At 71.2% G+C, this 57,671-nt stretch carries 48 protein-coding genes and 1 other RNA gene (2 of these 49 cut by a window edge); 26 read left to right on the plus strand and 23 right to left on the minus strand.

All coding sequences use genetic code 11. The annotated features are described in order from the left end of the window. Both ACFYWM_RS19275 and ACFYWM_RS19280 read right to left on the minus strand, forming a co-directional pair. Positions 1-104: the 5' portion of a winged helix-turn-helix domain-containing protein gene (locus ACFYWM_RS19275; protein WP_389916413.1), read on the minus strand. It extends 1,093 nt beyond the left edge of the window; 104 of the gene's 1,197 nt are visible here — the first part of the coding sequence; the start codon lies at positions 102-104; its stop codon lies beyond the left edge, outside the window. Positions 105-379: 275 nt separating this feature from the next. Then, positions 380-697, minus strand: coding sequence for an HGxxPAAW family protein (locus ACFYWM_RS19280; protein ID WP_389916415.1), 318 nt, complete (start codon positions 695-697; stop codon positions 380-382). A 255-nt stretch (positions 698-952) separates the two neighbouring features. On the opposite strand from ACFYWM_RS19280, the gene secA reads away from it, so the two are divergent. After that, complete coding sequence (gene secA, locus ACFYWM_RS19285; protein ID WP_389916417.1) at positions 953-3,766, plus strand: preprotein translocase subunit SecA; 2,814 nt, start codon at positions 953-955, stop codon at positions 3,764-3,766. Positions 3,767-3,956: 190 nt separating this feature from the next. Here the strand turns inward: secA and ACFYWM_RS19290 are convergent, their stop codons facing one another. The 3 genes from ACFYWM_RS19290 to ACFYWM_RS19300 all read right to left on the minus strand — a co-directional run bounded on the left by ACFYWM_RS19290 (position 3,957) and on the right by ACFYWM_RS19300 (position 7,270). Continuing rightward, positions 3,957-4,535 carry an Rv3235 family protein gene (locus ACFYWM_RS19290; protein WP_389916419.1) on the minus strand — a complete coding sequence of 193 codons (579 nt, stop codon included), beginning with the start codon at positions 4,533-4,535 and terminating at the stop codon, positions 3,957-3,959. 316 nt (positions 4,536-4,851) lie between these two features. Next, positions 4,852-6,240: a PTS transporter subunit EIIC gene (locus ACFYWM_RS19295; protein ID WP_389916421.1), complete on the minus strand. Its 1,389-nt coding sequence runs from the start codon at positions 6,238-6,240 to the stop codon at positions 4,852-4,854. Between the two features lie 289 nt (positions 6,241-6,529). Beyond that, positions 6,530-7,270, minus strand: a complete 741-nt coding sequence (locus tag ACFYWM_RS19300; RefSeq protein ID WP_362837563.1) for a GntR family transcriptional regulator — start codon at positions 7,268-7,270, stop codon at positions 6,530-6,532. A gap of 159 nt (positions 7,271-7,429) precedes the next feature. Between ACFYWM_RS19300 and ACFYWM_RS19305 the strand changes: the two genes are divergently transcribed. From ACFYWM_RS19305 to ACFYWM_RS19335, 7 genes are all read left to right on the plus strand, one after another. After that, positions 7,430-8,464 carry an SIS domain-containing protein gene (locus tag ACFYWM_RS19305; RefSeq protein ID WP_389916423.1) on the plus strand — a complete coding sequence of 345 codons (1,035 nt, stop codon included), beginning with the start codon at positions 7,430-7,432 and terminating at the stop codon, positions 8,462-8,464. Positions 8,465-8,559: 95 nt separating this feature from the next. After that, positions 8,560-8,796: a glucose PTS transporter subunit EIIB gene (locus tag ACFYWM_RS19310; protein WP_389916425.1), complete on the plus strand. Its 237-nt coding sequence runs from the start codon at positions 8,560-8,562 to the stop codon at positions 8,794-8,796. Between the two features lie 207 nt (positions 8,797-9,003). Further along, a complete protein-coding gene (locus ACFYWM_RS19315) occupies positions 9,004-9,558 on the plus strand; it encodes a PTS glucose transporter subunit IIA (RefSeq protein WP_389916428.1) in 555 nt (184 codons plus the stop codon). Positions 9,559-9,666: 108 nt separating this feature from the next. Further along, positions 9,667-10,329 (plus strand): HAD family hydrolase, encoded by a 663-nt coding sequence (locus ACFYWM_RS19320; protein WP_389916431.1) that lies wholly within the window; start codon positions 9,667-9,669, stop codon positions 10,327-10,329. Between the two features lie 28 nt (positions 10,330-10,357). Continuing rightward, a complete protein-coding gene (locus ACFYWM_RS19325; RefSeq protein WP_389916433.1) occupies positions 10,358-10,615 on the plus strand; it encodes an HPr family phosphocarrier protein in 258 nt (85 codons plus the stop codon). Next, complete coding sequence (gene ptsP / locus ACFYWM_RS19330) at positions 10,612-12,303, plus strand: phosphoenolpyruvate--protein phosphotransferase (protein ID WP_389916435.1); 1,692 nt, start codon at positions 10,612-10,614, stop codon at positions 12,301-12,303. Before ACFYWM_RS19325 ends, ptsP begins: the two co-directional genes overlap by 4 nt. A gap of 121 nt (positions 12,304-12,424) precedes the next feature. Next, on the plus strand, positions 12,425-13,747 hold the full coding sequence (locus ACFYWM_RS19335; RefSeq protein ID WP_389916437.1) for a glycoside hydrolase family 3 protein: 1,323 nt from the start codon (positions 12,425-12,427) through the stop codon (positions 13,745-13,747). Between the two features lie 108 nt (positions 13,748-13,855). On the opposite strand, the gene ACFYWM_RS19340 is transcribed toward ACFYWM_RS19335, so the two are convergent. Further along, complete coding sequence (locus tag ACFYWM_RS19340) at positions 13,856-13,981, minus strand: hypothetical protein (protein ID WP_389916439.1); 126 nt, start codon at positions 13,979-13,981, stop codon at positions 13,856-13,858. A 66-nt stretch (positions 13,982-14,047) separates the two neighbouring features. Then, a complete protein-coding gene (locus ACFYWM_RS19345; RefSeq protein ID WP_389916441.1) occupies positions 14,048-18,697 on the minus strand; it encodes an HAD-IC family P-type ATPase in 4,650 nt (1,549 codons plus the stop codon). Positions 18,698-18,829: 132 nt separating this feature from the next. On the opposite strand from ACFYWM_RS19345, the gene ACFYWM_RS19350 reads away from it, so the two are divergent. Continuing rightward, positions 18,830-20,212 (plus strand): hypothetical protein, encoded by a 1,383-nt coding sequence (locus ACFYWM_RS19350; RefSeq protein ID WP_389916443.1) that lies wholly within the window; start codon positions 18,830-18,832, stop codon positions 20,210-20,212. Positions 20,213-20,665: 453 nt separating this feature from the next. Here the strand turns inward: ACFYWM_RS19350 and ACFYWM_RS19355 are convergent, their stop codons facing one another. Continuing rightward, a complete protein-coding gene (locus ACFYWM_RS19355; protein WP_389916445.1) occupies positions 20,666-21,868 on the minus strand; it encodes an acyl-CoA dehydrogenase family protein in 1,203 nt (400 codons plus the stop codon). An 82-nt stretch (positions 21,869-21,950) separates the two neighbouring features. Between ACFYWM_RS19355 and ACFYWM_RS19360 the strand changes: the two genes are divergently transcribed. From ACFYWM_RS19360 to ACFYWM_RS19380, 5 genes are all read left to right on the plus strand, one after another. Continuing rightward, positions 21,951-22,613, plus strand: coding sequence for an HAD family hydrolase (locus ACFYWM_RS19360; protein ID WP_389916447.1), 663 nt, complete (start codon positions 21,951-21,953; stop codon positions 22,611-22,613). A gap of 158 nt (positions 22,614-22,771) precedes the next feature. Beyond that, a complete protein-coding gene (locus tag ACFYWM_RS19365) occupies positions 22,772-23,278 on the plus strand; it encodes a DUF6912 family protein (RefSeq protein WP_389916539.1) in 507 nt (168 codons plus the stop codon). A 139-nt stretch (positions 23,279-23,417) separates the two neighbouring features. Beyond that, complete coding sequence (locus ACFYWM_RS19370; RefSeq protein WP_389916449.1) at positions 23,418-24,050, plus strand: HAD family hydrolase; 633 nt, start codon at positions 23,418-23,420, stop codon at positions 24,048-24,050. A 134-nt stretch (positions 24,051-24,184) separates the two neighbouring features. Further along, positions 24,185-24,919, plus strand: coding sequence for an HAD family hydrolase (locus ACFYWM_RS19375; RefSeq protein ID WP_389916541.1), 735 nt, complete (start codon positions 24,185-24,187; stop codon positions 24,917-24,919). A gap of 265 nt (positions 24,920-25,184) precedes the next feature. Continuing rightward, positions 25,185-27,218: an acetoacetate--CoA ligase gene (locus ACFYWM_RS19380; protein ID WP_389916451.1), complete on the plus strand. Its 2,034-nt coding sequence runs from the start codon at positions 25,185-25,187 to the stop codon at positions 27,216-27,218. A 175-nt stretch (positions 27,219-27,393) separates the two neighbouring features. Here the strand turns inward: ACFYWM_RS19380 and ACFYWM_RS19385 are convergent, their stop codons facing one another. The 6 genes from ACFYWM_RS19385 to ACFYWM_RS19410 all read right to left on the minus strand — a co-directional run bounded on the left by ACFYWM_RS19385 (position 27,394) and on the right by ACFYWM_RS19410 (position 33,854). Next, positions 27,394-28,995 carry an FAD-binding oxidoreductase gene (locus ACFYWM_RS19385; protein ID WP_389916453.1) on the minus strand — a complete coding sequence of 534 codons (1,602 nt, stop codon included), beginning with the start codon at positions 28,993-28,995 and terminating at the stop codon, positions 27,394-27,396. A 132-nt stretch (positions 28,996-29,127) separates the two neighbouring features. Next, complete coding sequence (locus ACFYWM_RS19390) at positions 29,128-30,585, minus strand: NADH-ubiquinone oxidoreductase-F iron-sulfur binding region domain-containing protein (RefSeq protein WP_389916455.1); 1,458 nt, start codon at positions 30,583-30,585, stop codon at positions 29,128-29,130. Beyond that, complete coding sequence (locus ACFYWM_RS19395) at positions 30,582-31,421, minus strand: hypothetical protein (protein WP_389916457.1); 840 nt, start codon at positions 31,419-31,421, stop codon at positions 30,582-30,584. Before ACFYWM_RS19395 ends, ACFYWM_RS19390 begins: the two co-directional genes overlap by 4 nt. 144 nt (positions 31,422-31,565) lie before the next feature. After that, on the minus strand, positions 31,566-33,026 hold the full coding sequence (locus ACFYWM_RS19400; protein WP_389916543.1) for a DUF1996 domain-containing protein: 1,461 nt from the start codon (positions 33,024-33,026) through the stop codon (positions 31,566-31,568). A gap of 5 nt (positions 33,027-33,031) precedes the next feature. Continuing rightward, entirely contained in the window at positions 33,032-33,706 is a 675-nt protein-coding gene (locus tag ACFYWM_RS19405; protein WP_389916459.1) for a DUF4142 domain-containing protein, read from the minus strand. Positions 33,707-33,722: 16 nt separating this feature from the next. Then, entirely contained in the window at positions 33,723-33,854 is a 132-nt protein-coding gene (locus ACFYWM_RS19410; RefSeq protein ID WP_389916461.1) for a hypothetical protein, read from the minus strand. Positions 33,855-34,013: 159 nt separating this feature from the next. On the opposite strand from ACFYWM_RS19410, the gene ACFYWM_RS19415 reads away from it, so the two are divergent. The 3 genes from ACFYWM_RS19415 (at position 34,014) to ACFYWM_RS19425 (ending at position 40,182) form a co-directional block, all read left to right on the plus strand. Beyond that, on the plus strand, positions 34,014-34,553 hold the full coding sequence (locus ACFYWM_RS19415; RefSeq protein WP_329090583.1) for a sigma-70 family RNA polymerase sigma factor: 540 nt from the start codon (positions 34,014-34,016) through the stop codon (positions 34,551-34,553). 23 nt (positions 34,554-34,576) lie between these two features. After that, positions 34,577-34,756 (plus strand): zf-HC2 domain-containing protein, encoded by a 180-nt coding sequence (locus ACFYWM_RS19420; protein ID WP_389916463.1) that lies wholly within the window; start codon positions 34,577-34,579, stop codon positions 34,754-34,756. A 545-nt stretch (positions 34,757-35,301) separates the two neighbouring features. Beyond that, the gene (locus ACFYWM_RS19425) at positions 35,302-40,182 is read left to right on the plus strand and encodes an NAD-glutamate dehydrogenase (protein WP_389916465.1); all 4,881 of its coding nucleotides are present in this window, start codon (positions 35,302-35,304) and stop codon (positions 40,180-40,182) included. Between the two features lie 117 nt (positions 40,183-40,299). Here ACFYWM_RS19425 and ACFYWM_RS19430 read toward each other — a convergent pair whose 3' ends face one another. Then, the gene (locus ACFYWM_RS19430) at positions 40,300-41,403 is read right to left on the minus strand and encodes a hypothetical protein (RefSeq protein ID WP_389916467.1); all 1,104 of its coding nucleotides are present in this window, start codon (positions 41,401-41,403) and stop codon (positions 40,300-40,302) included. Positions 41,404-41,458: 55 nt separating this feature from the next. Between ACFYWM_RS19430 and prfB the strand changes: the two genes are divergently transcribed. Then, the gene (gene prfB, locus ACFYWM_RS19435) at positions 41,459-42,577 is read left to right on the plus strand and encodes a peptide chain release factor 2 (protein WP_389916469.1); all 1,119 of its coding nucleotides are present in this window, start codon (positions 41,459-41,461) and stop codon (positions 42,575-42,577) included. Between the two features lie 113 nt (positions 42,578-42,690). Here the strand turns inward: prfB and ACFYWM_RS19440 are convergent, their stop codons facing one another. Further along, positions 42,691-42,882 carry a hypothetical protein gene (locus ACFYWM_RS19440; RefSeq protein WP_389916471.1) on the minus strand — a complete coding sequence of 64 codons (192 nt, stop codon included), beginning with the start codon at positions 42,880-42,882 and terminating at the stop codon, positions 42,691-42,693. A 236-nt stretch (positions 42,883-43,118) separates the two neighbouring features. Between ACFYWM_RS19440 and ftsE the strand changes: the two genes are divergently transcribed. The 5 genes from ftsE to ssrA all read left to right on the plus strand — a co-directional run bounded on the left by ftsE (position 43,119) and on the right by ssrA (position 48,044). After that, on the plus strand, positions 43,119-43,808 hold the full coding sequence (gene ftsE, locus ACFYWM_RS19445) for a cell division ATP-binding protein FtsE (protein WP_012888192.1): 690 nt from the start codon (positions 43,119-43,121) through the stop codon (positions 43,806-43,808). Positions 43,809-43,839: 31 nt separating this feature from the next. Next, on the plus strand, positions 43,840-44,748 hold the full coding sequence (ftsX, locus tag ACFYWM_RS19450) for a permease-like cell division protein FtsX (protein WP_389916473.1): 909 nt from the start codon (positions 43,840-43,842) through the stop codon (positions 44,746-44,748). A 121-nt stretch (positions 44,749-44,869) separates the two neighbouring features. After that, positions 44,870-45,337 (plus strand): SsrA-binding protein SmpB, encoded by a 468-nt coding sequence (gene smpB, locus ACFYWM_RS19455; RefSeq protein ID WP_389916475.1) that lies wholly within the window; start codon positions 44,870-44,872, stop codon positions 45,335-45,337. A 2-nt stretch (positions 45,338-45,339) separates the two neighbouring features. Beyond that, positions 45,340-47,226 (plus strand): penicillin-binding transpeptidase domain-containing protein, encoded by a 1,887-nt coding sequence (locus ACFYWM_RS19460; protein ID WP_389916477.1) that lies wholly within the window; start codon positions 45,340-45,342, stop codon positions 47,224-47,226. Between the two features lie 433 nt (positions 47,227-47,659). Then, positions 47,660-48,044: a transfer-messenger RNA gene (gene ssrA / locus ACFYWM_RS19465) on the plus strand. 129 nt (positions 48,045-48,173) lie between these two features. On the opposite strand, the gene ACFYWM_RS19470 is transcribed toward ssrA, so the two are convergent. The 3 genes from ACFYWM_RS19470 to ACFYWM_RS19480 all read right to left on the minus strand — a co-directional run bounded on the left by ACFYWM_RS19470 (position 48,174) and on the right by ACFYWM_RS19480 (position 49,226). After that, a complete protein-coding gene (locus ACFYWM_RS19470) occupies positions 48,174-48,548 on the minus strand; it encodes a type II toxin-antitoxin system death-on-curing family toxin (protein WP_389916479.1) in 375 nt (124 codons plus the stop codon). Beyond that, positions 48,545-48,745, minus strand: coding sequence for an Arc family DNA-binding protein (locus ACFYWM_RS19475; RefSeq protein ID WP_389916481.1), 201 nt, complete (start codon positions 48,743-48,745; stop codon positions 48,545-48,547). The genes ACFYWM_RS19470 and ACFYWM_RS19475 overlap by 4 nt, the downstream gene beginning before the upstream one ends. 115 nt (positions 48,746-48,860) lie before the next feature. Then, positions 48,861-49,226, minus strand: a complete 366-nt coding sequence (locus tag ACFYWM_RS19480; RefSeq protein WP_389916483.1) for a hypothetical protein — start codon at positions 49,224-49,226, stop codon at positions 48,861-48,863. A 496-nt stretch (positions 49,227-49,722) separates the two neighbouring features. Between ACFYWM_RS19480 and ACFYWM_RS19485 the strand changes: the two genes are divergently transcribed. Together ACFYWM_RS19485 and ACFYWM_RS19490 are read left to right on the plus strand one after the other, a co-directional pair. Continuing rightward, positions 49,723-50,637, plus strand: a complete 915-nt coding sequence (locus ACFYWM_RS19485) for a hypothetical protein (RefSeq protein WP_389916485.1) — start codon at positions 49,723-49,725, stop codon at positions 50,635-50,637. Between the two features lie 75 nt (positions 50,638-50,712). Then, on the plus strand, positions 50,713-51,081 hold the full coding sequence (locus ACFYWM_RS19490; protein ID WP_389916487.1) for a roadblock/LC7 domain-containing protein: 369 nt from the start codon (positions 50,713-50,715) through the stop codon (positions 51,079-51,081). Positions 51,082-51,266: 185 nt separating this feature from the next. Here the strand turns inward: ACFYWM_RS19490 and glpK are convergent, their stop codons facing one another. Continuing rightward, positions 51,267-52,784: a glycerol kinase GlpK gene (gene glpK / locus ACFYWM_RS19495; protein WP_389916489.1), complete on the minus strand. Its 1,518-nt coding sequence runs from the start codon at positions 52,782-52,784 to the stop codon at positions 51,267-51,269. Between the two features lie 81 nt (positions 52,785-52,865). Next, a complete protein-coding gene (locus ACFYWM_RS19500) occupies positions 52,866-53,696 on the minus strand; it encodes an MIP/aquaporin family protein (protein WP_389916491.1) in 831 nt (276 codons plus the stop codon). A gap of 337 nt (positions 53,697-54,033) precedes the next feature. Here ACFYWM_RS19500 and ACFYWM_RS19505 point away from each other — a divergent pair, with 337 nt between their 5' ends. Beyond that, positions 54,034-55,104: a polysaccharide deacetylase family protein gene (locus ACFYWM_RS19505; RefSeq protein ID WP_389916493.1), complete on the plus strand. Its 1,071-nt coding sequence runs from the start codon at positions 54,034-54,036 to the stop codon at positions 55,102-55,104. 173 nt (positions 55,105-55,277) lie between these two features. Here the strand turns inward: ACFYWM_RS19505 and ACFYWM_RS19510 are convergent, their stop codons facing one another. Both ACFYWM_RS19510 and ACFYWM_RS19515 read right to left on the minus strand, forming a co-directional pair. After that, positions 55,278-56,408, minus strand: coding sequence for a S1C family serine protease (locus tag ACFYWM_RS19510; RefSeq protein ID WP_389916496.1), 1,131 nt, complete (start codon positions 56,406-56,408; stop codon positions 55,278-55,280). A 19-nt stretch (positions 56,409-56,427) separates the two neighbouring features. After that, on the minus strand, positions 56,428-57,671 hold the 3' portion of the coding sequence (locus ACFYWM_RS19515) for an AMP-binding protein (protein ID WP_389916498.1). The gene runs 355 nt beyond the window's last position; 1,244 of the gene's 1,599 nt are visible here — the last part of the coding sequence; its start codon lies beyond the right edge, outside the window; it ends in the stop codon at positions 56,428-56,430.

Genomic DNA, 57,671 nt, shown 5'->3' on the forward strand with positions numbered 1-57,671 from the left:
CGCAGGGTCGCGGGGGCGCCGCCCCGCCGGGCCTCGGCGCCCAGGAACCCCTGGGCGCGCAGGATGACGCGGCGGGCCTCGTCGGAGGAAAGGGAGAATTGCATGGACCGCCCCAGGGGGAGACAACACGTCGTGGGCCGAGGCTAGCGCCTGACACCGACGAAAAGGCTACGCCGGTGTCAGGGGGGCCGTGGCCGGGATCAACCGGGGCAAGTCGTGTCGGGTGTGGCGCCTCGCCTCGTTGGTGGGGACGGTCGAGGGGCGGTGAGAGGTGATGAGGGCGGGTGGAGCCCGTCGAGCCGGGGCAGGTCAGTCCGGGACGCTCCGACAAGTCGGTCCGGGACGCCTTCGGCCGGTTGGTTTGGGGCGCCCCGGCAGGTCAGTCCAGGATGCCCCGGCCGGTTCCGCCGCTCATCTCGCGGGGGGCCTCAAGGACGATGTCCTGGAAGACGCGGAAGACCAGCATCAGGATGCCGCCCATGACGCAGACCGCCGTGCCCATCCAGAGGACGAACCAGTTCGGGCCCAGGCAGAGGGCGACCCCGGCGATGGTGAAGCCCAGCAGGATCACGGTCACCGCCAGCCAGGACGACGCCCGGCCCCCGTGGCCGCCGGAGCTCGGGTGGACCGCGGGGCCGCCGTCGCCCCCTCCGGCCTCGTGAGTACCGCCATTCGTCTGACGTGTGTCCTCCGCCATCGCGGGCTTCTCCTCCCAGGCACGACGCCTCGCCCGCGCGGGGATCCACCGCGGGCGTGACAAAGGGCGACATACCCTTTGAAGCTGGTCGTACTCTCTCAAAGAAGCGGGCAAGGAACTCCATGGGCCACAAGAGCGTCTTTCAGGGTGGCTGTGTCTGGTGGCGGAACCGCCTACGATGGCAGCGGAGAACCATGTCTCGTCCTCAGCCGGGCCGGTCCGGCCGCGGAAGACCTGCGAGGAGCTTTACCTAAAGTGCCAGCCTTTCTCGATAGAATTCTTCGCGCCGGCGAAGGCAAGCTTCTGCGCAAGCTCAAGCGGATCGCCGACCAGGTCAACTCCATTGAAGACGACTTCACGAGCTTGACCGACGCCGAGCTTCGCGCGCTCACCGACGACTACAAGCAGCGCTACGCCGAGGGCGAGTCCCTCGACGACCTGCTTCCCGAGGCCTTCGCCACCGTCCGTGAGGCGTCCCGGCGGGTGCTGGGCAAGCGCCACTTCGACGTGCAGATCATGGGCGGGGCCAACCTGCACATGGGCAACATCTCGGAGATGCGCACCGGTGAGGGCAAGACCCTCACCTGTACGCTGCCCACCTACCTCAACGCCATCTCGGGCAAGGGCGTCCACGTCATCACGGTCAACGACTACCTGGCCAAGCGTGACGGCGACGAGATGGGCCGCATCCACCGCTTCCTCGGTCTCGAGGTCGGCGTGATCCTGGCCAACATGCCCTCCGACGAGCGTCGCAAGCAGTACAACGCCGACATCACGTACGGCACGAACAACGAGTTCGGCTTCGACTACCTGCGCGACAACATGGCGTGGTCGCTGGAGGAGTGCGTCCAGCGCGGCCACCACTTCGCCGTCGTCGACGAGGTCGACTCGATCCTCATCGACGAGGCCAGGACGCCGCTGATCATCTCCGGCCCCGGCGAGCAGTCCGGCAAGTGGTACGCCGAGTTCGCCAAGATCGTGCCCCGGCTCCGCAGGGGCACCGAGGGCAAGGACGGCGAGGAGAACACCGGCGACTACGCCGTCGACGAGAAGAAGCGCACGGTCGGCATCTTCGAGTCCGGCGTGGAGAAGGTCGAAGACTGGCTGGGCATCGAGAACCTCTACAAGCCCGAGCACACCCACCTGGTCGGCTTCCTCAACAACGCGCTGAAGGCCAAGGAGCTCTACAAGAAGGACAAGGACTACATCGTCGTCGAGGGCGAGGTCCTGATCGTCGACGAGTTCACCGGTCGAGTCCTGCACGGCCGCCGCTACAACGAGGGCATGCACCAGGCCATCGAGGCGAAGGAGAGCGTCAAGATCAAGGACGAGAACCAGACTCTCGCCACGATCACGCTGCAGAACTACTTCCGCCTCTACGAGACGCTCTCCGGCATGACCGGCACCGCGGCGACCGAGGCCAACGAGTTCCACCAGACCTACAAGCTCGGCGTCGTCCCGATCCCGACGAACCGGCCGATGATCCGCAAGGACCAGGCCGACGTGGTCTACAAGACCGAGGACGCCAAGTTCATGGCGACCGTCGAGGACATCAAGGAGCGCTACGAGCGGGGCCAGCCGGTCCTGGTCGGCACCACGAGCGTCGCCAAGTCCGAGCGCCTCGCCAAGGAGCTCAAGCGCAAGGGCGTCAAGCACGAGGTCCTCAACGCCAAGAACCACGCCCGTGAGGCGGCGATCATCGCCGAGGCGGGCCGCAAGCACGCCGTCACCGTGGCCACCAACATGGCCGGTCGAGGCACCGACATCATGCTCGGCGGCAACCCCGACTTCCGCGCCGACCTGGAGCTGCGCGGCCGCGGCCTCGACCCGGTCGAGACCCCGGAGGAGTACGACAAGGCCTGGGGCGAGGCGCTGGAGAAGGCCAAGGCGGCCGTGCAGGCCGAGCACGACGAGGTCACCGAGCTCGGCGGCCTCTACGTCCTGGGCACCGAGCGGCACGAGTCGCGGCGCATCGACAACCAGCTCCGCGGCCGTTCCGGCCGTCAGGGCGACCCGGGCGAGTCGCGGTTCTACCTCTCGCTCGAGGACGACCTCATGCGCCTGTTCAACTCGGCCAGGGTCGAGATGATCATGACGCGCCTCAACATCCCCGACGACGTCCCGATCGAGTCGGGCATCGTCTCCAAGGCCATCGCCTCCGCCCAGCACCAGGTCGAGCAGCAGAACTTCGAGATCCGCAAGAACGTTCTGAAGTACGACGAGGTCATGAACCGGCAGCGCAAGGTGATCTACGCCGAGCGTCACCGGGTGCTGGAGGGCGCGGACCTGCACGAGCAGATCCGCGGCTTCGTCAACGACGTGATCGACGAGTACATCGCGGGCGCCACCTCCGAGGGATTCGCCGAGGAGTGGGACCTCGACAAGCTGTGGAAGGCCCTCGGCCAGCTGTATCCCATCAGCATCACCGCCGAGCAGCTCATCGAGGAGGCCGGGAGTCGCGAGGAGCTGACCGCCCAGTTCCTCAACGAGAAGGTGAAGGCCGACGCGATGGCCGCCTACGACCGTCGCGAGGAGGAGATCAACGCCCAGGCCATGGACCCGGAGGGCATGCGGGTGCTGGAGCGCCGCGTCATCCTGTCGGTCCTCGACCGCAAGTGGCGCGAGCACCTCTACGAGATGGACTATCTCCAGGAGGGCATCGGCCTGCGCGCGATGGCCCAGCGCGACCCGCTGATCGAGTACCAGCGCGAGGGCTTCGAGATGTTCTCCCAGATGCTGGAGGGCATCAAGGAGGAGTCGGTCGGCTACCTGTTCAACCTCGAGGTCGAGGTGCAGAGCAACCCGATCGTCGAGGAGCACGACCACTCCGAGGACGCCGCGATCGCGGAGACCCGCTCGATCATCGCTCGCGGCCTGCGCGGCCCGCAGCGTCCCACCGAGCTGGAGTACACCGCTCCGGGCGAGAGCGGCGAGGTGGAGCACACCCGGATCAGCACCAAGGCCGAGCGTGACGCGTACGGCAACGTCGAGCGCAACGCCCCGTGCCCCTGCGGCTCCGGCAAGAAGTACAAGCGCTGCCACGGCGACCCCAAGCACGTCGAGGTCTGACCGCCACCGGAGGGCCCGCACCGTGCACGGTGCGGGCCCTCCGGCGTGTCCGGGCCCCGCCTTGCCTTGCCGTCTCGCCGTTGCCACGGTCGCGAGCGCGGCCCGGTGACCGGCGCGTGCCGGAGGCGCCTCCGCGAGGGACGGGCGCGACGGCCCGGTGACAGCTTCGGAACGACGGGCGGGAGGCCGTTCAGGGGCGAGCGGGCGCGGTCCGGTGGCCGGGCCGGGGGTCGCTGGTTCCTCCCCGTACGGGACGCGGGTCGGGGGTGGTCTCGAACTCGGTGCACAGCCACCGCACGCCCCTGCGTTCCAGCCTCAGCGCCAGGACGCGCGAGCGGTCGCCGCAGTCGACCACGACGCACATCTCCACCACCCCGTCCTCCGGCTGGGATATGTGGGCCCGGCCCACCCTGGGGGGCCGCGCGGTGGTGATGATCTTCCCGCTCCGCGCCAGCTCGGCCTGGGCCCTGCCGGTCAGGTGGCAGGAGACGCTCGCCGGGGGGCGCCTGCCGGACAGGATCTCGGCGACGGCCTGCGCGAGGGCCCGCAGCCGCCGCTCGTCGGGGACCGTGCCGGGCGGGCCCCAGATCAGCGATCTCCCGGCGGAGGGGCCCGGCGCCCCGGGATCGAGGGCGAGGGCGAGGGTGCCCTGCACGTACGGCGGCATGGCCGGGGTGTCGCCGGCGGGGCGGTCGTCGTCGTAGGGCGGCTCGGCGGTGGGGGAGGAGGCGACCCTGGGGAGCGGTGCCGGGCGTCGTGGGGGCGACATGGGAACTCCGATGTGCTCGGCTTGAGTGGCAGAACTGACACATCAGGGAGTTTCCGGCCCTCCGTCCAGATACGTCGCCCGCCAACTTCCCGGAAATCCCGGTCGCTTCGCCCGGTTGGGTAGGGAAGGTGACCTCGGGTTGGAGCGGTCGGTCCTCGCGAGGGGGCGGGTTGTGGCCAGGGCCGCGATCTCCGGAGGACGGCCGAAACGGCTCGGCGCGCCTTTCGGGGGAGACCGGCTCGGGGAAGCCGGGGATTTCTCCGGGGCGGAGGCCGGCTCGGGCGGCGGGAGGCGCACCTCCCGGGTGGAGGCCGGTTCAGGTGGAGGACGGTCCGGGGGGAGGGTCCCCGTTGGGGGGAGGTTCGGTGTCCGTCCTGCCGCGCGCCGGGGGTGAGGGCTCGCCGGAGTCGACATCGGGCTCGGGCTCGCGGCCGGGGGTCATGATGTTCAGCCTCCTGATCAGGAAGCTGAACACGGTGTAGTAGACCACCGCGTAGACCAGCCCCATCGCGATGATGATCGGTACGCCCCGGGCGTTGGGCGCGGTCCCGTACAGGCCGAGGTCGATCAGCCCGGAGGAGAAGCTGAAGGCGAGCTTGACGTCCAGCGCGGAGGCGAGGGCCATGGAGACGCCGGTCAGCAGGATGTGGATGACGAACAGCACCGGCGCCACGAAGATGAACGCGAACTCGATCGGCTCGGTGATCCCGGTGAGGAACGCGGTGAGCGCCGCGGAGATCATGATCGAGCCGACCGCGGTGCGGCGGTGCGACGGCGCGGCCCGCCAGATGGCGATCGCGGCGGCGGGCAGGCCGAACATGAGGACCGGGTAGAAACCGGCCTCGAAGCCGCCGTAGCCGACGGCACCGTTGTTGAAGCAGATCAGGTCCCCGGCGAGCTTCTTGCCGTCGACCACGCACTCGGGGACCTGGGTCCAGATCACGTTGTTGACGATGTGGTGCATGCCGAGCGGGAGCAGGGCACGGTTGATCATGCCGTAGACCCCGGCGCCGAGCTCGCTGTTGGAGGCGAGCCAGGTCCCCCAGGCGCGGACCCAGCCGCCCAGCACCGGCCAGACGAAGCCGAGGAGCACGCCGATCACGAGCCCGGCGAAGGCGGTGAGGATCGGCACCAGGCGGCGCCCGCCGAAGAAGGCCAGCCAGGTCGGCAGCTTGGTGCGGTGGTAGCGCTGCCAGAGCAGCGCCGAGACCAGGCCCATGACGATGCCGCCGAGCACCCGGGTCGGGTTCTGCGCGCCGAGGTTCAGGACCGCGTCGGGGACGCCGGGAGTGTTCCTGTCGAACACCTCCGTGGTGATGGACTGCCTCAGGTCGGCGTCGAAGAGGATGAAGAACATGTTCATGCTGACGGCGTGGAAGACCAGGTAGCCGACGAGCGCGGCCAGGGCGGTGGAGCCGTCGGCCTTGCGGGCGAACCCGATGGCGACGCCGATCGCGAACAGGATGGGCAGGTTGTCGAACAGGGCGCCGCCCGCGGTGCCGACGACGCGGGCCACGTCGTCGAGCAGGGCGCTGTCGGTCCGGCCCAGGAGGTCGTCCTGCCCGAGCCTGAACAGCAGGCCCGCGGCCGGCAGGACCGCGATCGGCAGCATCAGGGAACGTCCCAGGCGCTGGAGCACGCCCATCGCGGCGGAGCCGGACGACCGGGCGGCGGGCAGGCCCGCGTCCGCCGGGGAAGGGCTCATCGGGCTTTCCTCCAAGGGCTGGAAGGGAGGAGGGCGGCGAGGGGAGCGGTCGCGCGGGACCGAGCGGGACATGACGACGGCGGCGGTACGGAGCCGGGTGGTGATCGGAACGGGCGGGCGGAGAGTGTGGCCGGAGCGGGTGAGACGCCGGTGGAGCCGGGTGGTGATCGGAACGGTTGGGTCGAGGGTGTCGAGGTCGAGGTCGGAGCGGGTGAGGCGCCGCCGGGGCCGGGTGGTGATCGGAACGGGCGCGGCGGGCGGGACGTGGTGGGGCGGGCGGGCATCGGGATCAGGCGCGGCGGGCCGGTATCTCCAGGATCGTACGGAGCTGGTAGCGGTCGGCGCGATAGGTGGACACCCCGAGTTCGGCGCAGACGCCTCCCGCGAAGGAGCGCCGCTGGAGCAGCAGCACGGCCCCGCCGCGCGGTAACTTCAGCAGGTCGGCGTCCCCGGGGTCGGCGATGCCGCCGTCGATGGTGAGCTCGCCGGCGTCGAGCACCAGGCCGTAGCGGGTCTCCAGGAGGGCGTACAGGGAGCGGCCCGTCAGGTCGTGGGTGTCGAGGTCGGGCGCGAGTGAGACGGGGATGTGGGCCCGCTCGATGCACATGGGCTCGTCGGCCGCGGTCCGCAGCCGCTCGATGAAGTGAACCTCGTCACCCGGCTGGATGCCGAGTTCCCTGGCCAGGTGCGCGCTCGCCCTGACCACCCGCCGGTCCAGGTCGCGGGAGCCGGGCTCCATGCCCCTGGCGCGCATCTCGTCGCTGAAGGAGGTGAGCCGCAGGGACATCTCGATCTTGGGGCGGGCCACGAAGGTGCCCTTGCCCGCCACCCGCTGGAGCCTGCCCTCGGAGACCAGGTGGTCCACGGCCTGCCGTACGGTCATGCGGGAGAGCCCGAAGCGCTGGCAGAGCTCGCGTTCGGACGGGATCGCCGTGCCGATCGCGAGCTCGTTGTTCTCGATGAGATCGAGCAGGATCTCCCGGAGCTGGAAGTACTTGGGCACCGGGCTGTCCGGGTCGATCTGGGCCACAGGATCCTCCCCCCTCGATCTGAGATGTCGCATGAGTTAGGGTTCGTACTGGTCTAGTCCGGACTAGACCACAGGCCGGAAAAGGGTGTCAACGTACGGACCGGAGACGGATCGATAACGGCCCGGTCTCGTCCGTCCGAACCGAAGGATGAGCGCGAGATGACGACCAAGATGCGCAGCGAGATCGCCGAGCAGCCCGCCGCGCTGCGAGCCACGCTCGACGCCCTCCTCCCCAGGGTCGGGGAGGTGGAGCGGCTCGCGGGGCAGACCCGCCAGCTGCTGTTCATCGCCCGTGGCACCTCCGACAACGCCGCAGTCTACGGTCGCTACCTGGCCGAGGCCCACACGGGCAGGCTCTCCACCCTCGCCGCCCCCTCGATCGCGACGACCTACCGGCGCAGGCTGGACCTCGACGGCGTGCTGGCCGTCGCACTGTCCCAGTCGGGCAGGACCGAGGAGATCGTCGAGACCCTCGCGTGGGCGAAGGACTGCGGGGCCAAGACCGTGGCCATCACCAACGGCGGCGAGCAGAGCCCCCTGGCCCAGGCCGCGGACCTCGCCCTGTGCACGGTCGCGGGCGAGGAGAAGGCCGTCCCGGCCACCAAGACCTACACCACCCAGCTCGCCGCGCTCGCCGTGCTGGCCCTCGGGCTCGGCGCGAACGTCGACGCCGCCGACCTGCAGCGGGTACCGGACGCGGTCGAGAAGCTGGTCGGCGACCCGGGTGACCTGGAGGCGATCGTCGAGGGCCTGGCCGACAAGCCGGGCGTCGTGGTCTCCGGCCGGGGACTCGCCTTCTCCACCGCGTTGGAGCTGGCGCTCAAGCTGAAGGAGGCGTGCTACATGCACGCCATGGGCCTGTCGTACGCCGACCTGCTGCACGGCCCGATCGCCGTGGTCGACGAGGACACCCCGGCCATCCTGGTCGCGGCGGGCGAGGGCCCGACCCTGGCCGGCACCGTGGCGCTCGCCGAGCGGGTAACGGGCGCGGGCGCCTCGGCCTACACGGTCGGCGGCGGCACCGCGCTGTCCTCGGTCTCCAGCGCCGCGCTGAACGGCCCCGACCTTCCCGAGTGGGTCGCCCCGCTGGGCCTCATCGTCCCCGGTCAGCTGCTCACCGAGGCGCTCGCGCGCCGGCTGGGGATCGACCCCGACGCCCCCCGCGGTCTCAACAAGGTGACCCAGACCGACTGACCGTCTCAACAAGGTGACTCGGACCGACTGATCGCGACATGTCCTTTAGCCTGGTCATAGCCTTGGGAACAGGGTGATCACATCTGGAGGGCGACATGGCGGCCGACGCCGACGCGATCATCGCTGGACTCGGTGGTGCGGACAACATCATCGAGATCGAACCGTGCATCACCCGGCTCCGCACCGAGGTGCACGACGTTTCCAAGGTGGACCAGGTGGCCCTGCGGGCGGCCGGCGCGCACGGCGTGATGGCGGCGGGCAACGTCGTCCAGGTGGTGGTGGGTCCCGAGGCCGACACGATCGCCAGCGACATCGAGGACATCATGGGCTGAGCCGGGCCGGACGACGGCCGACGCCGGCCGATCACAGAGCCGATCAGTTCTGTGATCGGCTCCGACCAGGGCCGACGGGAGCCGGCGCGGGCCGGCACGGGCCGACAGGGGCCGGCGAGGGCGGGGCGCGCCCGAGACGGCACGCGTGGGCGGCCGGGCGCGCGGACGGGCCGTCCTCGCGGGCGGCGGCATGCCGAGGGGGGTGCGGTGACCACAGTTCTGGCACCGGTCGCGGGGGTGGCCGTGAGGCTCGGCTCGGTGCCCGACCCGGTCTTCTCCGAAGGGCTGGTCGGGCCCGGTATGGCGATCGAGCCGGACAGGGCGCCCGGCCGGGTGCTCTCTCCCATCGCGGGCACCATCGTCAAGCTGCACCCGCACGCGTTCGTGGTCGTCGGCGACGACGGCCGGGGGGTCCTCGTCCACCTGGGCATCGACACGGTCGAGCTCAGGGGGGAGGGGTTCGAGCCACTGGTGGCCGAGGGCGACCGGGTGGGCGCCGGGCAACCGGTGGTGGCGTGGGACCCGGCCGGGATCGAGGCGGGCGGGCGCTGCCCGATCTGCCCGGTCGTGGCGCTGGACGCCGCCGCGGACGCCGTCACCGGCCTCGCCACGGGGGCCGTCGACGCCGGTGACGAGCTTTTCGAGTGGAGCGGTCCGCACGATCCGAGCGGTCCGAGCGGTCCGAGCGGTCCGAGCGGTCCGAGCGGTCCGAGCGGTCCGAGCGGTCCGAGCGGTCCGCGCGATCCGAGCGGTCCGGCCTGAGGCCGCGCGGGACCGATCAAGGGGCACCCGGTACGAAAACAGGAGCCGATCACAGGGCGCCGGCCACGAGGCCGGGGCAGGGGAACGAGAAGGAGAGTGGGGACGACGGTGGGACCGTCCAGGAAGGCGGCGCTCTTCGATCTCGACGGGACGCTGATCAACAGCGAGCGGCGGAGCATGGCCATGTGGTCGATGCTGCTCGACAGTCACGGGGTGGTCCACGACGAGGTCGTGCTGCGCGGGTTCATGGGGCGGCGCGGGCGCGACGTCCTCACCGAGCGGGCCCACCTCTTCCCCGGCAAGCGGATCGACGACCTGATCGAGGAAGCCTTCTCCTTCCAGGACCATCCCGGCCTGCCCGACATCGTGCCGGTGCCCGGTGCCGCGGAGCTGGTCCGCAGGGTCGCGGCGTACGGTTCGCCGGTCGCGGTCGTCACCTCCGCCGGCCGTGACTGGGCCGAGGAGCGGCTGGCGCAGGTCGGCATCCGTGACCTGCTGGAGACGATCGTCTCCGCCCACGACGTGACCGTGGGCAAACCGGACCCCGAGGGGTTCCTCCTCGCCGCCGCGCGCCTGTCGGTCGATCCGGCACACTGTGTGGCGTTCGAGGATTCCATCGCCGGGATCGCGGCGGCCAAGGCGGCTGGCATGGCGTGTGTGGGCATAGCGACCACGCATCCGGGCACTGAGCTGGCCGGGGCCGATCTCGTGGTCGCGGACCTGACGGGGGTCGACTGGCCCCTGCCGACCATCAACGATCCCGCGGTCTAGACCGCGGGCGAACTTCCGGGAGGAACACGTGGCCGAGCGCCAAGTCACCGTCAAGTCGGAGGTCGGCCTGCACGCCCGGCCCGCCGCGACATTCGTCCAGACGGCGGCCAAGGCGTCCCTGGACGTCACCGTCGCCAAGGCGGGCGGCGAGCCGGTCAACGCCAAGAGCATCCTGGCCGTCCTCTCCCTCGACGTCAGGGAGGGCGACACGGTGGTGATCAGAGCGGAAGGCGAGGGAGCCGACGAGCTTCTCGACCAGCTGGCGGCCATCGCGTCGGCGCCGTGAACACCCTCACCGGGGTGGGGGTGAGCCCCGGGGTCGGTGTCGGTCCCGCCCACGTGCTCGCGTACGAGGCGATCGTCCCGGCGCCGGGCTCGCGGCACGGCGGGACCGCCGAGGACGCCGCCGCGGAGCTGGCCCTGGCCGGGCGGGCGCTGGAGCGGGTCGCCGCCGACCTGGAGGGGCGCGGGGCCCGCGCGGGCGGCGAGGCCGGGGAGATCCTGGCGGCGCAGGCCATGATGGCCCGCGACCCCGGCCTGGCGGACGGCGTGGCCACGCTGGTCGGGGCGGGCACCTCCGCGGCCCGCGCGGTGTACGAGGCGTTCGGCCACTACCGCGACCTGCTCGCCGCCGCCGGAGGGTACCTCGGCGAGCGCGTCGCAGACCTGGACGACATCAGGGACCGCGCCATCGCGGTGATCGAGGACCGTCCCCTGCCCGGCGTGCCCGAGGGCACCGGGGAGCCGTACGTCCTCGTCGCCCGTGACCTGGCGCCCGCCGACACGGCGCTGCTGTCTCCCGACGTGGTGGCGGCCTTCGTCACCGAGCAGGGCGGCCCGACCAGCCACACCGCGATCCTCGCCCGCGCCATGGGGGTGCCGGCCGTGGTGGCCTGCCCGGGGGCGACCTCGATCGCGCAGGGGACGCCGGTGCTGGTCGACGGGGCCTCCGGTCTCGTACGGCCCGCGCCCTCCGACGACGAGGTCACCGAGGCGCGCAACGCCGCCGCGGCGCGGGAGGCCGTGCTCGCCTCCGCCACGGGGCCGGGGACGACCGCCGACGGGCACGCCGTGCCGCTGCTCGCCAACATCGGCGGGCCTCGCGACGTGGCCGCCGCGCTGGAGCACGGGGCCGAGGGGGTCGGGCTGTACCGGACCGAGTTCCTCTTCCTCGACCGGGCCGAGGCGCCCTCGGCGGCGGAGCAGGAGGCCGCCTACCTGGAGGTGCTGGACGCCTTCCCCGGCGGCAGGGTGACCGTCCGGACCCTCGACGCGGGGGCCGACAAGCCCCTCGCCTTCCTGCCGCCGGGAGCGCACGAGCCCAACCCGGCGCTGGGGGAACGGGGGCTGCGGCTGTTCAGGACGCATCCGGAGATCATGGACACCCAGCTCGCGGCCCTCGCCGCCGCGGCCGCGCGCTCGTCGGCGAGACTCCAGGTGATGGCGCCGATGGTGGCCACCGCCGAGGAGGCCGCCTGGTTCGCCGACGCCTGTGACGCGGCGGGGTTGCCGTCGGCGGGGGTGATGGTCGAGATACCGTCGGCGGCCCTGCGCGCCTCCGACCTGGCCGTGCGGGCGGGCTTCCTCTCCGTCGGCACCAACGACCTGGCCCAGTACGCCCTCGCCGCCGACCGGCAGCTGGGCGCGCTGACCGGGCTCCAGGACGCCTGGCAGCCCGCCCTGCTCGACCTGGTCGCCCTGGCCGCGGCGGGCGCCGCCGAGCGCGGGAGGCCGTGCGGTGTCTGCGGTGAGGCCGCGGCCGACCCAGCCCTGGCCTGCGTGTTCGTCGGGCTCGGGGTCACCTCGCTGTCGATGTCGGCCCCGGCGCTGCCCGCCGTACGGGCCGCGCTGTCGCGCCACACGCGGCAGCAGTGCCACCTGGCCGCCGACGCCGCGCGGGCCGCCTCCTCCCCGGAGGCCGCGCGCGCCGAGGCGCGCTCGCACCTGCCCGGTCTCGCCGGACTGGCGCTGTGACGTGGGCGGACTTCCCACGTGGGTGACGTACGGGCCGGAGGGGCCGGTGGTGACCGGGTGGACGCGCGGGCACCGGGGTGCGGACCCGGATAGCGTAAGCGGCATGGCTCGGTGGAGACGTGTGACGGGTATCGCAGTGATCGCGACGATGGCGGCCGGATGTGCCGGGGCGGGGAGGAGCGCTCCGCCCGCGTCCGGTGCCACGCGGGAGACCTCCGCGAGCGCCGACGCGGCCTCCCCCGCCGGGTCCTCCGAGGCGTCCGCCCCCGCCGACGCCTCCGCCACGCTGGACACCGCGGGGGTGGAGGGCGTGCTCGCCTCGATGAGCGTGGAGGAGAAGGTCGGCCAGCTCTTCATGCCCGTGCTGTACGGCCCGTCGGCCGACACGGTGTCGGGGGAGAACCAGGCGCGGTTCGGGGTGGACACCCCGGCGAAGATGGTCGCCCGCTACCGTCCCGGCGGGGTGATCCTCTTTCCCTGGGCGGGCAACGTCAAGAACGTCCGGCAGATCGTGGCGCTGACCAACGGGCTGCAGAAGGCGTCCCCCGAGATCCCGCTGCTGATCGGCACCGACCAGGAGAACGGCAAGGTCTCCCGCCTCGCCCCGCTGGTCACCCCCATCCCGGGGGCGTCGGTCATCGGCGCGACCCGCGACGTCTCGCTGGCCCGCAAGGCCGCGAAGGTGACGGGCACCGAGCTGCGCGCCCTGGGCGTCAACCTCGACTTCGCGCCCGTCGCCGACGTCAACCTCAACCCGCGCAACCCGGTGATCGGCCCGCGCGCGTACGGCTCGGACCCCAAGAAGGTCGCGCCGATGGTCGCCGCCGCCGTGCAGGGCTTCCACGACGCGGGGATCGGGGCCACGGCCAAACACTTTCCCGGCCACGGGGACACCAACGTCGACAGCCACACCGGCCTGCCGGTGATCAGGCACACCCGTTCCCAGTGGAACAGGCTGGACGCCCCGCCGTTCGCCGCCGCCATCGACAAGGACGTCGACGCGATCATGAGCGCGCACGTCGTGATGCCGGAGCTCGACCCCTCGGGTGACCCGGCCACCCTGTCCAAGCCGATCCTGACCGGGCTGCTCCGCGAGAAGCTCGGCTTCGACGGGGTCGTCTCGACCGACGCGCTGGACATGGCGGGGGTACGCAAGAAGTACAAGGACGGGGAGGTCGCGGTACGGGCGATCCAGGCCGGGGTGGACCTGCTGCTCATGCCGCCGGACTACCGCGAGGCCCACCGGGCGCTGCTGGCCGCGGTGGCGTCCGGAAAGATCTCCCAGGCCCGGCTCGACCAGTCCGTCCGGCGGCTGCTGAAGCTGAAGGCCGCCCGCGGCCTGCTGGACGAGGCGCCGATCGTCGACCCGGCCAGGGCCGAGCAGGTCCTCCGCTCGGCCGAGCACCTCAAGGTCGCCCGGCTCATCACCTCGAAGGCCCGCTGAATCACTTCGGGGGCCGTTGGATCACTTCAGGGGTGGCTGGATCGCCTCAAGGGCCCGCTGAGAAGGGAGATCAGGGGGCTCCTGGCGGCTCCTGGGGGCGCGGTCCGGTCAGGCGAGCCGGAGGTTGCCGGTCCTGGCCAGCGAGATGACGAGCGACTGGACGAGGCGGGTGAGCAGGGCCTCGATCAGCATGAAGGCCGCCTTGGCGAGCACGGTGGAGATGAATCCAGACATAACAACCTCACAGGGAGAAAGAGTGCTTAAGGTGATAATTCATACCAAGGGAGTCTAAGTCACCAGTCACGAGGTTGCTATTCGGTGAACGTTCGGTGACGTTCCGCGTGTGGACGCCTGGAAGGCCACCCCGGCGGCCGTCGTCGTGGCGGCGCTCCCCAGGGCGATGGTCCACCCCACGGGCCCCAGATAGTGGCAGCCGAAGAACCGGCAGAGCCCCGGGACCGAGACGGCCATGCCCAGGGCGCCCAGGGACAGGAGCGAGGCCAGCACCACCAGGCGATCCCGGCTGCTCAGGGCCAGGGTCTGCATCAGCTGCGACGCCACGAGCGCGACCAGCCCCATGGAGTCCGCCCGCCCGCGCGTACCGGTCACCCGGCCGATCGCCCAGGCCAGGCCCGCCGCGCTCGCCGTGGTCGCGGCGCGCAGGTAGATGTCGCGGGTCAGGGAGGCGCCCAGCGAGGCCTCCGGCCCCTCCTCCAGCAGCTTCTCCGGGCTGGTGGAGGCCGGGGGCCGGGAGGCCACCGCCATCGCGGGCAGCATGTCGGTGAGCAGGTTGACCAGCAGCAGCTGACGGGCGTTCAGCACGTTCCCGCCGCTGACCAGGCTGGATCCGACCGCGAAGGCGATCTCGCCGATGTTGCCGCCGAGCAGGATGCTGAGGGCGTCGCGGACCGAGCCCCACATCGCCCTGCCCTCGATGATCGCGTCGACGATCGTCTCGATGCGGTCGTCGGTCACGACGATGTCGGCCGCCGCCCGCGCCGCCGGGGTGGCGCGGGAGCCCAGGGCGATCCCCACGTCCGCGCCCCGGATCGCGGGGGCGTCGTTGGCGCCGTCGCCGGTGACCGCGACGACCTTGCCGGTACGGCGCAGGCAGCTGACGATCCGCGCCTTGTGCGCCGGGGTGGTCCTGGCGAAGACCGTCACGTCCGGCAGCGCCTCCACCAGGGTGTCGTCGTCCATCTCGTCCAGCTCGGGCCCGGTCATGATCCGTCCGCCGTTCAGCACGTTCAGCTCGGCGCCGATCGCCTCCGCCGTGCTCGGGTGGTCACCGGTGATCATGACGATGCGCACGCCCGCCCGCGTGAGGCGGCCGACGCTCTCCGCGGCCGTGGGCCGTACGGGGTCGGCCAGGCCGAGGAAGCCGAGGAAGCACAGGTCCTGGATGCGGGACTCGTCGAGGTCGCGACGGTCGGAGGCGGGGCGCTCAGCGACCGCGAGCACCCGGTAACCCTGCCGGGCGAGCTGGTCGAGCTCCTTCTCGATCTCCGCCACGAGGTGGTCCGCGAGAGGGACCACCTGGCCGTCGCGGAGGATGGACGTGCATCGGGTGATCATGATCTCGGGGGAGCCCTTGACGCTCAGCAGCGGGCCCGAGGCGTCCTTGCCGAGCACGGCGTGGTAGCCGCGTCCCGGCTCGAAGGGGAGCTCGTCGACCCGCTCCCAGCTCCCGTTCCCCTTCTCGGTCACGCCCAGCCGCTCGGCCCCCTTGAGCACGGCGCGGTCGGTGGGGTGCGGGATGGGGCGCCCCTCGTCGTGCCGCGGGCACGCGCGCGTCCCCGCGGTCACGATGTGCCGCAGCTCGGGCGTGAGGTCCTCCAGGGTGCGCTCGTCCTGCACGTCCGAGACGCACCGCAGGCTGATGCGCCCCTCGGTGAGGGTCCCTGTCTTGTCGAAGCACAGGACGTTGACCCGGCCGAGGGCCTCGATCGTGGAGGGGTTGGGCACCAGGGTGTTACGGGTCGACAGCCGCCGGGCGGAGGCGAGCTCCGCGACCGAGGCGACGAACGGCAGTCCCTCGGGCACGGCGGCGACGGCGAGGCTCACCGCCGGCGCGAGCGCCTGCGGCACGGAACTGCCGCGCAACAGGTCGGCGGCGAGCAGGACGACGCCGGACCCGACCGCGACCGGAAGGACGCGCCGGCTCAGCTCCCGCAGCCGCAGCCGCACACCTGTGACCGGAGGCTCCTCGGCGGCGAGCCTGGCGGTCCTGGCCGCCTCGGTCGTCTCGCCCGCCGCGACCACCACGGCCAGCCCGCTGCCGGCCGCCACCGTCGTCCCCTCGTAGACCATCGAGCTGCGGTCGGCGACGGCGGGCGAGCTGACGGGCTCCGGCGACTTGGCGACGAGCTGCGACTCGCCGGTGAGGGCGGCCTCGTCGATCTCCAGGCCCACGGCCTTGAGCACGCGGCAGTCGGCCGGCACGGTGTCGCCCGCGCGCAGCTCGATCACATCGCCGGGTACGAGGTCCTCGACGGTCGCGTTCGCCTGCTCGTGGGGGCGGGCGGCGCCCGCCTTCTCGTGGGAGCCGCGCTTGGCGGAACGAGCCGCGCCCGCCTTCTCCGCCGCGCCGGCCTTCTCCGCCGTACCCGCGCCCTCCGCCGTGCCCGCCTTCTCACGGGGGCGGCGCAGGCGTACGGGGATCGCCACCGCCTCGGTCAGGCGGTGCAGCGCCCGGTCGGCGCTGTAGCGCTGGCCTCCTCCGATGAGCGCGTTGGCGAGCACAACCGTGCCGATCATCACCGAGTCGGAGACCGAGCCGACCAGGGCCGACAGGCCCGCCCCGGCCGCCAGTACGGGGGTCAGCGGGTTGGCCAGCTCCTCCACGGACACGCGGAGCAGCGAGTCGGGGCCCCGCGGCTTCTCCGATCCCGTGGAGGACCTGCGCCGCGCGGCCTCGGCCTCGCTGATCCCGTTGACCGACGAGCCCAGCAGGGCCAGGACCTCCTTGGCGGGCATCGCGTGCCAGGGGGTCCGGTCGATCCGGACGGGCGGGGTCTCCCGCCCGGCGTGCCAGCCCGCCCAGCCGCCCGTGACGAGGGTGGCCACCGACGTGCAGCTGCTCGCGAGCTGCGCCCTGTGCTGCGAGTCCTCCGCGGACCCGAGCGTCGCCAGCACGCCTCCGGCGGCGGTTCCCGCGGTGGTGAGCCACACGCAGCGCTCGCTCGTCCTCCTCGCCGGTCCCAGGCAGCTCAGGAGCAGGTGGATCTCCTCGAGTTCGGCGATCACGTCCGCGTCCCAGGGCACCCGGCCCGAGCCGCGCAGCACGCCGATGCCCAGGTCGGCCTGGGCCAGCGCGGCCATGCGGCGCGCCGACACCACGGCGACCCCGCGGCCGTCCGCCTGGAACGCGCGGACCGACCTGGCCAGCCGGGAACCGCCCGGCACGATCTCGTCGATGCCGAGCCGCGGGCCGAGTTCCTCACCGCCTCCCGCGAGCGCCACGGCGCACGCGCCCCCGGCCGCGGCGACGATCGCGTCGGCCAGCGGGTCGACCAGCGGTGCCAGGCCGACCAGGGCGGCCGGAACACCCTCCCTCGTCACGCGGACGGCCCGGATCCCCCGGGCCTGCCAGTCCTCGGCCTCCGCCGCGACGATCCCCGCCGGGCCCGCGAGGGGCTCGGCCCTCCACGCGTCGCGTTCCCGCCGCGCGCCGGGGTCGTCGAGGTCGAGCAGGGTGAGGAGCCGGGCGCGCAGTCCGTCGAGGCCCTCGCCGTTCGCGGAGTCGAGGGCGCCGAGGGGGACGATGCGCTCGATCTCCCACGAACCCGTGCCGAGCACGTCGGCGTCGAGGACGACCGTGTCGATGCCGTCCATGCGGCGCAGGGCGCGTTCGTCGAGGACGATCGCGCCGCGTCTCGCCAGGGCGCGCCCGATCGCGGCGGCGAAGAACTCGCGGCCCAGCTTCGCGGCCTTGGGCGTCGTCGCGGTGAGCATGGCGACGGCACGCGCGTGGCCGTCGCCGAGAAGGTACGTCAGCCCGGAGGCGCCGGCCGCCACCGGGCTCCCGACGCGCTCGAACCGCTCCACGGGACTGTGGGCCATGGGGGCGGGACGAGGTTTCCCGGCCGTGCGGATGTGGCGGTAGGAGCCCTTCCGCGACGCCAGCTCGTGCTGGCGCGCCTCCCAGGCCCTCAGCGTGTCGCGCGCCTCGATGTAGCGGCTGGTCGCGGTGACCGACTGGACGAGCATCCCCACCCGGCGCAGCGCCAGCGTGTGGGTGATGATGTTCGCCGTCGTGAACAGGGTGACGGTGGCCGGGCCGCCGAGATGGCGTTCCAGCTCGTGGCGGACCCTGGGGGTGGAGTCGGCCAGGCCCAGCAGGGCGGGAAAGATCGCCGGAACCGCCGGTGCGCGCACCGCGTGCCCGGCGAAGGCCATGCCCGCCCCGACCAGGCTCGCGCCGAGCCGGATGCCGGCACGGGTGTGCCGCTCCACCAGCCTGGCGGTGTGGTGTTTCACGAAGCGGGACGCGAGGATCCCCTGGCCGGAGGACTCGTCCTCCGCGTCTTCTTCTGTGTCGTCTGTGTCCTCTTCTGTGTCCTCGTCCAGGTCGTAGCCGCCGGTCAGGTCGTCGTCCTCGTCGTCGTCCCCCGGGTCCTCGCCGTCGAGCGCCTCGATGATCGACAGCACTTTCTCCATGTCGATCGATTTCGGGTCGCAGCCCAAGAAGACGGAGCCGAGGACGCCGTTGACCTCCGCCCGCCCGATCCCCTCCAGCTTCAGCAGCGCGTTCTCCAGCCGCCGGGCCCTCGTTTCGCTGCCCGGTGAGCCGATCGCGTGCAGGTCGACATGGAGCCCTCCGGGGCAGGCCCGTTTCCCGCGTGAACGCGGCAGGGCGTTCGCGACCGCGGTGGGCACGGCCTTGATCGCGTCCGGTACGACGTTCCAGAGGGTTTCCGCGGGCACGGACAGCAGGCGGGGCACGAACATGCAGATCTCCGGCAGGCAAGATGACGGGGCCGATCAGGCCGTGGTTACGCGTGGCCTGATCGGCCCCGTCGCTGCGATTACTTGGACGATCTCCCGCGGGCCGAACTTCCCGACCGGGAGGCGGAGCCCGCGGTGCGGGAAGCGGACGCCGAGGCCCGTGACGTGGGCGTCGAGGTCCGTCGCGACGCGGATGTCGTGGCCCGGGACGCCGGCTTCGTGGTCCGTGAAGCGGGCTTCGTCGTCCGTGCGGCGGGCCTCGCGGTCCGGGGCGCGGGCTTCGTGGCCCGGGACGCGGTCGCGGTCCGTGAGCGTGCGGTGGACGTGGTGGCCCGGGAACCGGTGCCCGCGGTCCGCGAGCCGGCCGCCGACGCGCGCGACGCGGGCCTCGTGGTCCGTGAGGTGGTGCCTCCCGTACGGGAGGTGGTGCTCTTCGCCCGCGAGGCGGTGGCACCCGTCGCGCTGGAGCCCGTGGTACCGGTCGTCCGGGAGGCGGTGGTACCGCCTGTCCGGCTCGTGGCACCCGTGGCGCGCGACGCGGGCCTCGTGGTCCGTGAGGTGGTCCCTCCCGTACGGGAGGTGGTGCTCCGGGTCCGCGAAGCCGGGCTCTTCGCCCGTGAGGCGGTGGTGCCCGTCGCGCGGCTCGTGGTGCCCGTCGCGCGGGACGTGGTGCCCGTGGTGCGTGACGCGGCGCCGGTCGCCCGGCTCGTGGTGCCCGTGGCGCGCGATGTGGTGCTCCGGGTCCGCGAGGTGGGGCTCTTCGCCCGGGATGCGGTGGTGCCCGTGGCGCGGGATGTGGTGCTCCGGGTCCGCGAGGTGGGGCTCTTCGCCCGGGATGCGGTGGTGCCCGTCGTGCGGGACGTGGTGCTCCGGGTCCGCGAGGTAGGACTCTTCGTCCGGGATGCGGTGGTGCCCGTCGCGCGGGACGTGGTGCCCGTGGTGCGTGACGTGGCGCCGGTCGTCCGGCTCGTGGTGCCCGTGGCGCGCGATGTGGCGCTCCGGGTCCGCGAGGTGGGGCTCTTCGCCCGTGAGGTCGTACCGGTCGTCCGGCTCCGGGACGTGGAGCCCGTGGAGCCCGTGGCGCGTGACGCGGCACCGGTCGCCCGCGAGGCGGCGGTACCCGCCGCGCGGGTCGCGGTGCCGGCCGCCCGGGTCGCGGCACCCGCGGTGCGGGACGCGGCGGTGCCCGCGGCGCGGGACACGGTGCCCGCGGCCTTGGACGCGGTGCGCGACGCGGCCGACGTCGCACGGGACGCCGGTGTGGTCCGGGAGGTGGAGCCTCCCGTCCGGGACCTGGACGTCGAACCGGTCGTCCGGGATCCGGATGTCGAACCCGTGGACCGGGACGCGGAGCCGGTCGTCGAGGAGCCGGTCGCGGAGATCGCGGGCCTGGAGGCCGGACTCGACGACCTGCCCTTTCCGCGCGCACGCTGCGCGATCACCGTTCCGACCCCGATGGCGGCCGCTACCGGCCATTCGAGCAACCCCGCCACCGCGAGCGCGCCGAGCCCTCCGTAGTAGACGATGCGCTCGGCAGGAGGCAGGAACGACCTGGCCGTGTCGACGGCCTGTCCCGCCTCCTGCTTGCTGACGTGCGGCATGTGAACATGCGGCGGTCGCAGCTGCACGGTCAGCATCGGAAGCTTGAGCGTTAGCGGGTTGCCGTCCTGTTTCCTGCTTGCCTGGGCATGCGTGGTGGACGTTGCGGGTGTGGTCGGTCTCTGCGCCGTACGGGCGCGTGACCGGCTCGTCTGAGCTACTGCCATGATCCCTCCTCATGGGAACCGAGGGAAGGTGCAAATGGAGCCCGCAGGAGGTCGATCATGCCTTCTACGTGCGGTTATATGGCCCGAGTGCCATTCTCGTAATCTTCCTCGTATTGGGGCCGCGAAACGCGTAACGCTCGCCGAATCGGATGTTAGGGGATGAATCTCCGGACAGTCTGTCCCTGAGTGTCCGTTTCGAGATGATTTATGAGAGGTACGGCTTGAGCTCGCGGCGCGCCACGGTGCGGAGGTGGACCTCGTCCGGGCCGTCGAAGATGCGCATCGCGCGTGCCTGCGCGTACATCGTCGCGAGCGGGACGTCGTCGGACAGGCCCATGCCGCCGTGAACCTGGATGGCACGGTCGATGACGTCGCACGCCATCCGCGGGGCGACCACCTTGATGGCGGATATCTCCGAGGCCGCGGCCTTCGCGCCGACCGTGTCAATCATCCAGGCGGCCTTCAGGGTGAGCAGCCTGGCCTGCTCGATGGCGAGCCGCGACTCGGCGATCTGCTGCTGCACCACACCCTGCTGCGCGAGCGTCTGGCCGAAGGCCACCCGGTTGGCGGCGCGGGCGCACATCAGCTCCAGGGCGCGCTCGGCCATCCCGATGGCGCGCATGCAGTGGTGGATGCGGCCGGGACCGAGACGGGCCTGGGCGATGCGGAAGCCGTCCCCCTCCTCCGCGACGAGGTTCGCCGCGGGCACCCGGACGTCGGTGAAGACGATCTCGGAGTGGCCGTGCTGCTCCTGGTAGCCGAAGAGCGGCAGGTGGCGTACGACCTCGACGCCCGGCGTGTCCATCGGGACCAGGATCATCGACTGCTGGCGGTGCGGGGGGCCGTCGGGATCGGTCTTGCCCATCACGATCAGGATCTCGCAGCGCGGGTCGGCCACCCCGGTGATGAACCACTTGCGGCCGTTGACGACGTACTCGGAGCCGTCGAGCGTGATGGAGGTGGCGATGTTGGTGGCGTCGCTGGAGGCCACCGCGGGCTCGGTCATCGCGAACGCCGAACGGATCTCGCCCGCGAGCAGCGGCTTGAGCCACCGCTCCCGCTGCTCGGGCGAGCCGAACATGTGCAGGACCTCCATGTTCCCGGTGTCGGGGGCCGCGCAGTTCAGTGCCTCGGGGGCGAGGTCGATGGAGCGGCCGGTGACCTCGGCCAGGCTGGCGTAGTCGAGCACGGACAGGCCGGACTCTGCGGGCAGGAACAGGTTCCAGAGACCGCGCGAGCGCGCCTCGGACTTGAGCTCCTCCACCACCGGCGGCAACTCGTGGCTGTCGTGTCCTCGGGTCCGGCGCCACGCGTGGTAGACCGGCTCCGCCGGGTACACGTGGGTGGCCATGAAGTCGGTCAGATTGGCGAGGTATTCCTGCGCCTTGTCGCTGAGCGCGAAGTCCATGGCGGCCAGTTTGGCACCACCCCTTCTTCGGCTTCCCACCGGTCCACGCCTACTCTGGAACCCGTTTCATCGAGGAGGACAGATGCTGAAGGGCGTGCTGATCGACTGGGGTGGCGTGCTCACCGTCGGTCTCGCCGAGGCGATCGCCGAGTGGATCGTCGCCGAGAATCTCGACGAGGCCCACTACCGCGGGGTGATGCGCGAGCTCATCGTGCACGCGTACGAAAGCGGCGGGAACGGCGAGAACGCTGAGAAGGGCGAGAACGTGATTCACGCCCTGGAGCGCGGAGAGATCTCCGGCCTGGACTTCGAGCGCGACCTGGCGGCCAGGCTGATCACCACGGACGGCGTGCCGCTGGTCGCCGAGGGGCTGCTGACCAGGATGTTCTCCCGTTTCCACCGGGTCGAGCCGATGTACGAGATGCTCCGTGAGGCCCGTGCCGCGGGGCTGCGCACCTGCCTGCTCTCCAACTCCTGGGCGAACGAGTACCCCCGCGAGGGCTGGGAGGACGTCTTCGACGAGGTCGTCATCTCCGGGGAGATCGGCATGCGCAAGCCCGAGCCGAGGATCTTCGAGTACGCGCTCGGCAGGATCGGCCTGGCCGGGGAGGAGTGCGTGTTCGTCGACGACATCGAGGCCAACATCGAGGCCGCCCGGCGGTTCGGCATCGTCGGCGTGCACCACCGCGACCCCGAGCTCACCATCTCCGAGCTGGAAACCCTGTTCCGGGTCTCACTCCGCTGATTCGGCTGTCCGCTTCCCGCCCGGTGGGGAGCGTGGCCGGTTCCGGATCGTGTCGCTCCGCGCGGGCGATATCACCGGGGGTCGCGGGTACTGGCACACTCGATGCGTGAATCGGCGCCGGAGCGGCGCCGATGTCGGAGAGACAGATCGAGGCATGGATGCGCGTCTATCTGCCGTGTACGCTCCCGGCGCTGGCCCGCGTGGCCACCGTGGGGGAGCTCGGCCCGGCCCCGCTGACCGGCTACGCGGTGACCCCCGCGTTGGTCGAGTGGTACGTCTCGGGTGACACCGAGGAACTGGAGTACGTCGCCCTGACAGAGGCGGCGAGGGATTCCCTGCGGATGCTGGCCGCCGACCGCGCCGACGGGGTGGAGGTCGCCGCGCGACGGGTCGTCGTCGCCGTCGACGTGCCGGAGGGCGACGTGAGCGCGAGCGCCGACCTGGACGAGCGCGCCCGCGTGCGGCTCGCCACGGCGGTCCCGCTGAAGCTGGTCGCCGCCGTCCACGTGGACGACCTGTCGGCGGTGAAGGACGTCGAGGCGGCCCTCGCCGCGCTGCCCGCGGCCGACCGCGGCGACGACGACGCCCGCTTCACCGTGGACGGCGCCGAGGCCAACGAGCTCCTGTGGTACGCCACCCAGGAGATCCCCGACCTGGTCGGCTGACCTTCTCTCCTCGCCCGTATCTCCAAGCCCTCGCCCCGGGGGCCTGGGACGGGAGCCCGTGCCGTGAGCTGCCCGCGCGGGCCGGCGCCCCTGCCGTGCCGCCGCCCGGACGGGGATTTTCGCTATTCTGGATGGCAATATGAGACACATTGTTTGGGATTGGAACGGCACGCTGTTTCACGACATCGACGCCGTCGTTGGTGCGACGAACGCGGTGTTCGAGCCGTACGGGCTGGGTTCCTACGACGCCGACCGCTTCCGCGCGGTCTACACGCGCCCGATCTGGGCCGCCTACGAGCGCATGCTCGGCCGTGCCCTCGAGGACGGCGAGTGGGAGAGGCTCGACCTCGGCTTCCACGAGAGCTACCACCAGCTGATGCTGGAGTGCGGGCTGGCCGCGGACGCCCTCTCCACCCTGCAGAGCTGGGAGCGCGCGGGCGGCAAGCAGTCGCTGCTGTCCATGTGGGCGCACGAACGGCTGGTTCCCAAGATCGCGGAATTCGGCATCGACCACCACTTCGTCCGGATCGACGGCCTGCGCAGCGCCTCCGGCGGCCACAAGGCCGAATCGATGGTGGCCCACCTCGCCGCGCTCGGCATCGACCCGGCCGACGTGCTGGTGATCGGCGACAGCCTGGACGACGCGCACGCCGCCCAGCACGTCGGGGCACGCGCGGTCCTCTACACCGGCGGCATGACCAGCCGGGCCGACCTGATGGCCTTCGGCGTCCCGGTCGTCGACACCCTGGAGAACGCGCTCGACCACGCCTGACGGCCCGTCCGGCGGGAGCGGCCCGGCACGCGGCCCCGCGAGAACCGGCAAATGGATCCTTTCGGTATCGAAGGCGGTCGCCGTGCGCCCGGGGCCTTACCCTGGGCATCCACCCCCATTCCGGGAGGCCCCCGATCAACCGCCTCGTCCTCTGGAACATCGACCTCACGCTGGTCGACGTGTCGATCGTCACCCGGGAGGCATACGCGGAGGCCTTCCGCGCTGTCACCGGAAGACCGCTGGTCAAGCTGACCCAGGCCAACGGGCGTCCCGACTCCGAGATCGTCTTCGAGATGCTCGCCATCAACGGGATCGTCGCCGAGGACGACCACCTTCCCCGGTTCCTCGACGCGCTGGCCGGGTCCTTCGGGGCGCGGCGCAGGAGCCTGGCCAAGGACGGCCGGATGATGCCCGGCGCCCGCGACGCGCTGAAGGCCGTGGCGAGACTCGACGGCGTGGTCCAGTCGGTGCTCACCGGCACGATCCAGAGCAACGCGGTGCACAAGCTGACCGCGTTCAGCCTCGACAAGCACATCGACTTCGAGATCGGCGGCTACGGCGAGGAGGTCTATCCCAAGGCCACCCTCCTGCAGGTCGCGCAGGGCCGCGCCAAGCGCAAGTACGGGGCGGTCTTCGACGGGCACAACACCGTGCTGATCGGCGACTCGGCCAGGGACGTCCAGGCCGCCAGGATCGCCGGGGCCGCGATCGTCGGGGTCGCCTCGGGACGTTCCCTCCCGGCCGAGCTGCACGAGGCGGGAGCCGACGTGGTCCTGCCCGACCTCTCCAACCCCTCCGAGGTCGTCGCCGCCGTCGCCGGCCTCACCTCCCCGGCCCGCCGCGCCGGCCACTCCCCGGCGGGCCGCTGACTCCAGGCCCCCCGGGCCGTACGAGCCGACCCGACCGCACGAGGCGAGCCTTCCCTCGGCCCCCGCGACCGTAAGGGACGGGTCGCGCGAAGCGGGGACCGTCGCCGCTGATCGGCCCCACATGTCCGGCCGGGATTCGTGTCCGTGGCGAAGCCTCGGCCCGTTCCCGGAGAGGGATGCGTACGTGGACGTCCCACACGGGGCGGCCGGAGGGTGTGTGGTCATGGGGGATGACATTCGGGTGGGGCGCCGAGAGGATGGGGCCATGGTTGAGGAAGGTGCGCCGCTCTGGGAGCCGTCCCCGGAGATCGTGAGGAACGCCAAGGTCACCCGTTACGCGGAGTGGCTGGGCAGGACCGGTGACTACGAGTCCCTGTGGCAGTGGTCGGTCGACGCCCCGGAGGAGTTCTGGACGTCGATCTGGGACTACTTCGAGGTGGTGGGGGAGCGCGGTGACGGGCCCGTCATGTCGGGCGGTATGCCCGGCACCGAGTGGTTCGCCGGGTCGACGCTGAACTACGCGGCCAACGCGCTGCGCGGGGCCGCCGACGACCCCGGGCGGCTCGCGGTGGTCTCCCGCGACGAGGCGGGCGGGCGCGGGGCGCTCACCCTCGGGGAACTGGCCGAGGAGGTGGCGCGGGTCCGCGCCGGGCTGGCCGCGCTGGGCGTCGGCCGGGGCGACCGGGTCGCGGCCTACGTGCCGAACGTCCCCGAGGCGCTGGTCGCCTTCCTGGCGACCGCCTCCCTGGGCGCCATCTGGTCCTCCTGCTCGCCCGACTTCGGCGCGCCCAGCGTGATCGACCGTTTCACCCAGATCGAGCCGAAGGTGCTCGTCGCGGTCGACGGCTACGACTACAACGGCAGGAGCTTCGACCGGAGCACGGTCGTCCAGGACATCGCCGCCAAGCTGCCGACCCTGGTGGCACAGGTCCGCATCCCGTCCCGGGCCGCGCGGAGCACACCGGGCGCCGGCGCCACCGGCGCCACCGACGCCGCCGACGCCACAGGCAGGCCCGGCGCGGTGTCCCCGGACGAGACCGTGACCGTGACCGCGCACGGGGTCCGTACGGTGAGCTGGGCCGAGGTGCGCGCCGTCGCGGGGCCGCTCGCCTTCGAACCGGTGCCGTTCGGGCACCCGCTCTGGATCGTCTACTCCTCGGGCACCACCGGGCTGCCCAAGCCGATCGTGCACGGTCACGGCGGCGTGGTGCTCGAACACCTCAAGGCGCTCTCCTTCCACCAGGACCTGGGCGAGGACGACGTCTTCTTCTGGTACACCACCACCGGCTGGATGATGTGGAACTACCTCGTCGGCGGCCTGCTGGTCGGCTCGGCGGTGGTGCTCTACGACGGGGCGGCGACCTACCCGGAGACCGGCGCGCTCTGGCGGCTCGCCGCCGAGGAGGGGGTCACCTACTTCGGCACCGGGGCTCCGTACGTGATCGCGTCCATGAAGGCCGATCTCGAACCGTCCGGCCTCGACCGGCTGCGGGGGCTCGGGTCCACCGGCTCGCCGCTGCCGCCCGAGGGGTTCGCCTGGGTGCACGACACGCTGCCGGAGGTCCAGCTCGGCTCGTTCTCCGGCGGCACCGACGTGTGCACCGGCTTCGTGGGCGCCGTGCCGCTGCTCCCGGTCCGGGCGGGGGTGATCCCGTGCCGCTGCCTGGGGGCGCGGGTCGAGTCCTTCGACCCGTCGGGCGTGCCGCTGGTCGGCGAGGTGGGCGAGCTGGTGCTGACCCTGCCGATGCCGTCGATGCCGGTGATGTTCTGGAACGACCCCGACGGGTCCCGCTACCGCGACAGCTACTTCGCCGAGTACCCCGGCGTCTGGCGGCACGGCGACTGGATCAAGATCCTTCCCGACGGCGGCTGCGTGATCTACGGCCGTTCCGACTCGACCCTGAACCGGGGCGGCGTCCGGATGGGCACCAGCGAGTTCTACCGCGTGGTGGAGCGCTTCGAGGAGATCACCGACAGCCTGGTGATCGACACCGGCCAGCTCGGACAGGAGGGCCGCCTGCTGCTGTACGTCACCATGGCCGAGACGGCGACCCTGGACGACGACCTGGTCGCGCGCCTGCGCCGGGAGCTGCGGGAGGGGCTCTCCCCGCGCCACGTGCCGAACGAGATCATCGAGGTCCCGGGCATCCCCCGCACCCTCAGCGGCAAGAAGCTGGAGGTCCCCATCCGCAAGATCCTCCTCGGCGTCGCCCCGGAAAAGGCCGCCAACCTCGACGCCATGGCCAACCCCGAGGTCCTCTCCCACTTCGTCCCGGGAGCCGACGTCACGCGGCACTGACCCCGCGCCCCGGCGGCTTCCGGCCTCCGGCGCGCGGATCGCCGGGAACCTCCGGCGCGCGGATCGCCGGGGAAGAGGAAAACGGGCGCTCGGGATCCTCCTGGGGAAAGCGGACTCGGGAACTTCCCGGGAAAGCGGACTCGGGATCCCCCCCGGGGAAGGCGGAACGGGCGGCTCAGATCCCCTGGGGGAGGCGGAACAGGCGGTCCGGGTCGCGGGTGGCCTTGATCTGGGCGAGCCTGGTGGCGTTGGCCCCGTAGTAGGCCGCGCGCCAGCCGCCGAGCTCCGGGTCGATGTAGTTGACGTACGCGTGGTCGCCGAAGTGGGGCCGCATCGCCGCGTGCGCGGTCCTGGCCCAGCCGGCCGCCCCGGAGCGGTGGGCGTAGTACTGCACGCTGTAGAGGGCGGCCCGGTGCGGGAAGGCCGTGGCCTCGGGGCGGACCCTGGCGACGGCGCCGCCGAGGGCGTCCAGCAGCACGGTGTGCTCGCCGGGCCGGGCGACCTGGGCGACCAGGGCCCTGGCCCCGGCCTCGGAGAGCGGGCGGTAGGCCATGTGCGACTTGGCCTTGAAGGTGTCCCTGGACAGCCGCCCGCCCCGGGTCTGCCCCGGCAGGGAGCCGCCCAGGTGGCACTGGGTGACCGAGAGCGAGCCGCAGCCCGCCATGGTCAGCATGGCCTGGCGGTAGGAGGTCTGCCAGACCCGGCTCGACGACGGCGACCCGGCCGCGTCGGCGAGCCTGTCGAGCAGCCGCTCGCAACCGGCTCTGCCGCCGAGGTAGAGCCCGACGACCTCCACGTCCGTCCCGCCGTTGCGGCTCAGGTGCATGCCCGACCACATGGCGTCCGGCGCCGAGGGGCCCCACGCCTGCCAGGCGCGCAGGGCCCTCACCGCCTTCGACCACGGCCAGTGCAGGAAGAACACCGTGACCTCGCGGACGGGGTGGGTCCGGAACTCGAAGGAGACCGCCACGCCGAGGTTGCCCCCGCCGCCGCCCCGCGAGGCCCAGTACAGGTCGGCGTTGTGGTTCGCGTCGCAGGTCAGCAGCCGCCCGTCGGCCGTGACGATCCGGACCGACTCCATCACGTCGCAGGTCAGGCCGTACTTCCTGGAGACCACGCCGATCCCGCCGCCCAGCGCCAGCCCGCTCACCCCGACCGTGGCACAGGTCCCGGCGGGGACGCTGACCCCGCTCGCGGCCAGCCTGTCGTAGACGTCGATCAGCTTGGCCCCCGCCCCGACGGTCGCCCGTCCCGAGGCGTGGCTCACCTTGCTCATCCGGGAGACGTCGAGGACGAGGCCGCTCCCGGTGGACCAGCCCGCGTAGGAGTGCCCTCCGGACCGTACGGCGAGCGGCAGCCTCAGGCGGCGCGCGAAGGCGACGCACTCGGCGACGTCGGAGGGGTTGGCGCAGTAGGCCACCCCCGACGGCCGGACCGCGTCGAAGGCGGGGTTGAACAGCTTGCGCGCGCCCTCGTACGCGGCGTCGCCCGGCCGGACGAGCCTGCCCTCCAGCCCGCCGGCCAGGGCCCGCCAGTCGGCGGGCCGAGGCGCGCCCGCAGCGCCGCCCGCACCGCCCGCAGCGTCCGAGCCGGTCATGCCAATGGCGCTGGTGGCGCTGGTGGCGCTGGTGGCGCTGGTGGCGCTGGTGGCGCTGGTGGCGCCGGTTACGCCGGTCATGCCGACGGCGCCCGGGGCGGGTGTGCCCTGAGCGCCCAGTGCGAGGGCGGCCAGGCCGCCGGTCCGGAGGAAAGCCCGCCTGTCCGGAGGGGTTCGCATGTCGTTACTCCCCGAGGTTCGGTGTCACCTTCCCGGTAGGACGACCGCACCGCCCTTCCGGTTCGTCACATTCGCGTCACTCCTGAGGTGATGAAAGCGGTGATGGAAGCGATTCACGCGTCCTGCGCGAGTTCACGCGTTCTGCGCCACGCGCAGTGCGAGGGCCGGGCACATCTCGACGGCCCTGCGGGCCATCCGCCGGAACTGGGCGGGCACGGTGTCGCGACTGAACACCGGGTAGCCGTGCTCGTCGAGGTGGACGAGGTCGGGGGCGAGCTGCGCGCACAGGCCGTGGCCCTGGCACCGGGTCCAGTCCACGGTGAGCTTCACCTCGGGCTCGTTCTCCTGCGGGGGCAGGGGGAGCACGCCGAGCACCGGGCGCCCGCAGCTGCCGCGCAGCAGGTGCTCCTCGATGTCCTCGGGGAAGGCGTCCAGCGCCGACAGCACGAACCTGGACGTCCCGTCGGGGTGGAAGCAGGCACCCCTGCCCTTCACGCTCGCGGCCCTGCTCCGCAGCTCGTCCAGGGCGGAGGCCGATCCGTTCACGAGCTCGGCCATCGACTGCGCGACGTCCGGGAGCCCGAGACGGCAGGGACCGCACTGCCCCGACGACTGGGCGGCCAGGTACTTGGCTACCCTGACCGTCTCGCCGAGCGGGCAGGTCTCCCCGCCGAGCGGCACGATGATCCCGGCGCCGAGCTGGCCGCCCGCCTCCGCGATGCCCTGGCGGGAGACGGTCGCCACGGCCGCCGCGTCCGCGTGCAGCCACGCGCCGTGGTAGCCGCCGACCAGCACCCCGTCGCCGGTGGAGGCCTGACAGGCGTCCAGGACGGCGTACAGCGGGGTGCCGGTCGCGACCTCGACCACGGCCGGGGCCTTGGCGGAGCCGCCCACGGTGAGCAGGACCGTCCCCGGCTCGCGCGCCGTGCCGACGTCGGCGTACCGCTCCGCGCCCAGGGTCGCGAGGACCGCGAGCTGGGCGTACGTCTCGGCGTTGGACAGCAGGGTGGGCAGCCCGTTCACGCCGCTCTCCACGGCCCTGACCTTGCGGCCCGGCGGCTCCCCGACCAGGCCGTTCACCGAACGGACCAGCGCGCCGCCCTCGCCGGAGATGAACCTCTCGACGATGCCGACCACCCGGACCTGGCCGCTGATGCCCCGCTCCTCGACGGCGGCGGCCACGGACGCCTGGCCCATGCCGCCCTCGACGGTCGCGATCACGACCTGCTTGGCGCCGATCGCGTTCGCCGCGAGCAGCGCGCCCTCGATGACCAGGTGGGGGGTCCTGGTGAGCAGCATCGTGTCCTTGCTGCTCGCGGGCTCGCCCTCGGCCGCGTTGACCAGGACGACCTTCTCCGCCTTCTTGCCCAGCACCGCGCGGACCTTGCGGGCGAAGGGGAACGCGGCCCCGCCCCGCCCGCGCATGTCCACCTCGTCGGCGAGCGCCGCCAGCTCCTCGCCGGACATGCCCGGCGCCGTGCCGTGCATGTCTCGGTGCTCGGCGAGGTCCATCCTGCGGCAGTCCTCCAGCCCGGCCGTCAACCGGGCGGGCCCCAGCTGGCGGACGGGGGGTACGCGGTAGGGAATCATCCGACATCTCCGATACGGCGAAGCTCCGGCGGGTCCTCGCGCACCAGGCGCGGGATGCGGCCGACGATGCTCGTGGGCGGCGTGATGCTCGTGGGCGCGGGCAGGTCCGCGGCGACGGGCACCGCCACCGGCGCCTCCTCGCGTACGAGGACCGGCTTGGGCTGCAGCTCGGAGATCACCCTGATCAGCAGGGCGGCTCCCACCGCGACGAGGCAGACCACGTAACTCCAGGTCACCCACTCGGCGGGGGCGCGGCCCGCGGTGAGCCCGTGCAGGACCGCCATCGGCCACGCCAGGTAGGCGGAGCCGTGCAGCATGCGCCAGAGCCACGGCCTGCGGTTCTCCGCGAACCTGGCCCGGGCGACCCCGGTGAGGAAGACGACGATCATCAGGTCGGAGGCGATGGCCCCGAAGCCGACGTACAGGCTCTGGCCGCTCACGCCCAGCGGGACCACGACGGACGCGAGGGAGGTCCGGCTTTCGATGATCTTCATGATGACGTGGATGGCGAGGAAGCCCATGCCGAGCATGGCGGCGGCCCGGTGGACGAGCTGCGACCGGATCCTGCCCAGGACCGGCAGCACGATCCGGTCGGCGGAGAGCAGGCCCAGCGCCACGGTCGCGGTGAGGGACACGAGGGCGATCACGCCCGAGAAGAACGAGAAGACGCCACGGATGGCGGCTGCCACCTCCATGCCGGGCGCTGTCCGCCCGAGCATGAGGAGGCCGACCACGGAGACCGTGATCGTGACACCGAGGCCGATCCTGGCGGGCCTCTGGTCGAGACTGATCCCGGTTTCCGCCCGGGTGTGTCTCGGAGTCCGTCTGTTACCCACCTATGGCTCCTGTCTGCGAAGCGGCTCGGACGACGTCTGCGTCCGAGGGTGATGGACCCTGATATCGCGAGATGCCGCCCCCCGTCTCCGCGGGGTGTGGAAGAGGCGCGGAGACGGGGGGCGGCGGTCTCGAAGGGATGCCGTCTAGCAGCGACGGTTCCGGTTGATGCAGTCGACCGCGAACCTCATGAGCCGGTCGGGCATCAGGTTGGCGAAGTCGGCGTGGTCGGTGACGGGGTTGTGCCGCTGCTCGGGGAAGGCGTCCAGCGCGAAGGACGGCGTGCGGGGCGTGGAGTAGACCAGGGTCATCCGCAGCTGCGGGATCGCCCTGGTGCCCGACGGGCAGGCGCCGTTCGCGTCGGGGAACAGCACGTGCGTGCGGTGGTTGGCGCTGTCGTTGTTCTGACCGTCCCAGCAGCTGGGGAAGTCCAGGATCCGCAGGAGCTGGCTGCCGCGCGGGCAGAGCGGGTACTTGGTGGTGATCCGGTTGGTGAAGCCGGTGCAGCTCCACTTGGCGAGGGCGTTCGCGCCGCCGTTGGTGGCGGCCTTGGCGTCACCGGTGATCATCCTGATGAAGCGCGGCATCGGGCTCACCCTGGAGACCGGGTTCCCGCGGAACTGCAGGCTCACCTGACGGGCCTGCATGATGGTGCCGACGTTGCCGTCCGGGTCGTCGACGTTGGCGTCGGTCGTACGGTCGCGAAGGACCGGCCAGAAGTAGACCGAGCGGTCGTTGAGCGCGCACGTGGTGCCCGCGGCGGCCAGGGACTGGTCCGTGGAGAACCCGTCGGTCGACAGGTTGCCGACGTAGTCGTGGACGTGGTGGGCGCCGTTGGTCACGCCGGGGGCCACGATGAAGTTGTCGGAGTTGCGGTGGCCGTTACGGTTCGTGCCGCACCGGGAGGTGAAGGTGCCGGCGGAGCCACCGCGCCGCGTGCGGATCTCCTGGAAGTTGCGCGGGACCTGCCGGATGTCGATGAAGTCCTCGGGGAACGGCCCGAGGTCGGCGCACTCGGCCTCCTCGTCGTCCTGCGGGGGAGCGGGGGTCGCGCTGGGGGTGGGCGTCGCGGGAGGGTTGTTCGGCGGGGGGTTGTCGGGGTTCTGCGAGGGCGCCTGGGTCGGCCTGCGGCGGGCGTTGGCGTCCCCGTCGCCCTGCTGGTCCGGGTTTCCCTGCTGGTTCGCGTCCTGCTGGTCCGGGTTCTGCTGCTGGTTCGCGTCGTCCTGCTGGTCCGGGGCCTGCTGCTGGTCGGCCGGCTGCTCGGGGGCGGCGGGCTCGGTGGGCGACGCCTGGATGAGGCTCCCGCCCGCGACGGGCGCGTCGGCGGGCTGGTCCTGGGCGGGCTGGTCCTGCGCCGGTTGGTCCTGGAGGGGCTGGTCCTGCGCGGGAGCGTCCTGCGCGGGGGGCGCCTGTTCCTGGTTCTGGTCCTGCTGGTTCTGCTGTTCCTGGTCCTGCTGGCTGCGCTGGTTCTGCTGGTTCTGGCCCTGCTCGGCGGGGTCGCAGTGGTCACCGTAGGCGGGGGCCGTGGCCGCCACCGTGAACGTGACGGTGGTGAGCGTGCTGGCGGCCAGGGCCAGCGCTGACAGGGAGACGAGCGAGCGTTTCATGATCTTCAAGCGTTTTCTCTCCTCACAGGTGTGTCGAGAGCGGAGACGGGCGGCGGCGGGGAGGGCACCGGAGGCTCGGGCAGGTCCGAGTAGTCGACCAGCCCCGTGCTCTCCAGCAGGGTCATGTGCTTCATGACCACCTCGACCGCCCGCTGGGCGAATGTCCTGACCTGGTCCTGGCGGGTGCCGGACCGCACGCCGGCGACCACCACGAAGACCTTTCCGTGAGCCGCCCGCAGCAGCTGGGCGAACAGGAGGTCGTACTCGGCGCCCGACTTCGCCGCCGCCAGCTGCGCCATCCAGCCCTGCTGGTCGGCGTTGGGCTGGTCGGGGAGCGTCACGTTCAGCTTCGCCGCGAGGGCGCGGACCTCCTCGTCGAGCTTGAGGTGGTCGGTCATCAGGTGCATGCCGACCTCCTTCACCCGCTTGCTGGCGGCTTTCTGCTGGGCCTGCTGGCCGCTGGGAATCTCCCAGAGCCCGGCCAGGCGGACCTTGACCAGCAGGTCGCGGTCGGCCGGGCCCAGCGGCCCCTGCGGGGTCTGGGTCCAGCCCTGCGCGGCCAGCGAGGCGCCGCCGCCGGGCGGGGTGATCAGGACGACCGCCACGGCGGCGATCGCGATGAAGACCCCGAACAGCAGGGGTTCGCCGTTCTTGAAGCGGCGGAACAGTGATCTGAACATGGGCCCGGTTCCGCTCTCAGAGAATGGCCGCTACCAGGGCCTTCTCGGCGCCCGGCGTGGTGGCGAACGTGCCGCCCGGCCCGTGGGGGGCCGGGTGCGTGAGGAGGAGGACAGCTCCGACCGGCCACGGGATGTGCCGCACTGCCATGTCGTTTCCTTTCCCCGAGGCCCGCCGGTGCGGGCGCACTTGGAGGGAGGTACGCGGCGCCGCCCGGGGTGGTTCAGAAGAAGTGATGAGATAGTTAGAAATGACTGGAGTTGCCAGAGTTGCAGACGGGACTCATAACGAAGGTGTAAAGATGTGCCCGTGCGTCAACTCGACAGTCGGTTCGAGAGCGCGGACACCGATGTCCTCTTGGTAGAAGATCTGTACCGGGAGTTCGGTGTACCCCTGCTCCGCCATGTGCGTAAGGCCACCGGTAACGATCTGCAATGGGCGGAGGACGTCGTCCAGGAGACGCTCGTCCGAGCCTGGCGTAATGCAGGAAGGTTGCAACGAGAGCCCGGCCTTTTGTGGGCCTGGCTCCTGACCGTCGCCCGCCGTATCGTCATCGACGGTCGTCGCAGGCGAGGTACCAGACCACAGGAGGTCGAACCCGCCGACGCGAACGCTGTGCCCGTTCCCGACGGGGCCGATCGCGCGCTGGAGGCGATGATCGTCGCCGAGGCGTTGCGAGAACTGTCCCCAGAACACCGCGAAGTCATCGAGCAGACTTACCTACGGGACCGTACGATTAACGAAGCGGCGGAAATCCTCGGGATACCGCCGGGTACGGTCAAGTCCCGGCTCTACTACGGGATCCGGGCTCTCCGAAAGGTCCTGAAGGAGAGAGGTGTCGCGAGCTGATGGTCCCCTCCCCGCATCATGACGTGGCGGCGTACGCGCTCGGGGTTCTCGACGAAGAGGACCACGAGGCGTTCCAGAGCCATCTCATGACGTGCGAGGAGTGTCAGGTCGAGCTCCGGGAACTCAGCGAGGTTCCCGGACTCCTCGATGTGGTGAAGCGGGACCGCTCCAATGCCCTGGACGACGACCGGACATCACATTGACGTTTGACGGGTTTTGGGGTGATATCAGGAGCGGTGGTGTGTCCCGGTCAACGAGGATCGGGACAGATGACCACTGGAGGTGTCGTGCCACGGGCCAGGCCCGATGGGCGGAGTGCGGGCTGGAAAGCCCCGCCCGCCGGGCGAGGCGCCGGAAGCGGGGCCAGACTCGCCCGGCGGCGCCGTAGCCGTTCCGAGGTGACCCTGTGGAATGATTGCCCTACCGCCACCTCGCAGGGAGAACCCGCAGCCTCCGACCAGGAGCCCTTCCGTTCCCCGCCGGCAGCGGCGAGAGACCGCGGTTCCCATGACGAGCCGTGGCGCCTGGCCGAGATCCCGATCAGCCGTGACGAGACGGCCGCCGCGCGGCGGATGTCTCGCGCCCGGATCCCTCGTGAGCGGGGCCGGTGGCCGGGCGGTGCCGCATTCGGGCGGGCGCGCGCGACATCACTGCCGCTTCACTGGGCACCATCTCCCCGGAAATCATGACTTTCGCCATGGATTCCCAGCCAACTATGCACAACCCCTCACAAAGGAGTGAGAGCGACATGCCGCTCGACGAGGCCAAGGACGAGCTGCTGAGGAGTGCCGCGGAGACGTGCGCGCACACACCGGGCGGCGATCACGTGAGCGTGGAGGAGGCGCTCGCCTTCCTGCGGCTCTACTACCGGCATGTCGCCCCGGAGGACCTGCTCGGCCGCGACCTGGCCGAGGTGTACGGCCCGGCGATGACCCAGCGCGAACTCGCCGGGCGGCGCCCCCAGGGCCGTGCCCTGGTGCGGGCCTACACCCCTGCCGCGGAGGAGCACGGCTGGGGCTCCGGGTTCTCCGTCGTGGAGATCGTCACCGACGACATGCCCTTCCTCGTCGACTCGGTGACCATGGAGCTCGACCGGCACGACATCGGCACCCACCTGGTCATCCACCCGCAGATGCGGGTGCGCAGGGACATGACCGGCAAGCTGCTCGGGTCCGGCGAGGAGGACGTCACCGGGCAGGTGCTGGCCGAGTCCTGGATGCACTTCGAGGTCGACAGGCAGATCGGCGACACGGCGCTCAAGACGATCGAGGCCGACCTGCAGCGCGTCCTGGAGGACGTGCGCGGCGCCGTCGAGGACTTCGTCAAGATGCGGGCCCTCGCCCTGCGGACCGCCGAGGACGTCTCGGCCAACCCGCCGCCCCTCGACCCCGCCGGGGTGGAGGACAGCCTGGAGCTGCTGCGCTGGCTCGCCGACGGCCACTTCACCTTCCTCGGCTACCGCGAGTACCGCCTGGAGGAGGGCGAGCAGGGCGACAGGCTGCACCCGATGCCCGGGACCGGGCTCGGCATCCTGCGCAGCGACAGCGCCGACTCCGGCAGCTTCGCCGCGCTCCCCCCCGAGCTGCGCGCCAAGGCCCGTGAGAAACAGCAGATGCTGATCATCACCAAGGCCAACACCCGGGCCACCGTCCACCGCTCCGCCTACCTCGACTACGTGGGCGTCAAGCTCTTCGACGCCTCGGGCGAGGTCGTCGGCGAGCGGCGCTTCCTCGGCCTCTTCACCCACGTGGCCTACAGCGAGTCGATCTCCCGCGTCCCGGTGCTCAGGCGGAAGCTGGCCGAGGTGCTGACGCTCGCCGGGCTCACCGCCGACAGCCACGACGGCAAGGACCTCATCGAGATCCTGGAGACCTTCCCGCGCGACGAGCTCTTCCAGACCTCCGTGGACCAGCTGCTGCCGATCGCCCTCGGCGTGCTCAGGCTCCGCAAGCGCAAGCAGGTGAAGGTCTTCCTGCGCCCGGACGACTACGGCCGCTACGTCTCGTGCCTGGTCTACCTCCCGCGCGACCGCTACACCACCAAGATCCGCATCAAGATGCAGGAGATCCTGCTCAAGGCGCTCGGCGGCACCTCCTTCGACTACAGCGCGATGATCGGCGAGTCCGCCCTCGCCAGGCTGCACGTGGTGGTGCGCGGCGAGCGCGGCAGGCCGCTGCGCGTCGACGCGGTGAACGTCGAGGAGCTGGAGGCGAGGCTCGCCGCCGCCACCAGGTCCTGGGAGGACGACCTGGTCTCCGCGATCACCGAGCTGAGCCCCGAGGACGAGGCGCCCAAGCTCGTCCGCCGCTACTCCCCGGCCTTCCCCGAGGGGTACAAGGCCGACTTCCCCGCCCGGATGGCGGTCGCCGACCTGCGCCGCCTGGAGGAGCTGGCCGCCTCCTCCGACGAGATCGGGATGAACCTCTACGAGCCGCACGACGCCTCGGAGGGCGAGCGCCGCTTCAAGCTCTACCGCCTCGGCGCGCCCGTCTCCCTGTCGCGCGTGCTGCCGCTGCTCCAGCGGATGGGCGTGGAGGTGGTCGACGAGCGGCCGTACGAGATCGACCGCGACAACGACCCGGCGACCAAGGACGCCTGGATCTACGACTTCGGCCTGCGCTACACGCCCTCGCCCGAGGTCGACAGGGACGAGTTCAAGCGGCTCTTCCAGGACGCGTTCGGCGCCCTGTGGGCCGGGCGGGTGGAGAGCGACGGGTTCAACGGGCTCGTCCTGGCCGCCGGGCTGACCTGGGAGCAGGCCGAGATCCTGCGCGTCTACGCCAAGTACCTGCGCCAGGCGGGCACCACGTTCAGCCAGGAGTACATCGAGCGGGTGCTGATGGGCAACGTGCGGCTCGCCCGGCTGCTGGTGCGCCTGTTCGAGGCCAGGCTCAACCCCCGGCGCCCGGCCGAGGTCCGCGCCGACCTGTCCGACGCGCTGCACGAGGAGATCCTCGCCGCCCTGGACGACGTGGCCTCGCTGGACGAGGACCGCATACTGCGGGCCTACCTGGAGATGATCGGCGCCACCCTGCGCACCAACTACTTCCAGCGGGTCGACGGCGAGCGCAAGCCGTACGTCAGCCTGAAGCTCGACTCGCCGTCGATCAGCGTGCTGCCGCTGCCCCGGCCCAGGTTCGAGGTGTTCGTCTACTCGCCCAGGGTCGAGGGCGTGCACCTGCGCTTCGGCAAGGTCGCGCGGGGCGGGCTGCGCTGGTCGGACCGGATGGAGGACTTCCGTACGGAGGTGCTCGGCCTGGTGAAGGCGCAGATGGTGAAGAACACCGTCATCGTCCCCACCGGCTCCAAGGGTGGCTTCGTCGTGAAAAATCCGCCGAAGTCGGGGTCGCGGGAGGAGACCTTGGTCGAGGGCATCGCCTGCTACCGGATGTTCATCTCCGGCCTGCTCGACCTTACCGACAACCTCGTCGACGGCGCGGTGGTCCCGCCCGCCGACGTCGTCAGGCACGACGAGGACGACACCTACCTGGTGGTCGCCGCCGACAAGGGCACCGCGACGTTCTCCGACATCGCCAACGCCGTGGCCAAGGAGTACGGCTTCTGGCTGGGCGACGCCTTCGCCTCCGGCGGCTCGATCGGCTACGACCACAAGGCGATGGGCATCACCGCCCGGGGCGCCTGGGAGTCGGTCAAGTACCACTTCCGCACGATCGGCGTCGACATCCAGAGCACCGACTTCACCGTGGCCGGGGTCGGCGACATGTCCGGCGACGTGTTCGGCAACGGCATGCTGCTCTCGCAGCACATCCGGCTGGTCGCGGCGTTCGACCACCGGCACATCTTCGTCGACCCCCGGCCGGACGTCGCCGCGGGCTACGCCGAGCGCGCCCGGCTGTTCGCGCTGCCCCGCAGCTCCTGGGAGGACTACGACGCCGCGCTCATCTCCAAGGGAGGCGGCGTCTGGCCCCGTACGGCCAAGTCGATCCCCGTCTCCGCGCAGATGCGCGCCGCGCTCGGCATCGACGGCGACGTGACGTCGCTGGCCCCGGCCGACCTGATCAGCGCCATCCTGCGGGCCCCGGTCGACCTGCTGTGGAACGGCGGCATCGGCACCTACGTCAGGGCGTCGAGCGAGTCCAACGCCGACGTCGGCGACAAGGCCAACGACGGCCTGCGGGTCACCGCAGCCGAGCTGCGCTGCAAGGTGATCGGCGAGGGCGGCAACCTGGGCTTCACCCAGCTGGCCCGGATAGAGTTCGCGCTCAACGGCGGCCTGGTCAACACCGACTTCATCGACAACTCCGCCGGGGTGGACACCTCCGACCACGAGGTGAACATCAAGATCCTGCTCGACCGGGCCGTCCGCGACGGGAAGCTCACCGATCGGCAACGAAACCAGCTCTTCCTCGACATGACCGACGAGGTGGCCGGGCTGGTCCTGCGCGACAACTACGACCAGAACGTGGTGCTGGCCGCCGCCCGCGCGCAGGCCCCCGAGATGCTGCACATCCACTCGCGCCAGCTGCGCAGGCTGGAGCGGGCCGGGCTGCTCAACCGGCAGCTGGAGTTCCTGCCCTCGGACAAGATGCTCGCCGAACGGCGCCAGGCCCGGCTCGGGCTGACCGCGCCGGAGTTCTCGGTGCTGCTCGCCTACACCAAGCTGGTGACCGACGCCGAGATACTCGCCTCCGACCTGCCCGACGACCCCTACCTGGCGTCCTGGCTGGTGTCCTACTTCCCGTCGGCGCTGCGCGACCCCGGGCTCCGCGCCCACATGGAGGCCCACCCGCTCCGCAGGGAGATCATCACCACCGGCGTGGTGAACGACCTGGTCAACTCCAGCGGGACCACCTTCATGTTCCGCCTCGGCGAGGAGAGCGGCGCCTCCGCCCCCGACATCGCCCGCGCCTACCTGGTCACGCGGGAGGTGTTCGACATGCCCAGCCTCTGGCGCCAGATCGAGGAGCTGGACAACAAGGTCGACACCTCCACCCAGATCGCGATGGAGCTGGAGGCCCGCAAGCTCGTCGAGCGGGGCACCCGCTGGCTGCTGGGCAACCGGCGCCCGCCGCTCGACCTGGCCTCCACCGTCGGCTTCTTCGCCAAGGGCATGAACGGCCTGCTGCCGCACCTGCCCAAGCTGCTGACCGGCTCCGACCTGTCGGCCTTCGAGGAACGGCGCGACGGCTTCGTCTCCCGGGGCGTCCCGTCCGAGCTGGCCGAGCGCGTGGCCGCGATGGTGCCCGCCTACTCCACGTTCGACCTGGTCGAGGTGGCCTCGCGCACCGGCCGTCCGGTGCACGACGTCGCCGAGGTCTACTTCGACCTCGCCGACCGGCTCCAGCTCTCCAGGCTGCGCGAGCGCGTCGTCGCGCTGCCCAGGGACAGCCGCTGGAACTCCATGGCGCGGGCCGCGCTCCGCGACGACCTCTACGCCGCGCACGCCGCCCTCACCCACGACGTCCTGACGCACAGCACGCCCGGACTGTCGCCCGAGGAGCGCCTGGCGCGCTGGACCGAGGCCAACTCGGCGGCGGTCTCGCGGGCGCGGCAGACCCTGTCGGAGATCTGGGAGAGCGACAACTTCGACCTCGCGACGCTGTCGGTGGCCCTGCGCGCGATCCGCACGCTGGTGGCCACGATCAACCTCCCGCACGCCGAGGCCTGACCGCCCGGCCTCACCCGGCACCCGGCCGGGCCCCGCACCGGGGCCCGGCCGGTCGCGCGGCATGCCGTCCGGCGCGGCGGGACCCGCCCGCCGGACCCTGCATGAAGAGCGGGAGAGCTATCCCGTGGTGACCTTCGTGAGGGCGCCGAGATAGCCGATGACCTTGGCCGGCCGGCCGCTGCTCTTGGTCGGGACCGTGCTCACGTACAGCTGCGTCTCCACCGTGCGCAGCTCCTTGAGGATGAACCGCTCCTTCGCCAGCTTCCTGGCCTCGGGCGGGATCGGGATGTCCGAGCCGCAGGGCGTGATCCTGATCGTCCGTGTCGTGGTCCTGATCAGGGAGTAGAGGACCAGCGCGCCGCCGTCGGCGGTGCGCAGCGCGTGCACCGGGTAGTCGCTCGCGGCGAAGATCGAGTCGTAGCCCAGGCAGTCGTCCGCCTTCTCGGCCTCGCGGCTCCTGGTGATCTCCTCGGCGAAGCCGGTGGTGTGCGGGCCCTCCTCGATCAGCCCCGCCGCGAACCCCCGCTCGCCCTCCTCGGCCGAGGTCGCGTGCAGCGGGGCCATCAGCCGCGGGCTGATGGCCAGCGTCGCGTCCTCCTCGCCCAGCGCCGTGGCGTACCCCTCGGCGTCGGTGGCGACCACCGGGGGCCGGACGCCCTCGTCGAGCAGCGAGGTCGAGCTGACCTGCCAGTCCTCCCCGTCCTGCCGTACCAGGGTCAGCACGGCGGTGCGGACCCGGCCCGAGGGCTCCTCGCGGTCCACGACCGCGGCGAACCAGAGCGGGCCCCGCTGGTCGCGCGGGACCAGCAGGCGGGGGGTGCCCCACGTGTAGTGGGGGAGGGCCTCGGCGGAGCCGTTGAAGGCCGCCGAGGTGAGAGCCCTCTGCCCGTCGCGGGTCTGTTCCTGCATGAGCCTGCGGTCGGCGTCGAGGTGCGGCTCCGCGGCTCCCAGCACCCCGTCGGCGCCCACGACGCCCGCCAGCGCCTTCCCCGCCTCGGCGAGCGTGACGCGGGGCGGGACCAGGGCGGACGCGGAGGGGGTGGCCGGCGTGGCAGCGCCGGTCGAGGCGCCCCGCTCCGGCGGCGCGTCACCGGAGCCGGAGCACGCCGTGGTCGCGGCCGTCGCGGTGATCAACGCCAGCGCGAGTGCGAGCACACCGCGTCGCCCGTGTTCGCGCACGTCCACCTCCCGATGCTCCCCGATGCGGGCCATGCTAGCCATGGTGGGGAGCGTGCCGTACACGATGGGGTTCGGCGGTCGCGTACCCTTTACAGACGTGGCACTCATCGATCCGGCAGAACAGATCAACGAGCTTACCGGGACGCTGAACAGCATCCAGGACGTGCTCGACCTCGGCGCGATGCGCAAGCAGATCGAGGAGCTGGAGGATCAGGCCGCCGCGCCCGATCTGTGGAACGACCAGGATCGCGCCCAGAAGGTCACCAGCAGGCTCTCCTACCTCCAGGGCGAGGTCACCAGGATCGAGTCGCTGGGGCAGCGGCTGGACGACCTCTCCGTCCTGTACGAGCTGGCCGCCGACGAGGAGGACGACGACACGCGGGAGGAGGCCGACCGCGAGCTGGAGTCCCTGAAGAGCGACATCGGCGCGCTGGAGGTCCGCACCCTCCTGTCCGGGGAGTACGACGCCCGAGAGGCGGTCGTCACGATCCAGTCACAGGCCGGTGGCGTGGACGCCGCCGACTGGGCCCAGATGCTCCAGCGGATGTACCTGCGGTGGGCCGAGCGCAAGGGCTACCCGACCGACGTCTACGAGACCTCCTACGCCGAGGAGGCCGGGATCAAGTCGACGACCTTCACGGTCAAGGCCCCCTACGCGTACGGCACGCTCCGCGGCGAGCACGGCACCCACCGCCTGGTCCGCATCAGCCCGTTCGACAACCAGGGCCGCCGCCAGACCTCCTTCGCGGGCGTCGACGTGGTGCCGGTCGTGGAGACGACCGACCACATCGACATCAACGAGGACGACCTGCGCGTCGACGTCTACCGCTCCTCGGGCCCCGGCGGCCAGGGCGTCAACACGACCGACTCCGCGGTCCGCCTCACCCACCTGCCCACGGGCATCGTGGTCTCCTGCCAGAACGAGCGCTCGCAGCTGCAGAACAAGGCGACCGCGATGGCGGTCCTGCAGGCCAAGCTGCTGGAGCGCAAGCGGCAGGAGGAGAAGGCGGCGCTGAACGAGATCCGCGGCGAGTCGACCACGTCGTGGGGCACCCAGATCCGCAACTACGTGCTGCACCCGTACCAGATCGTCAAGGACCTGCGGACGGGCGCGGAGGAGGGCAACCCGAGCGGGGTGCTCGACGGCGACCTGGACGCCTTCATCGAGGCCGAGATCCGCTGGACCCGCCGCCAGGAGTCGGGCGCCGACGACTAGGGCGTCTCCTCCCGCCGCACGGGGCGCCCTCGGAGATCTCGCTCACGGGCGCCTCTGGGCGCCCGTGAAGCGGTTCCCGCCCGCTCCCCGGGGGAGGCGGCGGGAAAGGGCGGTCAGGCGCCGCTGAGGTGTTTCAGGGCCAGGGTGAGGAAGAAGAGCACGATCAGCACCAGCGACAGCATCGAGGGGGTCAGGCCTCCGAAGGCGTTCTGGTGCATCCGATCGCGGTACGCGCGGCAGCGGGGGCAGCGGCCTTCGGCCACGGGGTGAGCGCACCCCGCGCAGACCAGGTCTTCACAGCTCATGACGTCCTCCCTCTTCGAGGTCAGAACCACTTTATGCGGTCGTTACCGGGCGCCGAATCGTTTTGTTTCCGTTATGGGCTTTCCATGCCAGTCTTCCCCCTAGACTGGGCTCCGGCCAACCGGAACGTCGATCCAGAGCAAAAGACCGGCGCCCCCCGGCCGGCGAGAGGCGGAAGTGGCCCTCTGCCACTCCTGTGACCGTCCTAACCCCTAGACTGGCATGCCGTGATGCGCCCGTGATCCATTTTGATAATGTCACCAAGGTCTACGCGAACCAGAACCGGCCCGCGCTGGACCACGTCAGCGTCGATGTCGACAAGGGCGAGTTCGTGTTCCTCGTCGGCCCCTCGGGGTCCGGGAAGTCGACCTTTCTCCGCCTGGTCCTGAAGGAGGAGCGCCCCAACTCGGGCGCGATCCACGTGGCCGGCAAGGACCTCGCCCGACTGTCCAACTTCAAGATCCCGCACCTGCGCCGCCGGATCGGATGTGTCTTCCAGGACTTCCGGCTGCTCCCGAACAAGAACGTGTACGAGAACGTCGCGTTCGCTCTGGAGGTCATCGGCAAGCCCCGGCGTTTCATCCGTAAGGTGGTCCCGGAGGTCGTCGAGCTGGTCGGCCTCGAGGGCAAGGCACACCGGATGCCCGACGAGTTGTCCGGTGGCGAGCAGCAGCGGGTCGCGATGGCCCGCGCGTTCGTCAACCGGCCGATGATCCTGCTGGCCGACGAGCCGACCGGGAACATCGACCCCGCGACGAGCATCGGCATCATGAAGGTGCTCGACCGGATCAACCGGACCGGCACCACGGTCGTCATGGCCACGCACGACGCGGCCATCGTCGACTCCATGCGCAAGCGGGTGGTGGAACTGGAGGACGGAAAGATCGTCCGTGACCAGTCGCGAGGCGTGTACGGCCAGGCGTACTGACACCAGGACCGGATAGAGCGACAGGAAGAGCATGCGGGCAAACTTCATCTTCTCCGAGGTCTGGATCGGCCTCCGCCGCAACCTCACGATGACCATCGCGGTCATCGTGACCGTGGCGATCGGCATGGCGTTGCTGGGCGTCGGTCTGATGATCAACTCCCAGATCAACAGCATGAAGGACTTCTGGGCGGACAAGGTCGAGGTCTCGGTCTTCCTGTGCAAGAAGAACGATCCCTTCCCGCAGTGCAAGGGCAGCGGCGGCGTGAACGCCCAGGAGCAGGCCGAGCTCAAGTCGACCATCGAGAACATGTCCCAGGTCGAGGCCGTCACCGTCGAGAACGCGGCCGAGGCCTACAAGAACTTCCGGGACCAGAACGCCAACAACACCGTGCTGCTCTCGGCCATCCAGGTCGAGGACATGCCCGAGTCGCTGCGGGTCAAGCTCAAGGACCCCGAGGCGTACGGGCCGGTGATCGAGGCGGTCAAGGGCGCCCCGGGGGTCTCCAACGTGGTCAACCAGAAGGAGCTCCTGGAGAAGTTCTTCGGGCTGCTGGAGAAGCTCCGCTGGGCGGCCCTGGTGGTGGCGATCATCCTGGTCTTCGCGGCCACGCTGCTGATCGGCAACACGGTCAGGCTCTCGGCGTACAACCGCAGGCGGGAGACCGGCATCATGCGGCTGGTGGGTGCCTCCAACCTCTACATCCAGCTCCCGTTCGTGATGGAGGGCGTCATCGCCGGCCTGATCGGCGGTGTGCTGGCCGCGATGCTGCTCATCGTCAGCAAGGTCTTCCTCTTCGACGGGGTGCAGCTCTACCTCTCTCCCAACAGCCAGCTGTCCTGGGAGACGGTCGCCTCGGTGATCAGCGTCACCATGGTCTTCGGCGTGCTCATCTGTGTGCTGGCCTCCTTCGTCACCCTCCGCCGCTACCTGCGGGTGTGACGATCCCGTGTCCCCGTCCGTCGTGACCGCCCCGCGAGCGTGGCGCCTTCGCGCGCCGATCCAGGTCCCGTACGCGCTCGCGGGCGCGGTCCGCGGCTCCGGTCACCGGTAGGCTCCAGGCATGCCACGTGAGACCGGGCGTAAGGTAATCGCCCAGAACAAGCGTGCCTGGCACGACTACCACATCGAGGACACCTACGAGGCTGGTCTCGTGCTCCAGGGCACGGAGGTCAAGTCGCTGCGGCTCGGCCGTGCCTCCCTCCTCGACGGGTACGCCGTCATCAAGGACGGCGAGGCCTGGCTGATCAACGTCCACATCCCCGAATACACCATGGGGACCTGGACCAACCACGCCGCGCGCCGAACCCGCAAGCTCCTGCTGCACCGCAAGGAGATCGACAAGCTGATCTCCAAGACCAAGGAGGGCGGCCTCACCCTGGTGCCGCTCGCCATCTACTTCAAGGACGGCAAGGCCAAGATAGAGATCGGCCTCGCCAAGGGAAAGAAAGACTGGGACAAGCGGCAGACGCTGGCCGAGAACCAGGCCAAGCGGGAGATGGCGCGCGCGCTCAGGCACAGGAACAGGTGATCGTGAGGGGCAAGGCCCGGCGAACCGCCGCCGCCGCGCTCGCGCTGGTGGCGACGGCTCCCATGCTGTCCGCGTGCTTCGAGGAGCCCTCGGCCCACGAGGCGGTGCGCGACTTCCTGATCGGCTGGCAGACGGGCGACTACGCCGCCGCGGCCAGACGCACGGACGGCGACCAGAAGGTGGTCAGCCGGGCGCTGGAGGACGCCAAGCTCCAGCTCGACGCGGCCTCGTTCCGCTTCAACGTCAAGAGCATGCGGCGCGCGGCGGACGAGGTCGAGGCCGACTTCGACGCCGAGGTCGACCTGGGGGAGAACAACCCCCTGTGGGAGTACGAGGGCAAGCTGCCCCTCCACCTGGTCGACGGCCAGTGGCGGGTGCGCTGGTCGCCCAGCGTCCTGCACCCCCAGCTGCGCGAGGGGGAGCGGTTCGCGGTGAAGGTCACCCCCGAGGGCCGCCAGCCGATCCTCGACCGCAACCGCGACCCGCTGCAGGAGAAGGCCGTCCTGCACGTGGCGAGCGTGGTGCCGTCCAACCTGAAGAGCGGCGAGGCGGACAAGCTCTGCGAGAGGCTGTCCAAGATCACCGGCTTCCCGCAGGACCGCCTGCTGAGCCGGATCCGTTCCGCGCCGCCCAACATCCAGGTGCCGCTGGTCACCTTCGGCCGTACGAAGTTCCGGCAGCTGCAGGGGCAGCTGGAGGCGATCCCCGGCCTCACCCTCTCCACGCAGACGCAGGCGGTGGCCCCCGCCTCGCCCACCCAGATCGTCGGCACCGTCACCGCCGTCACCCCGGAGAGCGAGCAGCAGCTCGGCGGCCCGCAGCGGGCCGGCGACACGGTCGGCAGGGCCGGCCTGCAGAAGGCCTACCAGGAGCATCTGACCGGCTCGACCGACACCCGGGTGATCACGGTCGACCTCAAGACGCTCAAGGTGACCGAGCTCAAGAAGTGGCGGCCCGACCGCTCCACCTCGCCGGTCCGGACCACGCTCGACCGCTCCCACCAGAAGGCGGCCGACAGCGCGCTGCTGGGCGGGACTCCCGGCATGCTGGTCGCGGTGCAGGCCTCGACCGGCGACATCCTGGCGGTGTCGAGCACCGAGCAGTACAACCAGGAGAGGCACGCCCTCGCCGGGCGGTTCCCCGCCGGGACCGCGTTCTCGATCATGACCGTCGAGGGCATGCTCAGGGCGAAGATCGACCCCAGGCAGAAGGTGGCCTGCCCGGCCGACCGGTCCGTCGGGGGGGCCGCGTTCCACCAGGAGGGCGGGCCCGCGGGGGGCTCGCCGACCCTCCAGGCCAGTTTCGCCACCGGCTGCGTGACCGCGCTCGCCGCGCTGGCCCGCAGGATCGACGGCGCGGAGCTGGCGACCGACGCCGCGAAGTTCGGCATCGGGGTGCCCTGGACCCTCCCGCTGAAGTCGTTCAGCGGCTCCATGCGACCGCTGAAGAACGACGCGGCCACGGCCAGGGCCATCACCGGGCAGAACGTCCTGGTCAGCCCGCTGTCCATGGCGCTGGTCGCGGGGGCCGTCGCCTCCGGCACCTGGCGCCCGCCGGTCCTGGTCACCGAGCCCAGGACGGCCGACCCCACGATCGACACCAAGCCGGCCAAGGTTCCCGACCCGGTCAAGCTGGACGAGAAGACGGTCGAGACCCTCCGCGCCTTCATGCGCAGCGGGGTGACCTCGGGCTCCGCGCGCGCCGCCGCGGCCCTCGGCGACCCTGTCCACGGCATCACCGCCGCCGCCTCGCAGAAGAACAAGCCGCTCTCCTGGTTCGTCGGGTGGCAGGGGGACGTCGCCGTCGCCGTGCTGGCGCAGAGCCCGGACAGCGCGGCCGGGGCGGCCGTCGCCGGGCGCTTCTTCCAGGGGCTCCACGCGGGTATGTGACGAAGGCTTCCTTCCGGCCCGGCTGTGAAGCTTCCGACCCGGCTGCGGCGGAAGCTTCCGGCTGTGACGGGGGCTTCTCGGTGCGCCGTGACAGGGTTCTCACGGTGTGTCGTGACTCTCCGGAATATTCTTTTCACTCCGAGCAACCATGGAGTGTCTTGTTTGCGTCCTTCTAAGTGACCGGGCTCCGCTTGGGGGGTTGCGGACCCGGTCGCTGTGATGAGATCAGGGCTTCATCTCGGGGGAAGCCCTGCCGTCAGGACCGGCTCGACCCTGCCGGTCGACCCCGGGGACGCTCGCCATTCGCGGGTGTCCCCGGGGTTTCGGCGTTCGGGGGGCGGCGCGCCCGGCGGGAATTCGATTCGCGTCAGCCGTGTTGCAAGAGGTATCTTCGGATAGCTCGGCCCTTCGGGGTCGCGTTGAAAACTCAACAGGGGGTGACTGGTTTCGACTTTGGCTTTACAAGTCAGGTGAAGCGGGTCGAGGACTGCGGACATAACCTCGTTAACACTGTGACCGCGACCAACAAGTGCCAATAAGACGCACTCCGAAGTCAGCCAGGGCAACCTGGCACTCGCCGCCTAAGCAGCGAGTGACTTCTGCCGGCCCGGGAGCGCCTCCGGCCCGGATCCGGCATCGCTAGGAGGCTCAACCGATCGACCCGGCCACGGGGAAGATCGGGAAATCTTACAGTGGCTGAGCCCGTCGGCAACTTGCCTGCGTGATCGCCGGGGCTGAGAAAAGCACAGCAGGCTCCACCCGGAGAAGCCCTGTCTTGGAGTTGAAGGACGCGGGTTCGATTCCCGCCACCTCCACCCCCGTTCCGCGTCCAGCGCGCGGAACAGATCGCCGAAGGGCGGTCGGGTCGGCCCAGCGCCGCCCCGGCCGCCCTTCGTCGTTTCTGCGGCCCCCTTGAGAGGGGCATCGTGGCCGAAACCGCCGTAGATCTACGGCTCCAGCTCGTGGAGTCGTTTGGCGATCTCGGTCACGTCGTCCAGCGTGCCCGTGGTGACGGCGATCACGAGGGCTTCGGCCGCGTCGGCGTCGGCGCCGCTCAGCGTCTCGCCGTTCAGTTCCAGGAAGACGACGGCCGAGGTCCAGCCGAGCCGCTTGTTTCCGTCGACCAGGGGATGGCCGATGATCAGGCTCTGCATCAGTGCGGCAGCCTTGATCCACAGGTCGGGGTAGGCGTCGTCCCCGAAGACGCTGGTTTGTGGTCTGAGCACCGCCGCGTGCAACTGGCCGCCGTCCCGTAGGCCGACAGAAGGCAGGATTTCCTCGGCGATGGCCAGAACGTCGGCCTTCGTGAGGTAGATGGTCACCTGGAAAGCCTGTCGAGGAGCTCGGCGTCACGCTCGGCGACCTTGCGGGCGATGGCCCGCACCGCGCTGGTCTGCCCGCGCTCCAGGTGCTCCTCGATGGCGGTCAAGATTTCGGCGTTGAGGCTGTTGCCGCTCTCGTCGGCGACGGCGCGCAGCCGCCGGTGGGTCTCGTCGGGAAGGCGGAGGCGAAGGTCCATGGCCCCGATGGTACCTGGGAGTGGTATCAAAAGTGGTGTCACTTCCCATGGGGTTCCCGCTCCCGGACGAACTCGCCCTCCCGGCTGTGATGCCGCCCCGTGGTTCCCCGTGTGTCTAGATGGTGAGCGCGCTCTCGATGCGCCTGAGGTGGTGCCGGGCCAGGGCCAGGTTGGAGCGTTCGCGGTCGAGCACCAGGTACAGGAAGGTGTGGCCGTTGCTGTCGGACAGGAGCCTGATGATGTGGTACTGCTTGGCCAGCGTGATCAGCATGTCCTCGACGGTGTCGTCGATGTTCAGCGCTGAGAGGGTCCTGACCTTGGCCCGGACGACCTCGGTGTTGCCCGCGGCGGCCACCTCCAGATCGAGGTCACGGCTCCCTCCGATGGTCCCGAGGCACATGCCGCTTTCGTAGTCGACCAGCGCGGCGCCGACGGCGCCGTCGATCGTCATGGTTTCCTTGAGGGCGGTTTCGATGTTCATGAGCTTCTTTCCCAGGGGGGTCGCGTGCGTCCCGGCGCCTCGCCGGGAGACCCGGGCGAACCAATCGGACGGTCAGGCGAGCCAATTTGTGGCTGCAGATACGTAAAGTACACTTATCTACTACCGTTAGTGAAGTGCAATATGGTGTAGTAGCGGATGATCGGCTCATCCGGGGACATACCTAGCGCTCAATTCTCCGGTCGGGGTGTGACCCGTGCAGGCCCGCGGAACGCGGGTGGCCCGCGTGACGCCCCGGATCCCTCCGGGCTCGCCCGGGGGTGCGCGGTGGCACCGGGGCCACAACCGTTCCCGGCCGGGCACGCCCGTGGAAGACCTGGGGGACGAAGTGGCGAAGGCCGGTTTGCATCCCGTACGTGAACGACTCACCCCCCGCGAGCAGAACCAGAGGTGACCTTGTGTCGTCGTCGGCCGCGATCCAGCCGATGCCGTCCCGTGGAGCGGCCGACCGCTCCCCTTCCCGGAAGGGGATGACGGCGTGACCGCCGAGGAGCCGGAGGTGCTGGGCGAGATCGGCAGATCCCTGCTCCGGCTCTCCCACGAGGGGTTCTCCGGCGTGCTCCGCGTCGAGGGCGGCCCGGGAGGGGCGCTGTGGGTCAGGGACGGCCTCGTGGTGGCCGCCACGACCCCGGCGGCCCCCGGCCCGGAGTCGTTGCTGCTGCGGTCGGGCCGGGTGTCGGAGAAGGACTGGACCGACGCGTACACGACCGGCGCCCCCGCCGACCGGCTGGCCGCCGAGCTCGCCGGGCGCGGGATCATCGGCGAGGCGGCCCTGGAGGCGGTATGCCTGGCCGCGCTCTTCGACGCGGTGTTCGCCATGGTCCTGTCCGGCGTCGAGTCGTGCGCCGCCGAGCCGGTGGGCCCCGGCGACCGCCTGCCGCTGCTGCCGGTCCTGCCGGGCGTCGGGCACGAGCGGCTGGCGCGGGAGACCGCGCGCCGGATGGGGCACACGGGGCGCTGGCGGGAGATCGGCCTGTCGATGCGCGTCAGGCCGGTGCCCCCGGCGGTTCCCGCCCCCACGCTGCTCGGCGCCGACCGCATCCGCCGCGCCGTCCTGGAGCGGGCGAACGGCCGCCGTACGCCGCGCGACATCGCCTTCGTACTGGGCAAGGGCCTGTTCGCGGTGATGAGCGAGATCGCCAGGATGGTCGAGGAGCGGGTGCTCGACCTCGGTGGTCCCGGCTCCACGGCGGCGGAGCCCTCCGTTCCCGCGCCCGAGGAGGACGAGGACGAGAACCCGGCCACCCGGCTGCCGCGCCGTCGCCCCGGTACCAGCAAGATCAACGAGATGCCGGCCCTGGCAGGGGGAGGACGACCGGTCCCCGCGCGGCCCCTGCTCGCCCTGCGATCCCTGCCGCAGGAGGCGGAAGAGGTCGGTCCTGCCGGTGAGTGACACACCAGGCGGCACCGTGCCGCGTCCTTGTCTCCCCGGGGTCGAGACCCGGGGGCCCCACGCTGGAGGTATCCGATGACCAAGCAAGCGGTGCTCGCCGAGCTGAAGATCCTGCGTGATCAGGTGACCGGGGTGCTGGAGACGGCCGTGGCGTCCGTGGACGGGCTTCTCGTGGCGGCCGACAGCGAGGGTGCGAGGCCCGAGGTGCTGGCGGCCCTGGCCGCCGCCACGCTGGGCCTGGGCAAGCGCACCGGTTACGAGGTGGGCATGGGGGAGCTTCGTGAGGTGGTGACCCGCTGCCGCAGCGGATACATCGTCGTCTACGCCGTCCGCCAGGAGGCGCTGCTCGTCGTGCTCGCCGACGAGGGGCTGGACGTCTCCCGGCTGCACGTGGAGTCCCGGCCCACGGTCGAGAGGCTCGGCGCGATGCTCGCCGGTGCCTGACCGGGACTCCTCCCGCGGCCTGGACCGAAGGCCCGGCCCGGATCGGAGGCCCGGCCTGGACCTGGGACCGGGACCCGACTGAGGATCGGGACCCGGCCGGAGGCCCGACTTGAATCGGAGGCCCGGCCTTCGGTCCTGGCCTGGACCGAAGGCCCGGCCCGGATCGAAGGGCCGGGCTCGGTCGTTCAGGAGACGTCGACCCAGTCGAGGGTTCGCTCAACCGCCTTCTTCCAGCCCGCGTAGCCGGTGGCCCGCTGCTCGTCCGACCACTGGGGCTCCCAGCGGCGGCCCTCCTGCCAGTTCTGCCTGAGCTCCTCGGTCGACTTCCAGAAGCCGACGGCGAGCCCCGCCGCGTACGCGGCCCCCAGGGCGGTCGTCTCGGCCACGACGGGCCGGGAGACGGGCACGCCGAGCAGGTCGGCCTGGATCTGCATGCACAGGTCGTTGGCGGTGACGCCGCCGTCGACGCGCAGGACGTCGAGGGCGACGCCGGAGTCCTGCCGCATCGCCTCGACCACGTCGCGGGTCTGGTAGCAGATGGACTCCAGGGTGGCCCGCGCCAGGTGGGCGTTGTTGTTGAAGCGCGACAGGCCGACGATGGCGCCCCGGGCGTCGGAACGCCAGTACGGGGCGAACAGGCCGGAGAAGGCGGGGACGAAGTAGACGCCGCCGTTGTCCTCGACCTGCCGGGCGAGCGCCTCGCTCTGCGCCGCCCCCGAGATGATGCCGAGCTGGTCGCGCAGCCACTGCACGGCGGAGCCGGTCACCGCGATGGAGCCCTCCAGCGCGTACACCGGCGGCTCCTCGCCGAAGCGGTAGCAGACGGTGGTGAGCAGGCCGTTCTGGGAGCGGACCAGCTCGGTGCCGGTGTTGAGCAGCAGGAAGTTGCCGGTGCCGTAGGTGTTCTTGGCCTCGCCGACGCCGAAGCAGACCTGCCCGACGGTGGCGGCCTGCTGGTCGCCGAGGTCGCCGGAGAGCGGGACCTCACCCTTCAGCGGGCCGTTCGCCCGGGTGACGCCGTACAGGCCGGGGTGGGAGGAGGGGGCGATGGCGGGCAGCATCTGCCGGGGGATGCCGAAGAAGGACAGCAGCTCGTCATCCCAGTCGAGGGTCTCCAGGTCCATCAGCATCGTGCGGCTGGCGTTGGTCGGGTCGGTGACGTGCACGCCGCCGTCGGTGCCGCCGGTCAGGTTCCACAGCAGCCACGTGTCGGTGTTGCCGAAGATCGCCTCTCCCGCCTCGGCCGCCTCGCGCACCCCGTCGACGTTCTCCAGGATCCACTGGATCTTTCCGCCGGAGAAGTAGGTCGCCGGGGGCAGGCCCGCCCTGCGGCGGATGACGTCGCCCCTGCCGTCGCGGTCCAGGGCGGAGGCGATCCGGTCGGTGCGGGTGTCCTGCCAGACGATCGCGTTGTGGTACGGGCGCCCGGTCCTCCGGTTCCAGACCACCGCGGTCTCGCGCTGGTTGGTGACGCCGAGCGCGGCCAGGTCGGAGGCGGCGAGGCCCGCCCTGTTCATCGCGGTCTCGATCACCGCCCGGGTGCGCTCCCAGATCTCCGTGGGGTTGTGCTCGACCCACCCGGCCCGGGGCAGGATCTGCTCGTGTTCGAGCTGGTGACGGCCTATCTCGTTGCCACCATGATCGAAGATCATGAATCGGGTGCTCGTCGTTCCCTGGTCGATCGCTCCGACGAAGTCAGGCATGGATGGTGCCTCCTCTGTGAGACTCTCCGGGAGATCTGCCGCTCTCCCCGTAACGGTTCCCGATCGTGGTCGCGGTCCCGCTCAGGCGGGGGCGGTTCCCTCGCCGGAGGGCACCCGCCCCACCTCGGGGGCGACGTCCTCGGGGGGAAGGAACCTGGCGATCAGGACCTGGTACAGGAACGCCCCGATCAGACCTCCGATGACGGGCGCCACGATCGGCACCCAGAAGTAGAGCTGGCCGTACTGATCCTGCCAGGCGGTCTCGTACCCGGTGAGGAACGAGGCGAGTCGCGGCCCGAAGTCGCGGGCGGGGTTGATGGCGTAACCGGCGTTGGTGCCCCAGGCCATCCCGATGGCCACCACGATCAGGCCGACGACGAAGGGGGCCAGGTTGGCCAGGGGGGCGGAGTTGCGCGCGTCGGAGACGGCGAGGATGAGCAGGAGCAGGATCGCGGTGCCGATCACCTGGTCGCGGAAGGCGCCCCAGGTGCCGACGGGCAGGCTCCCGTTGCCGGGGAGGGTCGAGAAGACGCCCTGGGTCTTGATCGTGAGCCCAGGGTCGGCCTTCTGCAGCACCTCGCTGTAGTTGAAGCGGACGATGAGCGCCGCCACGAAGGCGCCCGCGGTCTGTGCCAGGGAGTACGGCAGCACCTTGCGCCAGGAGAATCCCTTGAAGGCGGCGAGCGCGATGGTGACGGCGGGGTTGAGATGGGCCCCGCTGATGCGTCCCGCGACGTAGACGCCGAGGGTCACGCCGAGCCCCCACGCCCACGCGATGCTGTCGTGGTCGCCGATCTCTGCCGCCACGACCTGGGCCACCACCGCCACCCCGAACAGGATCAGGATCATGGTGCCCGCGAACTCGGCCGCCAGCTCGCCGACAAGCCCCCGGTTCTTCAGCCTTTCCGCCACATTTTCCCCCTTACGACGCCGCATGGATGCCCGGACGGTAGGCGCGAATTCAGGGGCAGTCAACGGTAAAGTGACGAAATTGTTGAATTTTGGTCAACAATCTAAGTCATCGGTAACGTGACCGGAATATCCGTCAACGTCCGCACTTGGGGTGTCTCCGCTCGGTGAGACTCCTGTCACCGCCCGGAGTCCCCGGCTGTGAGGGCCCCGTTCCCGGTGGGGTCGCGCGAGCCCGCCCCAGAGCCGCTCCGGCGGGAACCTTTGCCGGGTGCGGAGGTCATCCCGCAGGTCAGAGGGGGATGAGAAGCGTATCGTCAGTGCGCTTTGGAGGAATTCGATGGGCCGTCTCAGAGTGGGCAGGGCCGGTGTGGCCGTCGTCGCGACGGGGGTCGTGCTGGCCGGATGTGGATCGACGGGACCGGACGAGAACGACGAGCAGAAGGCCAGGGTGGCGGCCGCGGCCAAGGCGTCGGCCGCCGCGGCCTCGCAGGCCAACCTCCTCAAGGCCAAGACGCAGGCGGCGGCCAAGGTCAAGGCCAACGAGCTCGGCCAGGTGCCCGTCCTCATGTACCACCGGGTGGTCGACAAGCCCACCACCCAGGACGACCGCACCCCCAAGCAGTTCCGTACCGAGCTGGAGCGGCTGGCCAAGGAGGACTACGTCGCGGTCACCGCGGCCGAGTTCGTCACCGGCCGCATGGACATCCCGGCGGGCAAGCACCCCGTCGTCCTCACCTTCGACGACTCCTCGCCCTCGCAGTTCGAGCTGGACGGGAGCGGGCTGCCCAAGCCGAACACGGCCGTCGCGATCCTCCAGGACGTCGCCAAGACCTACCCGGGCTTCCGCGGTGTTGGAACGTTCTACGTCACGCGCGACATGTTCGGCAAGGCGACGCCGGAGGAGGGGGCGCAGATGCTCCTCTGGCTCGCCGACAAGGGGTACGACATCGGCAACCACACCCGCGACCACCTCAGCCTGCGCGGCAAGCCGAAGAAGGCGGTCAATTCGGAGGTGGCGGCGGGCCACCGGCTCATCACCGGCCTGATCAAGGTGCCCCCGGTCACGCTCGCCCTGCCGTACGGCAACCAGCCCGACACCAAGGAGTGGGGCCGCAAGGGCTCCTCGGGGGACGTCTCCTACGACTACGGCGGCGTGTTCCTCGCCGGTTACACCCCGGCGCTGTCGCCGTTCAACAAGAAGTTCGACCCGCTCGGCATCCCGCGCATCCGCTCGATGGACAAGAAGGGCGACTGCGCGAAGTTCTGCTCCGTGGCCTGGCTCGACTGGCTGAAGGCGAACGCCGACGAGCGCTACACCTCCGACGGCGACGTGAAGACGGTCGCCTTCCCCAAGTTCAAGGCGCCCTTCGTGGCCAAGTCCTACACCGACCGCGTCCTGCCCTACTGACCCGGTGCCGACCCGGCCGGGCGGTCACACGACCCCCGGCCCGCGGCCCGCGCGGCCCTCATCCGGCGTCGCGGTCCCGGGGATCACGGTGGCCCTCGGGGCGGTGTGGGGGAGCCGCCGGCCTCAGCCGCCGGAGAGCTCCTCAGGGGGACGACCACGGCGATCGCCCGGCCTCAGCTGCCGGAGAGCTCCGTGAGGGGGACGACCACGGTGGTCGTCGAGCCGTCGGGGCGCAGGATCTCGACCTTCGCGTCCTGGCCGGGCCGGAGCTGGGCGAGGACCGACGACAGCTCCTGCGTCGACGGAGTGGGCATGCCGTCGACCGAGACGATCACGTCCCCGGCCTTGAGGCCCGCCCGCTCCGCGCCGCCGTTCCGCTGCACCCGTACGATGCTCACGCCCGAGGGCTGCCCGGCCATGTCGATCACGGTCCGCACGACGACGCCGAGCGCGGCCCTGCGGGTGTTGGTCACCCTGCCGTCCTTGATGATCTGCGTGGCGACGTCCTTGACGGTGTTGGCCGGGATCGCGAAGCCGATGCCCGGGGCCTGGGCGTTGCCGAGCTCGGGGTTGACGGCGGTCAGGGTCGGCACGCCGATGACCTCGCCCCTGAGGTTGACCAGGGCGCCGCCGCTGTTGCCCGGGTTGATGGGCGCGGAGGTCTGGATGGCCCCGCTGATCGTCGCGCCCGGCGAGCCCTCGCCCCCGGGTTCGGTGACCGTGCGGCCCAGCGCCGAGATGATCCCCTCGGTGACGCTGCCCGACAGGCCCAGCGGGTTTCCCATGGCCATCACGATCTCGCCGACCCGCAGTTTGGAGGAGTCGCCGAAGACGGCGGGTCTCAGCCCGGCCGGGTCGTCCACCCTGATCACCGCCAGGTCGCCCAGCTCGAACGAGTCGACCAGCCGCGCCGTCCGCGGGGCGCCGCCGGTGGCGAGCGTGACCTTGAAGCTCTTGGTGTCCCCGACGACGTGGGCGTTGGTGATGACGTGCCCGGCGGCGTCGTACACGATCCCCGAGCCCAGGCCGCTCCCGGTGGTGATCTGCACGATGGACGGCAGCACCCTGGCGATGGTCCGCTCGTACGCGGCCTCCAGGGCGTCCGGGGCGTGCCCGGGGGTGCCCCCCGGAGAACTTCCGGGGGAGCCCGGGGAGCCCGGGGAGGTGCTCGCCGGCGCGCCCGGTGTGGGGGCGCCGGGAGAACCGGCCGCCCCGGATGTTCGCAGTCGCAGGTCCTGACCGCAGCCGGCGAGCGCCATCACGGCGGCCGCCAGCAGCGCGGCGCCTGTCGTTGATCCCCCCATACAGGGGTATTTGCCCAGCTCAGGCGGGAAGATACTTATTACGAAGGTCGCTCCGGCTGAGCTTGCCCGTGGGGGTACGCGGCAGCCGGTCGCGGTACTCGATCACCCGGGGGTGCTTGAGGCGTGCCAGCCGGGACTCGCAGTGGGCCAGCAGCTCCCCGGTGAGCTCCGCGCCGGGGACGGCGCCCGGCGCGGGCTGGACCAGCGCGACGACGCGCTGGCCCCACTCCGGGTCGGGCACGCCGATCACCGCCACGTCCGCCACCGAGGGGTGCTCCTGGAGCGCGGCCTCGACCTCGGCCGGGTAGATGTTGACCCCGCCGGAGATGATCAGGTCTGTGCGCCGGTCACAGAGGAACAGGTAGCCGTCCTCGTCCAGATAGCCGATGTCGCCGGGGGTGTAGAGGGCGCCGAGCATCGTGGAGGCGGTCTTGGAGGGGTCGCGGTGGTACTCGAAGTGGTTGATGCCGCCGATGTAGACCATGCCGGGCTCGCCGGGCGGGAGCTCGGATCCGTCGTCGCCGATGATCGTGAACGCGATGCCGTCGATCGCCCGGCCGACGGTGCCCGGCCGCTCCAGCCACTCCGCCGAGGAGACCATCGTGGCCACGGCGGCCTCGGTCGAGCCGTAGTACTCCCACAGCACGGGGCCGAGCCAGTCGATCATCGCCTGCTTGGTGGCGGGCGGGCAGGGCGCGGCGCCGTGATACAGGTGCGTCAATGACGATAAATCGTGCTTTGCCCTGGTGGAGGCGGGCAGGGCCAGCAGCCGGTGGAACATGGTCGGCACCATGAACGCGTTGGTCACCCGGTGCCGTTCGATCAGCTCCAGCGTCTCCGCGGCGTCGAACCTCTCGGTCACCACGAGGGTGTGCCCGAACTGCAGGGCCATCATCGCCTGCCCGTACGGCGCCGAGTGGTAGAGCTGCGACAGGAGCAGGTGCACCCCGTCGGACGGCAGCCCGAAGTGCCGCCAGCCCTTGCGCATCAGGATCGGGTGGAGGTCCTCGGGGCTCAGCTCGATCAGCCGCCGCCGCACGCCCTTGGGCTTGCCGGTGGTCCCCGAGGTGTAGAGCATCATCGACCCGACCCTGCGCCCCTCGGGCGGCGTGACCGGCCGGCCCTCGGCGAGGGCGCCGGTCTCCACGAACCCGCCGGGCACCGCGTGCCCGTACCGCTCGGAGCTCACCACCACCCGCGCCGCGCAGTCGGCGACGATGTAGCCGATCTCCTCGGCCGTGTAGTGCCAGTTGACCGGGACGT

It is taken from the genome of Streptosporangium sp. NPDC002721 (genome assembly GCF_042888905.1).
GTDB lineage: Bacteria > Actinomycetota > Actinomycetes > Streptosporangiales > Streptosporangiaceae > Streptosporangium.

Coding starts and splice junctions, on each gene's coding strand:
- ACFYWM_RS19475 (WP_389916481.1), bottom strand. CDS start 48,745: ATGGACCTTCGCCTCCGCCTTCCCGACGAGACCCACCGGCGGCTGCGC.
- ACFYWM_RS19280 (WP_389916415.1), bottom strand. CDS start 697: ATGGCGGAGGACACACGTCAGACGAATGGCGGTACTCACGAGGCCGGA.
- ACFYWM_RS19305 (WP_389916423.1), top strand. CDS start 7,430: ATGACGACCAAGATGCGCAGCGAGATCGCCGAGCAGCCCGCCGCGCTG.
- ACFYWM_RS19385 (WP_389916453.1), bottom strand. CDS start 28,995: ATGCGAACCCCTCCGGACAGGCGGGCTTTCCTCCGGACCGGCGGCCTG.
- ACFYWM_RS19425 (WP_389916465.1), top strand. CDS start 35,302: ATGCCGCTCGACGAGGCCAAGGACGAGCTGCTGAGGAGTGCCGCGGAG.
- smpB (WP_389916475.1), top strand. CDS start 44,870: ATGCCACGTGAGACCGGGCGTAAGGTAATCGCCCAGAACAAGCGTGCC.
- ACFYWM_RS19405 (WP_389916459.1), bottom strand. CDS start 33,706: ATGTTCAGATCACTGTTCCGCCGCTTCAAGAACGGCGAACCCCTGCTG.
- ACFYWM_RS19365 (WP_389916539.1), top strand. CDS start 22,772: ATGCGCGTCTATCTGCCGTGTACGCTCCCGGCGCTGGCCCGCGTGGCC.
- ACFYWM_RS19290 (WP_389916419.1), bottom strand. CDS start 4,535: ATGTCGCCCCCACGACGCCCGGCACCGCTCCCCAGGGTCGCCTCCTCC.
- ACFYWM_RS19360 (WP_389916447.1), top strand. CDS start 21,951: ATGCTGAAGGGCGTGCTGATCGACTGGGGTGGCGTGCTCACCGTCGGT.
- ACFYWM_RS19510 (WP_389916496.1), bottom strand. CDS start 56,408: ATGGGGGGATCAACGACAGGCGCCGCGCTGCTGGCGGCCGCCGTGATG.
- ACFYWM_RS19340 (WP_389916439.1), bottom strand. CDS start 13,981: ATGTCTGGATTCATCTCCACCGTGCTCGCCAAGGCGGCCTTCATGCTG.
- ACFYWM_RS19410 (WP_389916461.1), bottom strand. CDS start 33,854: ATGGCAGTGCGGCACATCCCGTGGCCGGTCGGAGCTGTCCTCCTCCTC.
- ACFYWM_RS19295 (WP_389916421.1), bottom strand. CDS start 6,240: ATGAGCCCTTCCCCGGCGGACGCGGGCCTGCCCGCCGCCCGGTCGTCC.
- ACFYWM_RS19370 (WP_389916449.1), top strand. CDS start 23,418: ATGAGACACATTGTTTGGGATTGGAACGGCACGCTGTTTCACGACATC.
- ACFYWM_RS19310 (WP_389916425.1), top strand. CDS start 8,560: ATGGCGGCCGACGCCGACGCGATCATCGCTGGACTCGGTGGTGCGGAC.
- ACFYWM_RS19355 (WP_389916445.1), bottom strand. CDS start 21,868: ATGGACTTCGCGCTCAGCGACAAGGCGCAGGAATACCTCGCCAATCTG.
- ACFYWM_RS19430 (WP_389916467.1), bottom strand. CDS start 41,403: ATGGCTAGCATGGCCCGCATCGGGGAGCATCGGGAGGTGGACGTGCGC.
- ACFYWM_RS19490 (WP_389916487.1), top strand. CDS start 50,713: ATGACCAAGCAAGCGGTGCTCGCCGAGCTGAAGATCCTGCGTGATCAG.
- glpK (WP_389916489.1), bottom strand. CDS start 52,784: ATGCCTGACTTCGTCGGAGCGATCGACCAGGGAACGACGAGCACCCGA.
- ACFYWM_RS19440 (WP_389916471.1), bottom strand. CDS start 42,882: ATGAGCTGTGAAGACCTGGTCTGCGCGGGGTGCGCTCACCCCGTGGCC.
- ACFYWM_RS19400 (WP_389916543.1), bottom strand. CDS start 33,026: ATGAAACGCTCGCTCGTCTCCCTGTCAGCGCTGGCCCTGGCCGCCAGC.
- ACFYWM_RS19480 (WP_389916483.1), bottom strand. CDS start 49,226: ATGAACATCGAAACCGCCCTCAAGGAAACCATGACGATCGACGGCGCC.
- ACFYWM_RS19380 (WP_389916451.1), top strand. CDS start 25,185: ATGGTTGAGGAAGGTGCGCCGCTCTGGGAGCCGTCCCCGGAGATCGTG.
- ACFYWM_RS19505 (WP_389916493.1), top strand. CDS start 54,034: ATGGGCCGTCTCAGAGTGGGCAGGGCCGGTGTGGCCGTCGTCGCGACG.
- ftsX (WP_389916473.1), top strand. CDS start 43,840: ATGCGGGCAAACTTCATCTTCTCCGAGGTCTGGATCGGCCTCCGCCGC.
- ACFYWM_RS19390 (WP_389916455.1), bottom strand. CDS start 30,585: ATGATTCCCTACCGCGTACCCCCCGTCCGCCAGCTGGGGCCCGCCCGG.
- ACFYWM_RS19345 (WP_389916441.1), bottom strand. CDS start 18,697: ATGTTCGTGCCCCGCCTGCTGTCCGTGCCCGCGGAAACCCTCTGGAAC.